This is a genomic window from Methylobacter svalbardensis, from assembly GCF_037671525.1.
GTDB classification, from domain to species: Bacteria; Pseudomonadota; Gammaproteobacteria; order Methylococcales; family Methylomonadaceae; genus Methylobacter_A; species Methylobacter_A svalbardensis.
Map to the genome: position 1 here is coordinate 1 of NZ_JAWPOH010000018.1, position 57,671 is coordinate 57,671.

Sequence of the window (57,671 nt, forward strand, 5' to 3'; positions counted from 1 at the left end):
CAGTTTTTGTACAATTGAATTCGAAAAGCTTAGCGTTATGATTTTAAGTGCTCCTTTAAGTTTTTTCAGTAGAAATAAGTATATCTTCAAAGGAGTTTTTTACTGTTTTGGAAATTAATTTTCTGGAAGTCTATAGCTTGAAACGAGTTTGATCTTCAAAGCCTAGTATGCCGTTGGGAAAGGTAATGATGGTGTTGGAATCGATGGATTGTTCGCCTAAAAAACTAGATTTAATTTCCATAATAAACTCGGGTGAAAATGAATGTGAATACAAATGTATAGTCTATAACTGTCAGTATAGCAAGGCTGGCTTGTCATAAGCTATTTACCAGGATTTTACCCAGTCGCCCACCTTGACTCCCAGTTCACGAGCGGGGATTTCCAATTTGCCTATCGCGTAACGAGGCGTGATATTGCGGATGGTTAATATGCCGACGGCTTGTTTGTCCTTACCTATAAAACTAAGGCCGCCATCAAGATGTAAGTCATTACCCATCGTACTATAAACCACCAGTTGGTCGCCGACATTAAGTCTTTCCTGGGCTCCCGCATCAATAAACACCATATCATCCTTGATTTCAATAATACGTGTTGTAAAGGGGTAGCAACTTAAAGAAAGACGAATATCGGTGCTTGCCTGATTGATAATTTGAGCTATTTTTCCGCCGGTCGAGGTGGCGTTAAAGCGCTCGCTGCCTACCGAATAAGTTGCGGGTATGAACACATCGCCGATGACATTATCAACATAACGCTGCTGGAACAGCAATGCGCCGGTATATCCATCATGTACATAAACATCAATCCCTATGCCTCGCCTGGCTACGACATCGCGAGCCAAACTTCTGGCAAATGCCAAAGGTCCCGCGCCTCTCATGTATTCGCTGGATTCGACCTCCAGATCTCTAATCACACCGGACAACACAAATTGCACGCCGTTTGCTGCGGCTATTTGCATGACTTTTGACGGATGATAGGCGGTGCGGTCTTGTAATTCCGGAGCCAAGTCGGGTCTTGGATATAGATTGATATGGGTGGCATTACTGCCTATAAATTCGCCGGATTCCATTAAAAGATTGTTAAGTTCCCGTGGAATACCGCCATATAAATCTTGTGTTTCGTAGCCAATTACCTGTTCTTGTTTAACTAAAGGAAAGGCGGTTGCGATAATGCGTTTGCGATAGTGGGGTGTGCAGGAGTTATCGGCAGATAATTCCACCATGGCGACAACATGATAGATATTATCGGCGGTCCATTCTTTGATAATTTTAGTATTGCTCACAGCGGCCGCAGTGCGCATCGAAACCGTATCGAATGAAACGTTATTTTGATCGACTAAAGTCCGGCTGTGAATATTAGTGGACGATTGCATAGATGCTTGGCGGATGGCATCCTGCAAAGCCTGTTTTTTAGCTAATAGCGGCATGCCGTTGCTAATGGCAGCCTGACCTTCAACGGTAACTACATGAGCGCGAGCCTGAGGCTGAACATTGGCGCACGATAGCGTTGACAAAAACAGCGATACCAATATGCAGTTGAGTAATATTTTTGTCATTCATCAAACCGGTTAGTTGCTGAGAATAATTACGACACTGCATAATAGCCCTTAAATGCTATTTATGTTGATTTTCAAAAGAGTGTGTTTGTGGCAGTACCCGATCAAAATGGCGAGGATGATTTTGACCAGGATTATTGTCGATTAAAACCCTTAGTACTAGGATAGTTGTAACAATCAATGGCATTGCATCCTGGATTATTGCTCGATACGGTTGTGGGTACGGTATGGCCAAAACCGAGTGCCGGAGTTTCCGGGTTTTGTTGAAGGCACTGATTAATCAGTTCGCTTGAACCGTTAATGCATTCATAGAATCTTGGTGTCAAATCCAGCTCCACAACCGTTTCAAAGGTATCGTCGCCGGCATAGATGTCGCTGCCAATAGCCGAGGTTCTTTTTACTCTGGCTCCGTGCAAATAGGCATTAAGATAAATCTGATAACTGTCATGGCTGACTTCCATATTTTCGACTGTAGTCTGACCGCGTAATTGAATGCCGTTAAGTTGCTCGGCCAAGCTTCTGTAAGCATCCATTTTGGATGCCCGCATGGCCATTAACTTAATTTGCGAACGTGAATACTTATCGGATTTTTCGACTGTGCCATAGCCTATGGCGCTTAGGGTTTTCTGTGGTGGAAATGCATGCGGCGGTGCTTTGGCAGTAGTGCAGGCGGTCATCAATAAGCTGATAACTAACCCTGTTATCGCCAGGGATGGTGTGTATGCCGTACGCTTGTCAGGAACAAGCGCGGCGATCGCCAGGGATGGTGTGTATGCCGTACGCCTGCCGGGAGCAGGCGCGGCGAATGCTAGGTTTAAGGATTTGATTTTCACGGTACTGACTCCTGTGTCGGTTTGTCAGTGTAGCGGCTGATAAGTCTATTCCTTAAGTTTTTTAGCCAGCTATTTTTGTTGCAGGATAGGGCTGCCAGTAGACTGCATTGCATCAGAAGCCTGTTCTCCTGTATCCTGCACCGCATGCAAATAAATCTGATTTCAGTAGGAAACCGTATGCCGGGCTGGGTGCAGCAAGGCTACGCTGAATACGCCAAGCGCTTGCCTCGTGAATGTGAGCTGGTACTTAAGGAAATTGCGCCGGGAAAGCGCACCAAGAACAGCGATGTCGCCCGGATTGTCAAAGAGGAAGGCGAGCGGATGATCGCTGCAATCCCTCAAAGCACACATATTGTAACGTTGGATATCCCCGGAAAATCATGGACGACCCATGAATTGGCAGAAGCGATGCAACGCTGGTTGGAAAGCGGGCAGCATGTCTCCTTATTAATCGGCGGACCGGAAGGTCTGGCGGACTCAGTCAAACAACTGGCGCGGGAATCATGGAGTTTGTCTAAATTGACGTTTCCTCATCCGCTGGTGCGTATTGTTGTTGCCGAACAGCTTTATCGCGCCTGGAGTCTTCTCCATAATCATCCCTATCATCGCTAATGACAGCACAGATCATTCTTGCCTCAGCCTCTCCCCGTCGCCAGGAATTGCTGGATCAGATCAAGGTGACTTACCGGGTTAACCCGGTCGATCTTGATGAGACGCCTTTGCCTAACGAAACTCCTGTGGACTATGTGCAACGATTGGCCGCCGAGAAATCTGCGGCCTGTATCGCCCAGCTGGGCGATAGTTTGCCGGTTTTGGCTGCGGATACCGCCGTGGTTTTGGAGGGTGTGATTATGGGGAAACCTAAAGATCGTGATGATGCCGTTGCCATGCTAAGGCAGTTGTCCGGTAAAATGCACCGGGTTTATAGTGCAATTTCGTTAAGGGGACGGGAGCATGGTCAGGCGATAAGTATTACCGAGGTAACTTTCAGGCTGTTGACGGAATCCGAAATAGCGGTCTATTGGCAGAGCGGAGAACCGGTCGATAAAGCCGGCAGTTATGCCATTCAAGGCATGGGCGGCGTATTTGTCGAGTCGATAAACGGCAGTTTTTCCGGTGTGGTTGGTTTGCCGTTGTTTGAAACCGCAGAACTTTTATCCAAACAAGGCATAGAATTTTTTAAATGAGTGAAGAAATTTTAATCAATGTTACTCCACCTGAGACGCGCGTTGCCGTTATTGAAAACGGCGTGTTGCAGGAATTGATCATTGAAAGAACCCGGCAGCGGGGTTTGGTCGGTAACATCTATAAGGGCGAAGTCTGCCGGGTGCTGCCCGGTATGCAGGCGGCTTTCGTCGATATTGGCTTGCCCAGGGCGGCGTTTTTGCATCTTTCCGATTTGTGCGCCAAGGATCTGGAAAAGAAAGCGTCGGAAAACATCGAGCATTATTTGCATGAAGGCCAGCATATTATCGTGCAGGTGTTCAAAGATCCTTTGGGCAGTAAAGGCGCACGGTTAACCACGGAAATATCGATTCCGTCGCGGTTCCAGGTCTATATGCCGTATGCGCACAATTCCGGCGTGTCCCAGCGGATTGAATGCGAGACGGAGCGAGTCCGCTTAAGAGCCTGTCTTGACGCTTTCAGGCAGGAACATCAATGCGGCGGCTTTATCGCAAGAACAGCTGCCGAATGCGTTGATGAGACGGTATTGGTTGCCGATATGACGTTTCTGCTGAAACTGTGGGAGTCGATAGCCGCCAAGATTGCCGATGCCAAGCCCAAGCAGTTTATCCATAAGGATTTGCCCTTGAGCATCAGAACCTTAAGGGATTTGTATCGGGAGGGTATTGAAAGAGTCCGGGTGGATTCAAGGGAAACCTATCATCGTTTGGTTGAATTTGCGGAGATTTTTGTGCCGGAAATCGTGCCGGTTATCGAACATTACACCGGCGAGTGTCCGGTATTCGATATTTACAGTGTCGAAGATGAAATTCAAAAAGCGCTGGAACGTAAAGTCAACCTGAAATCGGGCGGACATCTGGTGTTTGACCAGACCGAATCGATGACCACTGTCGACGTGAATACCGGTGGCTATGTCGGTGGTCGCAACCTGGAAGAGACTATATTCAAAACCAACCTTGAAGCGGCGCAGACGATTTCCAGGCAACTTAGGCTCCGAAATCTTGGCGGCATCATCATTATCGATTTTATCGATATGCAAAGTGCGGACCATAGAAAGCAGGTTTTGCAAGCATTCGAACGGCATTTAGAAAAAGACCATGCGAAAACCAACATTACCGAGGTATCGGTATTGGGTTTGGTGGAAATGACGCGCAAAAGAACCCGGGAAAGTCTGGAGCATATCCTTTGTGAGCCTTGTAGCGCCTGTGGCGGCCGAGGTGTTTTGAAGACGCCGGAATCCATGTGCCTGGAAATATTTCGGGAGATTATTCGTGAAGTCAGGCAGTACAAGGTTCAGAAAATATTGGTTTTGGCATCCAATGAAGTGGTGGAAATGCTGCTTGATGAGGAAGCGGATATGCTGGCTGAATTGGAAGTCTTTTTGAGTGTGCGCATCAAGTTCAGGGCCGAGGCTGAATACAATCAGGAGCAGTATGATGTGGTTTTGCTTTGAGGCGAAAGGTGAAAGGCGAAGGGCGAAGGATATGCAGGAATACTTTTCTTCACAGAAACAAGGTTTTCAATTCATTAAATATTTTTTTAGTGTTCTTCGTTTATACGATTTTGTTTTTTATGGAAAAGATGAAATACGTCTACAATTTTAAGCCTTTAGCCATGAATCTTTCGCCCTTCGTCTTTAGCCTTTAGCCTTTCTTCGTGATCCATCATATTAAGCGGGCCACGCGGCATCTTGTTTTTTGGTCTTTGATCGCGGCAGCTATCGGTTTGACCGGTGTACGCCTGCTGTTTTCCGGAATTGAACACTATAAGTCTGATTTGGCCGTCCATATCGGCGAAATTGTCGGTACGCCGGTAACCATAGGCCGCTTGGGCGCAAATATGCGCGGATTTAATCCTCAGCTGGTGTTAAAAGACATCGCCATTTCATCCCGGGCTGTCCTAAGCCCATTCCCTTCGGGCGCTACACGCGCAAATCCGCTTCAGGCGGATTTGTCATCCGTCGCACCTACAGACAACGAAAAACCGGCTATTGAGTTTACGGAAATACGTCTAGGCATTAATTTGTTGGATCTGTTGACCCGTAGGGATTTATTGTCATCGTCTTGGGTTACCTTGGTGGGCGCCAAGCTCTCTATTAAACGACAACAGGATGGCAGTATTGCTATTGTCGGCTTAAAAGCCAGTGATGGGCAGCCTCAGTGGCTGTTGCAGGGCGGAAAATACGAAGTCCTGCAAAGCGAAATCAGCTGGCAGGACGAAATCAGTCATAGTAAGCCGCTGTTGTTCAGTGGGGTAGATCTGGCGATCAGTAATGAGGGTGAGCATCACCGGCTTAATATGCTTAGTAATTTGCCGAAAAAAATCGGTAATGCATTAAGGGTTTCCATGGATTTTAAAGGCAATATTTTTGAGCCATCAACCATTCAGGGGCGCGTTTATATAGAAGGAAAAGCCGTTTTGTTGTCTGAATTGGCAGCACTTGGTCAAGCTTCAGCTTGGGATCGAATCAATATCAATACCGGCATCGGTGATTTTAAAATCTGGGGCGATTGGCAGCAATCGCAACTGGTGGCTATGGATGTGGAAGCACAGCTTCAACAGATGGCACTGGTTCGGCAGGACAAGCAGAAACTTTTTGTTAAACAGCTGACAACCCGGTTTCACTGGGGGCTAAATAATGCTTTTCTGGACACAGACAAGCAGTGGCAACTTGATGTGAACGATTTTTCACTGGAAACCCAGGATAACCCCAAAAGCACCGTTAAAAAATGGCCTTCCGCAGTGTTTAGCGTTTCCGGGCAATACAAGGATGATAATGTCTTAGCTAAAATAGCACTGTTTGTTGAACAACTGGACTTGCAAGAAGCATCCGCGCTGGCGCAGTTTTTTGCTCCCCCGGCTGATGACCAGCTTCAATTGCTGGTGCAAGCCCAGTTAAAAGGCGTGCTGGAGAATTTTTCTTTGTTTACCGATCTGGATGCAAAATCGGTTGCCCTGAATGGCGGCTTTTCCAAAGTTGGTGTTGCGCCGATGTTGTCGATACCCGGCATAGAGAATTTGACCGGTCGAATAAAGGGCAGTGAAAAGCAGGGCACTATTAGCCTGACGACGAAAGGTGCCTGGCTATCGGCACCGGATCTGTTTCGTGAAGCCTTGCCGGTTGATCGTCTTCAAGGCATATTGGACTGGCGGCGGGCAGACAATGTCTGGTCCGTATCCAGCCAAATGATTGAATTAGATTCCTTGACTTTTCAAAGCAAAAGTCGATTCCGCATAGATATTCCCGAAGCAGGTAAACCTGTTTTTATGGATTTGCAAAGTTCATTTTCCGGCGCAGACGCACGTCAGGTCACGCATTATTTGCCGGTGGGCATTATGGATGAAGATGTCGTTGCCTGGCTGGATCATGCCATTATTAGCGGGAGCATGACTAACGGCGGGGTGTTGGTCTATGGTAATCTGAACGATTTTCCATTTACCAGTGCGCCGGGTATTTTTGAAGCGGTATTTAATGGCGAGCAGTTTGATCTGTCTTATGATTCGGAATGGCCGCACATAACCGGCATGAATGCCGAAGTCATGTTTTCACAGGGAAGTCTAAAAGTTAATGTCCTGCAAGGACAGTCCGCTCAGGTGATCATTAAACAAGCCGAGGTGGCCATTCCATCGCTGAATAAAAGCAAACATTTACTGATTCAGGGCGAAGCTGAAGCGGAGATCGGTCAGGTTTTGGCTTTTATGCAGCATACTCCGCTGAGTTCGCCGGTGGATTCGCTGCTGGAAGCTATTGCTCCTCAGGGAAATACCCAGGTAGTGCTGGACCTTAAAATCCCCTTAGTTGACGGTGCGCCTACCCAGGTAGATGGCATGGCGCAATTGAAAGATGCCAGCTTGACAGTGAAATCGCTGGATCTGCCGGTTAGCAAAATTAATGGACAACTCAAGTTCGATGAGCAGGGCGTTTTTAGTGACACCATTCACGCAGCAGCCTTGGGTCATCCGATACAAATCAATATTGAAAGTTCGGATAGCCAAACCAGCGTCAATGTTGCGGGTAAAGTCGGTATCGACGACCTACAGGCGCAATTTGACCTGCCCTGGTGGAGTATCGCTGCCGGGGCGACAGAGTATCGGTTGAAGCTGGAGTTGCCTTACGGGGATGCATCTCCAGAGCTTGTTGTGAAGTCGACGCTATTCGGTGTATCCCTGGATTTACCGGAAGCATTGGCTAAGACCCGGGAACAAAGTGTGCCGTTGTCATTGACATTCAGTTTGGGCGATAAACGGCTATTGCCGATGCTGTTAAATTATGACAATAAACTGAAAGCGGCGATGCAGTTGGATACCCGGCAAAAGACTGTTTTTTCAGGGCATGTGCTGGTCGGTGCCGGTGAAGTCGCCCAGTCCCAGAATGCCGGATTAAGGCTGGAGATCAATCGCGAGCGTCTGGCTTTACAAGACTGGCTAGGTTTGGCGGTTGCCCAAGGCGCAGGAAATGGTGTTAGGGAGCTGAAGATTCATAGCGATCATGCGTTGTGGAAGCAAACCGATATCGGCATTTTCGATCTGGCTTTGAAGCGCGATCGCAATGACTGGACTGGGGCTATAGTCAGCTCATTTGCAAGGGGAAGCATCCAGATTCCTGCCGGTTTTACTGGCACTGACAGAATCCGTCTGGACATGGAATTACTGGATCTTTCGGCATTAAAGCAAGTGAAATCGAAAGATGACTCGGTTTCGCAGGCATTATCGCCAGAGTTGATGCCTTTATTGACGGTCACCAGTCGCAAAACGTTGTGGCAGTCAGTTGATTTGGGTCGGTTATCATTAGAAGCCGAACGCATTCCGGGCGGTATGCGTTTTAACAACGTAGAACTGACCGGAGAAGATCAAAAGCTAAGCTTGTCCGGCGATTGGCAAACAATGGGAGGAAAATCGGTAACGCATACCCAAGGTCATCTGGAAGTGCCTCGTGCAGGGCAACTGCTGGCAAAGCTGGACATTACTAAGGATATGACCGAAACCACTGCGGCCGTTGATTTCAACGTTAATTGGAATGCGGCCCCCTATCAATTCTCGTTGGCTGGTTTGAAAGGTCAGATGGACATTAAACTCAAAAATGGACGGATTTTAAGCATAGAGCCAGGATTCGGCCGGGTGCTGGGCATGCTGGCGCTGGCTCAGTGGATAAAGCGGGCGCAGCTGGATTTTAGCGATATTTATCAGGAAGGTTTGACCTTTAACAGCATTAAAGGGCATTTTGATTTAGCCGGAGGAATCGCATCTACGCATGATTTAGTCGTCGATGCAGTCCCGGCTAAAATTTCCATCAGCGGAGATACCGATCTTGTCAGCCAAACCGTTGATCACATTGTCAATGTCACACCTAAAAGTGCCGATGCCGTGCCTATTGCTGGTACAATTATGGGCAAATTGGCAGCTTTGATTGGCAAGTCCTTGACGGGCAAAGATCAGGAAGGATTTTTCTTTGGTTCCCAGTATCAGGTAAAAGGTGCCTGGGGGAATGCCCAAATCATCCCGATGCATAAAAATAATGGCTTGTTGCAGAAAACCTGGGATGGCATTACCGACTTTCCATGGGTACAGCAAAGAGAACAATAAAGAGTAAAGAGAGATAAATATGAATAGATGTGCGGCCATACAAATGGCATCAAGTCCCAATATCAGCGCTAACTTGCTGGAAGCCGACAAGCTGATAGCTGAAGCGGTCAAGGCAGGTGCAAAGCTGGTGGCTTTGCCGGAAAATTTTGCCCTGATGGGCAATCATGAGCAGGACAAAATCAAAGCAAAAGAAGTTGATGGTTCAGGTCCTATTCAGGATTTTCTGGCGTCGGTCGCTAAAAAATATGGCGTCTGGATGGTTGGCGGCACCATTCCGATAGCGGGTAACGACAGCAATAAAGTACGGGCGGCTTGTCTGGTTTATAACGACCAGGGCGAACGGGTTGCACGCTACGATAAAGTACATTTATTTGATGTCAGCGTCCCAGGCAGCGATGACGTTTACCGCGAATCCGACTCCATTGAAGCGGGTACTGACTTGCTGGTGATTGACACGCCTTTTGGCAGGCTGGGGGTCGCGGTTTGTTACGATCTGCGTTTCCCCGAGTTTTTCCGCAAGATGGGCATGGACATACTGGTCATCCCGTCTGCGTTTACCGCAGAAACAGGAGCTGCGCACTGGGAACTGCTGCTGCGTGCGCGCGCCGTGGAAAACCTGTGTTATGTGATTGCGCCGAATCAGGGCGGCTTCCATCTTAATGGCCGTAAAACTTTCGGGCACAGCATGGTTATCGATCCGTGGGGTGTGGTGCTGGATTGCTATAAAACGGGCGGCGGCTTTGTTTCTGCTGAAATAGATCTGGATCGTCTGGAAAAAGTGCGAGGCGCATTTCCGGCACTGAACCATCGTCGTTTCTTTTGAGAAAAATATGCGCGTAATCGTTAAAAGTTTATTGCTGATCGGCTTTCTGGTTTCCTGTTCAACCACCACGGAGGAAAGTCGTTACCGCGACACCGAAAACCTTGAGCGTCCGCCAATTGTGACTAACAGCAGTCCGGCCCGAGAGGAGCGTATAGTCGACAACAGCTCGATTCCGAAGAAAAAAGACAGCACCGGCTTAGGTGCGGATGTTTACCTGAGTACGCCGGGGCAACTGAACATCAAACAACCTTTTGATGAAGCCTGGGATACCTTAAATCGGGCATTGAAGCAAGGCGGCATTAAAATAACCGATCATGAACGTGATAAGGGACTTTTTTATGTTACCCAGAATACAACGGATACCAGCGGTTTTTTTGCCAAAGTGACTTCCTTTTTAAGCGATGATGCGGCTATCTATCTGCTGACCGTAAAACAAGAGGGCGAAGAAACAACGGTGACCGCGACAGTAGCTAATGCGAGCGAACAAAGCAGCATGGCTAAAGACGGTACGCCGCCCCCTTCTGTCGAAGGCGCAGAAGACCTGTTGCAGTTATTGTTTAAGACGTTGCGTGATAAGCTGAAAGAAGAATAACGAAGAAGATGAAAGACGAAAGGCGAAAAGAACATCGTTCTGTATCTTCCGCCCGGTGCCTTTTACCCTAAACCCTTATTAATGATTTGTTGATGGAAATACTAAACCTTGCAAGACAAGCTATTCTGATGCCTGCCGGTATACAGGATGGCGATATTGAAAAGATTATGGGCCGGTTGCTCAGCTCACCGGTTGATGCCGCAGATATTTACTTTCAGTCCAGCCATTTCGAATCTTGGGTCATGGAAGGCGGCATCATTAAAGAGGGTAGCCACAGTATCGAGCAGGGAGCCGGAGTGCGTGCGGTATGCGGCGAAAAAACCGGCTTTGCTTACAGCGACCGGATTGAACTGTCGGTATTATTGGAAGCGGCTAATAACGTTAAAGCCATCGTTCGGCAAGGGCAGGATGCAGGCCCCTTGCATTGCAATGTCTCTACCAGAACAGCCGATTGGACGAAGTATTACGAGACGCAAAATCCGTTAAAATCGCTACAAGATCAGCAGAAAATCGATTTGTTGCGCCGGGTTGACAGCGAAACACGCAAACTGGACAGCCGGATTGAAGAAGTTATTGTCAGTCTGGTCGGCGTACATGAGCATATTCTGGTGGCAAGACAGGACGGTTCCTTGGTTGCCGATGTGCGCCCTTTGGTGCGGATGAATGTAACGGTGATTGTCGAACAAAACGGTCAGCGCGAACAGGGCAGCATGGGCGGCGGCGGACGTAGCGATTACAGCTGTTTTATCGATCAGGATACCGCGTTGGAGTATGGCCGCGAAGCCGTAAGACAGGCGCTGGTTAACCTGGAAGCCGTCGACGCGCCTGCCGGCAACATGACGGTAGTGCTGGGACCGGGCTGGCCGGGTATTTTGCTGCATGAGGCCATAGGTCACGGCCTGGAAGGCGACTTTAACCGCAAAGGCACCTCGGCATTCAGCGGTCGAGTCGGTGAGCGGGTAGCATCCGATTTATGTACGGTAGTCGATGACGGCACCTTGGCCGGACGGCGCGGTTCGTTAAGCATTGATGATGAAGGCACGCCGACGGAACTTACCGTATTGATTGAAAATGGCATCCTCAAAGGCTATATGCAGGACAATCTTAATGCCCGGTTAATGGGCGTTAAGTCCACCGGTAACGGTCGGCGCGAATCTTACGCGCATCTGCCGATGCCGCGTATGACCAACACCTATATGTTGCCGGGGCAACATGACCCTGAAGAAATTATAAAGTCGGTCAAAAAAGGCCTGTATGCCAAAAACTTTGGCGGCGGTCAAGTCGATATTACTTCGGGCAAATTTGTGTTTTCCGCCAGCGAAGCCTATCTGATCGAAGACGGCAAAATAACCCGTGCCGTCAAAGGCGCGACACTGATTGGTAACGGGCCGGATGTATTAACCAAAGTGTCGATGGTCGGCACCGATCTGGAGCTCGATAGCGGTGTCGGCACCTGCGGCAAGGAAGGGCAAAGTGTGCCGGTCGGCGTCGGTCAGCCTACGTTGAAGATTGACGGCTTGACGGTTGGCGGGACCAGCGTTTAGGTGATTTTCAATATAAATCTACCAAAAGAATCGTCCACGAAAGACACGAAAAGCAAGAAAAAAACCGCCACACGATTTTTTCGATTAATTTTTCGTGTCTTCAGTGATTTTCGTGGATCATATTTTTTTACACAAAATTAGAGAACACAGTGCAAAATCACGAACAAATCAACTGCTTAAAAAACACCGTTCAGGACATCTTGGACGAGGCTGTAAAAAAGGGCGCCAGCGCCGCAGAAGCGGGCTTGAGCCAGGAAAACGGCTTATCCGTATCGGTGCGTCTGGGCGATGTCGAAACCATAGAGCATCATTGCAGCCAAGGCTTGGGCGTGACCGTTTATTTTGGTCAACGCAAGGGCTCGGCCAGTACTACGGATTTGTCGTCCGCTTCGATCAAGGAAACGGTTAGCGCGGCCTGCAGTATTGCCCGCTACACCAGCGAAGACGAGTATTCAGGTCTGCCGGAACCGGAGCTGCTGGCTACCGAATTTCCAGATCTTGACCTTAACCACCCGTGGGATATTGGCGTTGACGGCTCTATTGCGCTGGCGATTGAGTGTGAAGACGCGGCACGGTCTTATCATGCGGAAATCAGCAATTCCGAAGGCGCTTCGGTCGATAGCCATCAGGGCATCCGGGTGATGGGCAATTCGTTGGGTTTTCTTCAAGGCTACGCTTCAACCCGCCATTCCTTGAGCTGTTCGGTTTTGGCGCAACGTGGCGACAGCATGCAGCGCGATTACTGGTACACCGTGGCAAGGGATGCGCTTAATCTGGATACTGCTGTTGACGTAGGTAATAAAGCGGCTGAGCGAGCGCTTCGGCGCTTGCAGGCTCGCAGCTTAAGTACGCGGCAGTGTCCGGTGCTGTATTGTGCGGAAACCGCTTCCGGCTTGCTCAGTTCGTTTATCGGCGCAATCAGCGGCGGTAATTTATATCGCAAGTCCTCATTTTTGCTGGATGCGTTGGATACCCAAGTTTTTCCCGAATTTGTCCACATCCACGAGCAGCCCTATTTGAAAGGCGCTTTGGGCAGCGGCGCGTATGACGGTGAAGGCGTTGCGACCAAAACACGCGATATAGTCAGCGACGGTTTTTTGCGCAGTTATGTTCTGAGCAGTTATTCCGCACGAAAACTGGGACTGCACAGCACCGGAAATGCCGGTGGCGTGCATAATTTAACGATTGATCCGGGTAAGCTTGATTTTCAGGGTATGTTAAAGGAACTGAATACCGGATTATTGATTACCGAGTTGATGGGACAGGGGGTCAATATAATGACCGGCGATTATTCGCGCGGCGCTGCCGGGTTTTGGGTCGAAAACGGCGAAATCCAATATCCGGTTGAAGAAATCACGATTGCCGGTAATCTGAAAGACATGCTGAAAAACATTGTTGCCGTAGGTAATGACATTGATTATCGCGGCAATGTCCGTACCGGTTCGATACTGGTAGAGCGGATGTCGATTGCCGGAGAATAAGCCGGGTTATCCTATAAACGGCGATTAGTCCACGAAAGGCACGAAAGACACGAAATAAATCAGTATGTTGTATTTGTATAGTCGCGCATCCTTTGACGATCTACAGCGTGGTCTCTCTTTGAATATTTTCGTGCTTTTTGTGTCTTTCGTGGATCACATGATTTTCTAGGTTAATCGCTAAGACTTTTAACAATATCTTCAATCAACTGCGGTCCGCGATAAATAAGGCCGCTGTAGATCTGTACCAGAGCTGCTCCAGCCGCTAATTTTTCCTGCGCATCAGCGGCAGTTAAAATTCCGCCTACCGCAATAATCGGAATCTTGCCGTTCAATTCCGCCGCCAAGCCGCGCACGACTATAGTGGATTGTTCCTTAACCGGAGCGCCGCTTAAACCACCGGTTTCATTGGCCAGCGGATGATCGGCAATCCTGTCTCTGGCAAGGGTGGTGTTGGTCGCAATCACGCCGTCGATTTCAAATTCCAGCAGCAGTCTGGCAATATGGGATATTTCATCGGCTGTCAGATCGGGCGCTATTTTCAGGGCTAAAGGCACGTATTTGCCGTGTTCCTGTTGCAATTTCAGCTGTTCTTCTTTTAACGTAGAAATAAGACCTTTAATTTCATCGCCCTGCTGTAACTGGCGCAGGTTTTTGGTATTTGGCGACGATATATTAAGGGTGATGTAGCTGGCCGATGTATAAGCCTTGCGTAAGCCGATCAAATAATCGTCCGCCGCATTTTCAATCGGTGTATCGAAATTCTTGCCGATATTAATGCCCAGAATGCCGGAATAACCGCTTTGTTTTACCTGGGTCAGCAGGTGATCTATGCCCAGATTGTTAAAGCCCATGCGATTGATGATCGCTTGGTGTTCAGGCAGTCTGAACAAGCGCGGTTTCGGGTTGCCCGGCTGCGGGCGCGGCGTCACCGTGCCGATTTCGACAAAACCGAAACCCAATGCGGCCAGCGCATCAATATAATCACCGTTTTTATCCAGACCAGCGGCAAGGCCGACCGGATTTTTAAATTCCAGCCCCATGGCGATGACAGGTTTATGAGCAATTTCCGGGTAGATCAGTTTGGATAAGCCTGAAATATAAGCCGCATTCAGCAGTTTAAGCGTCACTTCGTGAGCGGTTTCCGGGTCCAGGGAAAATAACAGGGGGCGTAGTAATGGGTATAGATTCATGGGGGGCGACCGTGTTGTTGGGCAAGGTTGATGGTTGCGAGGGCGATTAACTATTGGAGTGCAGGCGTCCCGTGCAAGCGCAAGCAAAGCTTGCACTCCTGTTGTCATCTGTTGCCTTCAAAATATTAGTGTTCACCGGTTAGCTTATAAGGTTCCGGCGCTACCTGCGTTGTGCGCTGCAACACCAGATCGACCATCAGTTGCGCCGATGCAGGCCCCATCGCCAGACCGTTCCTAAAGTGGCCGGCATTAATGTACAAATTGCCGATCTCGGGATGTCGGTCGATATAGGGTATGCCGTGTTCAGTGCCCGGTCTTAATCCCGCCCAGTGTTGAACAATCGGGAAGTTTTTAAGCGACGGCAACAAGTTTACTGCAAATTCATGCAGCCGGTCTCGGGCTTCTTCAGTCGTTGTCTTGTTGAAATCATCCCGCTCTACGGTGCTGCCCGCCAGTATTTTACCGTCACGTCGTGGAATCAGGTATTGATCGTCATCCAGCACCATAAACTTAAGCGTTTCCGGCAGTGCATCAAATAACAGCATTTGACCCTTAACGGGAGCGATTTTCGGCGCAGCGTCGATAGCGACCGAAAAAAGCTGCCGAAATAACTGGCCGGTCCAAGCGCCCGCAGCAATAATCAATTGGTTGACGGCGAACTGACCGGATGGGGTATTGATTGCGGTAATGCGGTTATTATTGAGCGTAATCGCCGTCAATTCGCAATGTTCTATTAGCGTGGCGCCTTTATTGATCAGGTCTTGTTTTAATGATTTAACCAGCCGTGGATTTCGTGCCTGGGCAATTCCGGGCAGCCAAAGCGGCTGGTCGGGGGTGGTGTTAATGCTGTTCAAAAAACCGGCATCAGCGGGTTGGCATAACATAGCGTTAGCGTCGCACCAGTTAACCGCCGCAGTCATGTCGGGATTTTTAGTGATCAGCAAGCCGCAGGGATTCCATTCCGGATCTATCCGGGTTTCGGCAGTCAGTTCTGCGGCCAAAGCCGGATACAGCTTCAGGCTTTGTAATACCAGGCGGGTAATTGCATCCGGCTGTCGCCAAGGATAAAGCGGCAACAAAATACCGCCGCCCGCCCAGGATGATTCCTGCCCCAGCTGGTTTTTATCAATAATCGCGACGGTAGCGCCAGCCTTGATAAACTCGCGGGCAGTTAGCAGGCCGATAATGCCGCCGCCAATGAGGGTAATATCCGGGGTTGTGGTCATGTATGTTGGTAAAGATCAGGGTTAAATAGTGTTGTTGGGTAGTGCTAAGGAATAAAAACTGAATAACGTGAGAAAATGTTAAATCATAATGCTCATGTGTCATAAAAGACGGCTATATATTTTCTTCTTATGCGTTTGATCTCTAATTTAAGGCATTCATGGCCCGACACGTCCGCCACGAACGGTTAAGCCCAATTACCCTTGTTAAGCAGAAAACCAATGTTTATTTTATTAAAGAATACCACACTTATAACATCATTTTTCTGCATCGATTCAACAAACATCTATAGATAAGGACAGGTTTTGCGCTTTATTCTTGGCTGGGCACCGTGCAAAAAATTTCAATTGTGGCTTAGAAGTATAAGTTGAATAATTTGTTGTTTTCTACAGACAGTTAAGTTTTTATAGTCGGAAGTGATTCTTACTTGTTGATAAATAAGAGTTAATTAATATTAAAAAAGTGACGTTAAAACTTGTAGGGAATTGGTTTAGCTGCTACTATTATTACCGTAGGATAGGATTTGTTGTATTAAAGCAAATTTTTGTAAAATAACAACCTCATGAGGGGGATAAATGATCAATAAAACTAAACTAGCGCTGGGCATTGCGACGGCAACATTAACAATGACCGGTGCATTGGTTTCTTCAGAAGCTGTTGCCGGTTCAAAGACGCAGCACGCTGAAGTAGCCGGTGTAAACAGTAAAGTTGACGCATTGGAAGCGCAACTGCAAGCCATGCAAGCTGAAATAAGCCGTTTAAGAGCGGAAACAAGCCGTCCTCGTTCTAGCGCAGAAGCCGACAAAGTTCAGGAACTGGATCAGTGGATGACGTCTGTTAAGAGTGCTCCTGTGGCCGTAGTAGAAAAAGACCATTTGTTCTCTGCTCGTGGCGGCTGGATGCATCTTAATGATAACCGTGGTTCGACATCAGGTATTGGAGGATCCGGCTTAGGTGAAGATGTTCTGACCAGTGGAACAGACAAAGACGCTTTCTATTATGGCGGCGCGATCGATTTCAATATGAACAATAACCTGTTTGGTTTGATGGATCATACTTCGTTTTTGATGGAGCTTGGTATTGAATATTCCGAATTAGGCGATAGAAAAGACAGCGGTCTTGATAATGTAATTACTACGGCTGCTTTGGGTCAGACAGTAAATTTACAACAAACTGTAACGGTCAATATGTTACGTATCAATGCTTCGCCTAAAATAAAATTTATGCACGGCAGCAAATTCAGACCTTGGTTGATTCCAGTCGGTTTGGACATGAATATTATCAGTCCTCCATCTGATGCGGTAACTGTGTTGAACACCGGTATGCAGTTTGGTGTCGGTGCGGAATATGAATTGCTGAAAGGCATTGTCATTGGTGCGGATGGTCGTTATCATCATACTTTTGATGATGTTGACGGCGTTGATACCGATGGCTTCACCTTGGGTGGCTCTCTCGGTTTCAAGTTCTAAGTTTACATACTTAGCGAAACCCGAAAAGGGCAAAAAAGGGAGGGTTTCAAAACCCTCCCTTTTTTTATGCTTAAAAATTAAAAAAGGTGCAAGCCAAACGCTCAAGGTAAAATATATCTTTTCTGATTTTGCCGGGAAATAAATTAAAACTGATGCTGCAAACCATGAAAACCCTTTACCCTGAAATTCTACCCTATCACAGCTTTTTCCTGGAAACCGGCAGCAAGCATGCGGTTTATGTGGAGCAAAGTGGCAGTCCTGACGGCATTCCGGTCATTTTTCTACACGGTGGGCCGTGTTCCGGCACCAAGCCCGATCAACGGCGTTTTTTTAATCCCAAACTTTACCGTATCATTCTGTTTGACCAGCGCGGCTGTGGGCTGTCGCTGCCCTTTGGTGAGCTGGAAAATAATACCACCCAGGATTTAATCGATGATATGGAACGTATCCGTAAGCAGCTGGCCATAACGCAATGGCTGGTGTTTGGCGGTTCGTGGGGCGGGGCGCTAGCTTTGTTGTATGCTAAGCAGCATGCCGACAAAGTGCTTGGCTTGATTGTTCGCGCGGTGTTTCTGGCGCGGCAGCAGGATTTGGACTGGTTTGCTAAAGAGGGCGCAGGCAAGATTTATCCCGAGCAATGGCTGCGGTTGCTTGAAAGTATCCAGGAACAAGGACGAGGAAATCCGGTGCAAGGATTATGTGATGTGATGTGGGGTGAAGACGAGGTGGCGCAAAGGCGGGCAGCCAGGGAATGGATGGCCTGGGGTGGGCAGGTATCTTTGGGTAACGATTATCGGCCGAGTCCGAAAGGCGAGCATGCAACTGAGCTTATGGTTAAACAGGTACGCATGGAATTGCATTATGCCAAGCAGCATTATTTTATTAGGGAAAACCAGATCCTGGACAACTGTGACGGCTTGGTTAATATCCCAACGGTTATCATTCACGGACGTTATGATTTTGTCTGTCCGATCGAAGCCGGCTATAGTCTGCATAAAGCATTGCCGAATGCCGAATATATTGTTTTGCCCAATGCAGGACATGTTGCTCAGGGCAAGGAAATGATTAATGCACTGGTTGCGGCAACCGACAGCTTTGCCGATAATTAAGAATTATCTTAAATTTACATTCAACTGCCCCATAAAGCTGTAAATGCTTTATCATTCATGTAAATTAATAAGCCTTCAATGGTAAGCATGTTTGAGGCGCCAAATTCAGCATGCCTGAGCGACTGCAATACACTCTATACAAATAAATGAAATTACATGATCAAAAGCTCCGCGAATTGGGTTTAGCCGTTATTCAGGTGGAAACACAGGCGATTGCCGCATTAGCCGAGCAAATTAATGATGATTTTGTGCTTGCCTGCAAATTAATGTTTACTTGTAAAGGTCGCATTGTGGTTACCGGCATGGGTAAATCAGGGCATATCGCCGGTAAAATTGCTGCAACTTTAGCTAGTACCGGAACGCCCGCTTTTTTTGTGCATTCGGGCGAAGCCAGCCATGGCGATTTGGGTATGATTACCCGGCAAGACGTGGTGCTGGCTTTATCGAACTCAGGGGAAACCGAGGAGGTTTTAACGATACTTCCGATTATTAAACGGCTGGGCGTACCGTTAATTGCGATGACCGGCAACCCGGCCTCAACGCTGGCCAAATTTGCCACCACCCATATTAACGTGGCTGTTGAGCAAGAAGCTTGCCCGCTGGGGCTTGCGCCTACCTCCAGCACCACAGCGGCATTGGTGATGGGTGATGCGCTGGCGGTTTCTTTGCTTGAGGCGCGAGGTTTTACCCGCGATGATTTTGCCTTGTCTCATCCCGGCGGCAGTTTAGGCAAGCGACTGTTATTGATGGTCAGTGATATCATGCATGCCGATGAAAAAGTACCCTCCGTGCCGGAGTCTGCACTGATCAGTCATGCTTTGCTGGAGATGACTGAGAAAAAGCTGGGTATGACGGCGATAGTCGATGTGGATAACCGCGTCACCGGTATTTTTACCGATGGCGATTTGCGGCGGATGTTGGGCAGGAATTTTGATATACACAAGACCGCCATTACCGAAGTCATGACGCCGAATTGTGCGGTAATTTCGGCGGATATGCTGGCAGCTGAGGCCATGCAAATTATGGAACGGAAAAAGATTAATGCGTTAATCGTCGTTGACCAACAGCACAGAGTGGTAGGTGCATTGAACATGCATGATCTGATTCGAGCAGGTATCGTGTGATGACGGACAGTCAAAACAGGCAGGCCATTGTGGAAAAAGCCAGGAAACTCAAATTGCTGATTCTGGATGTGGACGGGGTATTAACCGACGGCAGGCTTTTTTTCGATGCTGAGGGCAATGAATACAAGTCATTTCATGCACGGGACGGGCATGGCATCAAGCTGCTGCGTCATACCGGTGTTGAGGTCGCGGTGATTTCCGGGCGCAACTCAAGCTCGGTCGCGCTACGCATGAAAAATCTGGGTATCGAGCATGTGTATCAGGGCCATGAAAATAAAGTCGCCGCGTTTAATGAGATTATTGAGCTTACAGGTATAACGCCGGATCAGGCGGCGCATGTCGGCGATGACTTGTTGGATTTGCCTATAATGATCAGAGTGGGACTCGCGATTGCGGTTAATGATGCTAACTTTGCGGTTAAACAACATGCCGATTGGTGTACGACATTGCCTGGAGGCTTGGGTGCGGTCAGGGAAGTTTGTGATTTTATTATGCAGGCACAAGGACGTTTTGATGAAGTCTTGAATACTTACTTAAAATGACCCGACTAAACGGCAATTACAATTATCTGTATCTGATCATTATTGCGCTAATGAGCTGGTGGCTGGTTAAATTGACCGGTTCGGATGAGTTTGGTCGTATAGCGGTTCCTGCGCACAGCCCTGATTATTTCAGCAAGGGCTATACGAAATGGGAAATGAGTGAATTTGGCAGGCTGAAAAGCAAGTTGATTGCCGATGAAATGGTTCATTACAGCGATGACAGCACCACACATATGGTAAATCCATTAATGTTTTTTTATAACGAGAAAACCCCGCCGTGGGTAGTTAAATCAGAGATCGGTATTTTGTCTGCAGATGGCAAGGATTTGTTGTTAAATGGCGAGGTTTATGTTGAGAGGGTAGCGGCTCAAGGCGTCAGAGAGCTTAAAATATATACCTCCAATTTAAAAGTAAAACCGGAAACCAGTTATGCGGAAACGGGTGCGTGGGCAAAGTTGGTCAGTTTACCAAACTGGACGACAGGAATCGGTATGAAGCTGACTTTTGCGGATCCGATTCATATTGAATTGCTCTCTAATGTAAAGGGGAACTATGAAACAAAATAATAAACCTCGCTGTCGGGCACTACCTAGAAGTGGCTGTTATTTACTTTTATGGGTGCTTTATAGTGCGGGTGCTTGCGCTTTGGAAAGTGACGCCAATCAGCCGATAGTTATCGATTCCAATACAGCGACTTATGATGACCTCAAAGCGACCAGTATTTATACGGGTAATGTGATCTCGATTCAGGGCAGTATTCGGGTGAACTCGGACAAACTGGTGGTTTATTTTATAGAGGGTGAAGCGGATAAGCTGGTGTTTACCGGTAAGCCGGCAAAATTTAAACAAACGCCTAACGAGGGAGCCCAGGATATAACCGGTGAAGCGTTAACAGGCGAGTATTATCCTAAAAAGAATTTGTTGGTTTTGATTGATAAAGCCACCGTCTGGCGGGAGACCGGAGCTTATTCCAGTGACATGATTGTGTACGATCTTAAAACCTCGTTAGTTAAAGCGGGCGAAAAAGAATCGACTAGCAAACGTGTCCATGTCGTATTGCAACCGAAAGGTAAGGAAGACTCGAAAACCAAAGAACAATCGCCAGTATCAGAGCAACCGGCTGTAAAGGGTGATAGTCAATGATCGGACTAAAAGGTACAAGACGAAGGGCGAAAGGCCTGATACATTCAACTTTAGCCCTTCGTCTTTCGCCTTTTAGCCTTACCTGTTCTTAACCATGACCAGACTAGCCGCAAAACATCTGATTAAAAACTACAATAAACGCAATGTGGTGAACGGTGTTTCATTGCATGTTGATACCGGTGAAGTGGTCGGTTTATTGGGGCCTAACGGTGCAGGAAAAACCACCAGTTTTTATATGATGGTAGGCCTGATTAAAGCGGATGAAGGTGAGATTACGCTGGATTCACAAGTCATTACCCATCATCCGATGCATTTGCGGGCACAATTAGGGATAGGCTATTTGCCTCAGGAACCCTCGGTTTTTCGAAAACTGAGTGTGGCGGATAATTTACGTGCCGTCTTACAAATCCGTTCTGACTTAACTGAGGGGCAGGCGGAGCTAGTGATTGAGGAATTGTTGCAGGAATTTCATATCCTGCATCTACGTGACCAAACCGCCCTGGGCTTGTCGGGTGGCGAACGGCGGCGGGTCGAAATTGCCCGGGCGTTGGCAACTAACCCTCAATTTATACTGCTGGACGAGCCTTTTGCCGGCGTAGATCCGATATCGGTAGATGATATCAAGAAAATCATCGAGCATTTGAAAGATCGCGGTATTGGCGTATTGATTACCGAACATAATGTCAGGGAAACGCTAGGCATTTGTGACCGTGCGTATATACTTAACGACGGCAGAGTGATTGCCGAAGGCGGGGCGGAAGCTATCGTTGCCAATGAGGAAGTGCGTAAAGTTTATTTGGGCAATAATTTTAGCCTTTAGCCTTTAGCCTTTAGCCTTTAGCCTTTAGCCTTTAGCCTTTAGCCTTTAGCCTTGAACCTTGAACCTTGAACCTTGAAGTCCTGAACCTTAAATGAAACAATCCTTACATCTTCGACTAGGCCAACAGCTGTCTATGACGCCGCAATTGCAACAGGCGATCAAGTTGTTGCAGATGTCGACATTAGAATTGCAGCAGGAAATTCAGCAGGCTCTTGAATCCAATATGATGCTGGAAGTTAATGAGGAAGAACATGCCGTTCAGGAAGCCGAGCTAACGCCTGAGAAAAAAATTGATAATGCGGATTTACTGACCAGTCAAGGTTCACAAACCGAGATGCCGGATGAACTGCCTATCGATTCTTCTTGGGATGATGTGTATGAATATGCGATGGAGTCGGGTGGCAATTCCGCCGAGACTATCGAATTTGAAACACAGCGGAGTAAATCCTCAACCTTGCAGGATCATTTGTTATGGCAAGTGGAATTGACCTCGTTTTCAGAGCGGGATCATGCCATTGCGATGGCTATTATTGATTCGATCAATGCAGACGGCTACTTGAGCAGTAGTCCCGAAGAAATTTTTCAGGGAATGTTGGGGCAGTTGGACGATCTGGAATTCGATGAAGTTAACGGGGTGCTGCACAGGGTGCAAAACTTCGATCCGGCCGGTGTTGCGGCCATTGATCTAAAAGATTGTCTGAAATTACAGCTACAGCAGTTGCCGGAGGGGACGCCCTATAAAGAGGAGGCGCTGATTCTGGTTACCCGATACCTGGATTTGTTGGCTACCCATGAGCAGTCGAAACTGATGCGTAAATTGGGTGTGACCGAGCGTCAACTGGATGAGGTGGTGGCATTAATCAGAACCCTGGATCCCAAGCCGGGCGCGCAAATACAGGATTCGGATTCCGAATATGTCATTCCCGATGTTTATGTGGTTAAGCGTAACGATAAATGGCAAGTCAACCTGAATCCTGATATAGCGCCTAGATTGCGTATCAATCCCTTTTATTCAAGCATGATAAAAAGAGCGGATAACAGCAAGGATAATACCTGCATGAAAGATCATTTGCAGGAAGCCAGATGGTTTATTAAAAGCCTCCATAGCCGTAACGATACCTTATTGCGTGTTGCCCGGTGTATTGTGGAAAAACAGACAGGGTTTCTTGAGCATGGCTCTATTGCCATGAAGTCTATGGTATTGAGAGATATTGCTAAAGAGCTGGAATTGCATGAGTCCACAATATCCAGGGTGACTACGCAAAAATTTATGCATACCCCCAATGGCATCGTCGAATTTAAGTATTTCTTTTCCAGTCATGTATCAACAGAAGGAGGAGGGGAGTGTTCATCTACGGCCATCAGGGCGTTTATTAAAGAGCTAATCAGCAATGAAAATCTGGCAAAACCGTTAAGTGATAGTAAAATAGCCGAGCTATTAAAAGAAAAGGGCATTAATGTTGCTAGAAGGACAATTGCCAAGTATCGCGAAGCGATGCTCATTTCATCATCAAGTCAGCGTAAGCGTATCTTATAGCGCGACCTGACGCTGATAACAAACTAATCATTCACCATTAAAGGAGTTTATCTCATGCAAGTCATCGTAACAGGCCATCATCTTGAAGTAACCGACGCTTTAAAAGCGCACATCGACTCAAAATTTGAAAAATTAGCCCGTCATTTTGATAATGTTACCGAAGTGCACGTTATTTTAAGCGTGGAAAAATTAATTCAAAAGGCTGAGGCAACATTGCAATTGAGCGGCGCTAAATTGTTTGCCGAAGATAGTCAGGAAGATATGTATGTGGCTATCGACCACATGATTGATAAATTAGATCGTCAAATTACCAAGTACAAAGAAAAAACGGCACAGCATAGATAAGGAACGAGGCGAAAGATGAAGGGCGAAAGGCAAAAAAGCTTTTTTAGCCCTGTGCCTTTCGCCCTTCGTCTGATTTTCTTATGAAACTATTAATCGTCAGCGGTCTTTCCGGTTCGGGTAAAAGTATCGTCTTGGATACGCTGGAAGATTGCGGCTATTACTGCATCGATAATCTACCTGTAACCTTGCTGGAAGACTTTATCAACCACGTCATGCTGGTGGATAAGCTTACCTATGCAAAAACAGCCATAGGCATTGACGCCAGGAACCAGAGCGAAAGCCTGATCAATTTTTCTGAAAGTCTGGATTTAATTCGCAGCAAAGGGATTGATTGCGAAATTATCTTTATGCAGGCTGAAGAATCTACCTTATTGAAACGTTATAGTGAAACCCGGCGGCGGCATCCGTTGACGGATTTAAATGTACCGTTAAAAGAAGCATTAAAAATTGAAAAGGAAATGCTGACGCCGGTTGCCAGGTATGCCAGTGTGGTCATTGATACCAGCCGAACTCATGTCCATCAGTTGCGTGAGCTTATCAGGGAGCGGGTCGGCGAAAGGGATGTCAGACATATTTCTTTGCAGTTTCAATCGTTTGGTTTCAAGCATGGTGTTCCGCTGGATGCCGATTTTGTGTTTGATGCCCGCAGTTTACCGAATCCCTATTGGGTGCCGGAATTGCGAGGATTGACAGGAAAAGATCAGCCGGTCATCGATTTTCTTAACGAACAAGAGCATGTTGCCGAGCTTTTTAAAGATATTTCCGGGTTTCTTGAGCGATGGATTCCCCGATTTGAGGCTGAAGGACGTAGTTATTTGACCGTGGCTATAGGATGTACGGGCGGCCAACATCGCTCGGTTTATCTGGTGGATGCATTCGCCAAGCAGTTTAAAGGCCCTTTTTTAAATGTAATCGTCCGCCATCGGGAATTGCAATAAGTTTCTTTTTGGAGCTTCATACCACACCGCCTCGCTTCACTCTATTTCCGGCATAACCCACAGGGATATGCCGAATGCAGATTATGCATGGAGAAGAATATCTTTCCATGTCATCTGCTGATCAATTCAAAATAGGCCAGTAAGCCTATTTATCATTTAATCATTTTTTATTTAAGGAGATTTCTATGGATGTATCTTCTATGCCATTTACTGCAAAAAAATACAATAACAGGCTTTTATTAGAGCAGATCACAGCATTGTTGAAAAGTGGCTCTCTCTATCAGATTAGGCGCTTTATTCATGAGTTATATCCTGCGCAGACTGCGCATTTAATTGAATCGCTACGTCCCGAAGATCGGAAGAAAATCTGGGCGGTTATTCCGCCTGATGTTATGGGTGAGATCCTGGTCCAGTTGCATGTTGAAGTCGCGCGAGGGTTAATTGAAATCACCGCACACAATGACCTGATTAAAGCGATTGAAAGCCTGGAATCGGATGATCTTGTCGATCTGTTACACGTGATCCCTGAGCCTCTATATTCTCAGGTAATGGCATCAATAGGCGAGCAAGAACGAAACCGGTTGGCATCGGCATTATCTTATGATGATGATACTGCCGGCGGATTAATGAGTCTGGATGTGTTGACGGTACAGGCAAATCAGTCTCTGGCTGAGGTTTTGCAGGACTTAAGAACGCGCGGATCTTTGCCCAAGGCCACGGATAATTTGTTCGTTGTCGATCAGCTGGATATTTTTCAAGGCGTTTTGCCCTTATCGGTGATATTAACCCGTGATCCACTCACCCTGGTATCAGAATCGATGGATGCGAGTATTGACGGTATTCCTTGTCAGATGTCGGCGGAAGAGGTGGCTTTATTATTTGAACACCGCGATATGCTTTCAGCACCTGTAGTCGCCGAGAATGGCCGATTGCTGGGGAGAATTACCGTTGATGATATTGTTGATGTGATTCGCGATCAGGCTGATCACTCGTTCATGAGTATGGCTGGACTGAATGAAGAACAGGACATGTTTTCACCGGTCATGATCAGTGCAAAGCGTCGCGCTGTCTGGCTGGGTATTAACCTAGTGACGGCTTTTATGGCTTCCTGGGTTATCGGTTTATTTGAGGCAACGTTGGAGCAAATTGTCGCCTTAGCGGTATTGATGCCTGTTGTCGCCAGTATGGGCGGAATCGCCGGCAGTCAGACCTTAACGCTGGTTATTCGCGGCCTGGCATTGCGGCAGATCAGCGGTATCAATGCGGTTCAGTTATTTAAAAAAGAATTATCGGTGGGTATCGTAAACGGTGTGTTGTGGTCTTTCGTCGTTGCCAGCATTGGGGGGATATGGTTCCACAGTGCCGGTATCGGGCTGATATTAGGCGGCGCGGTTATTATTAACCTGATTTGTGCGGCCTTCGCCGGTGCAAGCATTCCATTAATCTTGCAAAGAATGAAAATAGATCCGGCATTGGCGGGCGGCGTTTTACTGACAACGGTTACCGATGTCATTGGATTTATGGCGTTCCTGGGCTTGGCAACGCTGTTTTTGATGTAAGCAGGATGAAAAGTTAAGACGTTGCATGGCAACGTCTTAATGTCTGTTTTATTTTAACGATAGTGTTTCAGCGCGACCTATCATCTCAATGGACAGCTTGCCTTCCTTGCTCAGCCAACCTATGGCGCGTTGAACATCATTTCTATTGATGCCGGTTTCAGTGGTAACTTTATTAACGCTGGAAGGGCCGTTTTTCTCCAGATAGTTCCAGATTGCTCCGGCTGCATCGCCGATTATATTAGACATAGTGATCACCTTTAGTTTGAATGGTTGTGTTAAGAAGTCTTAGTTTGATGTTCAGGCAGCACGATATTTAATTCCAGTGTCTCCTGAGTGTCGTTTTGTTCAAAATTAACGGATATAGCATCTTGCTCTACGTTGATGTATTTTCGAATAACTTCCAGCAATTCTTTTTGCAATTGAGGAAGGTAAGAGGGTTGGTTTCTGGAGCTGCGCTCGTGAGCAACCAGAATTTGCAGTCGTTCCTTGGCAAGTGACGCCGAACTGGCTTTAGAGGTTCTGAAATAATCCAATAAACTCATTATTTACTCCCGAAAAACTTCCCAAACAGGCCTTTCTTCTCATCAATGAATCGATGTGGTTTATCTTCACCCAAGTAGCGAGCAACAATATCCGCATAAGCTTGGCCCGCGTCACTTTTTTCGTCAAGAATAACGGGGGTGCCGGAATTTGACGCATTGAGTACCGATTTTGATTCAGGGATAACGCCCAGTAAATGCAGCGATAAAATTTCCTGTACATCATCCACGCTCAACATCTCGCCTAATTTCACCCGATCCGGCGAGTAGCGTGATAACAGCAGGTATTCCCTGATGGGTTCTTCGTTTTGTTCGGCCCGGCGTGATTTGCTTGATAAAATACCTAGCATGCGATCAGAGTCCCTCACTGAAGAGACTTCAGGATTGGTTACGATAAAAGCGTCGTCGGCAAAATACATGGCCAAGTGAGCGCCTTTTTCAATGCCGGCAGGGGAATCGCAGACAATGTATTTAAAGTCTTTTTTGAGCTCGTCTAAAATTTTGCCTACACCTTCCTGGCTCAGGGCATCTTTATCCCGAGTTTGCGAGGCAGGCAGAATGTAAAGCAGATTGCAGTTTTTATCGCGTATCAATGCCTGGTTAAGGGTGGCTTCACCATTGATGACGTTGACAAAATCATAAACAACGCGGCGCTCGCAACCCATGATTAAATCCAGGTTACGTAGACCCACATCAAAATCGATGACCGCTGTTTTGTGACCTTTTTTTGCAAGCCCCATGGCTATGGCGGCGCTTGTGGTTGTTTTACCCACGCCGCCTTTACCCGATGTTACGACTATGATTCGTGCCACAAATTTTTCCTCCAAAGAGCAATATAAATTAAATATCTTTAATAACTAAAGTATGGTTTTGTAAATAGATCTGAACGTGCTGGTTGAGAACGACACCATCCAAATCTTCGCTGATCTTGTAATTTCCGGCAATCGAAATAAGCTCAGCCTGTAAATCGGAACAGAAAATACGTGCTTCCGTATTGCCTTGTACGCCTGCCAGAGCACGGCCTCTCAGCGAGCCGTAGACATGTATATTGCCTTCGGCCAGGATTTCTGCGCCGGCACTGACTTGGGCTAAAATGATCAAATCACCCGAGGCATAAATGCGTTGGCCGGATCGAACAGGGTGAGTGATCAGGGTGGTGGTTGCAGCAACGGCTTGTGACTCAGACTCAGGCTCAGAAACTTGTTGTTTCTGCGTTTCAGCAGATGTCGCAACGGTGTGACTGGAATGTACAGGAATCCCCAGTTTCAATGCCTGTTGATTCTGTTGTGCATCGCCGCCACGAATCCCTATCGGCAATAGGCCTAGCTTGCGGATGATTTTAGTGAGCTCGGTAACATCAATGTCGAGATCGTGTTTATGCAGCTCCTGCAAGTCAAATACGAGAGGCGAGTTTTTGAAAAACTCAGGAGCCAGATTAACTTTATCCTGTAATTGTTGCTCGATAGTCATAACATCATTACTGGCTAAAACCAAAACAGGCACAGAAAAAGTGCTGCTTTTAAATTCCAGTGCCGGTGAGTAATTGGTGTTCTGTTGAGAGTCTGTTGACATCCGTTAAATCTGGTTAGTCAGGAGTTATATTGATTCTAACATTGCTGGTAAAAAAAATCATTTTTACAGTGTTGATAGACAATTTCTTCTACTAGGTCGGAGCGCTTCTGAGATAGCGTTCGACTAAAAACCTTCCACGTAATTCTCTCCCCTGGATATTTCAATGAACCGATATCTTATCTTAATGGCAGTAGATGGACTGATGTTGACTATAAAGAAGGCCATTATAAATGGCATTTGTCATCAAAGCCATTTGTTTTATATGGTGTTTGTTGTTCCAATGAAGCGGTCTAAGCTTGCAATCTTCGGCATTATCCTTTAACTTAGGAAGACATCCGTAAAGGCTAGGGGTGCTTCCTTGTTTCCGTGTGCTACATGGGATAGGGAGGCTGAGAAAAACCCTTTGAACCTGACCCCGGTTAATACCGGCGTAGGAAAGCCCTGACTTCCCTGCGCCTTATTGTTTTGTTGTTGGAGATAAACATGAGCGCTGTCCTGAAAGAAGTTACGTCTACTGAATCCAGTAGCGTAAAGATCGATTCCTACCCCGCGTCAGAAAAAATATATGTTCAAGGCAGTCGCCCTGACATACAGGTTCCGATGCGTAAAATTACTTTATCAGATACCCCGGTGAATTTTGGCGCGGAAAATGGTGCAGAAAAAAATCCGCCGCTTTATGTTTACGATACCTCGGGTGTTTATACCGATCCCAATGTCGAAGTTGATTTAAAAAAAGGTCTGGGCGCTATTCGTTCAGCCTGGATTGCAGAGCGAAACGATACTGAAGAATTATCCGGCCCCAGTTCGGATTTTGGTCGTCAGCGTCTTGAAGATCCTGCTACCGCCGAACTACGTTTTGAGCATATCCGCAAACCGCGTAAAGCCAAAGCAGGGAAAAACGTATCGCAGATGTACTATGCAAGACAGGGCATTATCACGCCGGAGATGGAATATATCGCCATTCGTGAGAACCAAAAAATGGAAGAAATGCGCCATTTGTGGAAAGACCAGCATCCCGGCGATTCTTTCGGTGCATCAATTCCGGATACGATTACCCCTGAGTTTGTCCGTGACGAAGTCGCCAGAGGCAGGGCCATTATTCCGTGCAACATCAACCACCCAGAACTGGAGCCGATGATTATCGGCCGCAATTTCCTGGTTAAAATTAACGGTAATTTGGGCAACTCGGCGGTTACTTCGTCTATCGATGAAGAAGTTGAAAAAATGCTCTGGGGCATACGTTGGGGCGGCGATACCATCATGGATCTGTCCACCGGCAAAAATATCCACGAAACCCGCGAGTGGATACTGCGCAACTCGCCTGTGCCCATTGGCACCGTGCCTATCTATCAGGCTCTGGAAAAAGTCAACGGCAAAGCCGAAGACCTGACCTGGGAAATCTTCCGCGATACCTTGATCGAGCAAGCCGAGCAGGGCGTCGATTACTTTACTATCCATGCCGGGGTGCGCTTACACCATGTGCCATTAACTGCAAAACGCATGACCGGCATCGTTTCCCGTGGCGGCTCGATCATGGCGAAATGGTGTCTGGCACATCACACCGAAAGCTTTTTGTACACGCATTTTGAAGACATCTGCGAAATCATGAAAGCCTACGATGTGTCTTTTTCATTAGGCGATGGCCTGCGTCCCGGTTCAATTTACGATGCCAATGACGCCGCGCAATTCGGCGAATTGGAAACGCTGGGCGAACTGACTAAAATAGCCTGGAAACACGACGTGCAAACCATGATAGAAGGCCCGGGTCACGTGCCGTTGCACATGATCAAAGTCAACATGGAAAAACAGCTGGAAGAATGCGGCGAAGCGCCTTTCTACACCTTAGGGCCGCTGACGACCGATATTGCGCCCGGTTACGACCATATTACCTCGGCGATAGGTGCGGCCAATATCGGCTGGTATGGTTGCGCGATGCTCTGTTACGTCACCCAAAAAGAACATTTGGGCTTGCCGAACAAGCAGGATGTCCGCGAAGGGATTGTGACTTATAAAATCGCCGCCCATGCTGCCGATCTGGCTAAAGGTCATCCCGGTGCACAAGCGCGTGACAACGCGATGTCCAAGGCACGTTTTGAATTCCGCTGGGAAGACCAATTCAATATCGGTCTTGACCCTGAAAAAGCCCGCGAATTTCATGACGAAACCTTGCCTAAAGATTCCGCCAAAGTCGCGCATTTTTGCTCGATGTGCGGTCCGCATTTCTGCTCGATGAAAATCAGTCAGGATGTGCGCGACTATGCGAAAGCCAAAGGGATTGCCGAGGAAGAAGCTTTAAAACTGGGTATGGATGAAAAATCCAAGCAGTTTCTTGATGAAGGTGCTGATATTTATCATAAGGTGTAAAAAACCGCAATTTGTCCACGAAAAGCACAAAAGACACGAAATACACCAAAATAAATCAATGCGTTAGGTTTATTTAGCTATTTACCATTTTAGTGCTGGCCTACAGCTTGGTGTCCTTTTGAAAATTTTCGTGCTTTTCGTGTCTTTCGTGGACGAAACGAATCTGAAACAAGGCAAAAACAATGGGCGCTTATCAACACATTTTACTGGCTGTGGATTATTCTGAACATGGCGCTACGGTCGCTCGAAGAGCAAAGGACTTGGCCGAAAAATATCAGGCCAAATTGAGTCTTATTCATGTGCTGGATAATATTCCGATGCCGGATACCGGTTATGGAACGGTGATTCCTTTAACCGAAGATTCAGGCTACGAACTGCTCGAAGCGGAGAAAGCCAAGTTAATGCAAATTGGCGATCAGCTGGGTGTAGCTCAGGCCAACCGCTGGATGGTCTGGGGCGGACCTAAACAGGAGATTGTCCAGCTTGCCGAGCGGGAGCAGGTTGATTTAATCGTTGTCGGGTCTCATGGTCGGCATGGCCTGTCGTTATTACTGGGTTCAACGGCAAATAGCGTCCTGCATTACGCCAAGTGTGATGTGATGGCGGTTCGATTGCAGGATGGTTAGTTAGCTTTTTCAGATAGGCAAGCGAGACAGGGTTTATGGTTTGTTTTTTAAGGCTTGTTTTGCCTGGTTCCACAAAACATCCAGTTCAGCCAGTTCGCAATCTTTCAGGTTCAGTCCCGACGCTTCAACCTGTTGCTCTATGTGTTGAAAGCGTCTGGAGAATTTTTTAGTGCTTTCCCTGAGCGCGACTTCGGCATTGACGTTTAAATGCCGGGCCAAATTAACAACGACCAGCAACAAGTCGCCGATTTCTTCCTGAATATGCGCCTGATCACCGGATTCCCAGGCTTCTTTAACCTCATCCAGCTCCTCCATCACCTTATCAAAAACCGGCAACACATCCGGCCAGTCAAAGCCGTGATGTGCGGCGCGATCCTGTATTTTTTCACACTCAATCAATGCCGGAAGATTGCGGGCGACACCCGATAAAACACTCTCCTGTTCAGCGGTTTTATTTTTCTTCAGCCGCTCCATGGCTTTTTCCTGCTCCCAGGCCTGATGACGTTCTTCATCAGTGTTGAAAACAGCATCGGAAAAAACATGCGGATGCCGGCGTACCAGTTTGTCGCAAATGCCTGCCGAAACCTGCTCGAAATTGAACAGTCCCCGTTCTTCGGCGATCTGCGAATGGAACACGACCTGCAACAGCAGGTCGCCTAATTCTGAACGCAAATCGTCATAGTCATTGCGCTCAATCGCATCGACGACTTCGTAGGCTTCTTCGATCAGGTAAGGAATCAAACTGGTGAAATCCTGCTTGACGTCCCAGGCACAGCCTTCTTCAGGGTGGCGCAGGCGCGCCATGATGTCTAAGAGGTTTTGAGTGTGTTTTAGCATGAAGTGCTCTTTGTAATTCAGACTAAATGGTAGTCATAAGTCTTTTAAATCGGATTAACCACGAAGGCACACAATATCAGTAAGTAACCTAAGAACGGCGATTTATCCACGAAAAACACGAAATAAATCAATTAAAGCATTCACCCTTTGGGTAATGATCTACAGATTAGTATCTCTTTAAATATTTTCGTGCTTTTTGTGTCGCCTAGAGGCGCCTACTTTTGGTTTTCGCGGACTAACTGTTTTTTTAGGATTAACGATTAAAGCGAAGAGCCAAAATTATCGTGGTATCGCTGCTTGAAACTATCCATATCGAATGCATGATTCTGGGTGCCGTTATGTTCGATTTTAATGGCGCCCATCAATGAGGCGACTCTGCCGGTAATTTCCCAACCCAGTTCATTCATCAGGCCGTATAAAAGTCCGGCACGATAGGCATCGCCGCAACCGGTCGGGTCAAGTATCGCTTTGGGTTTTGCCGCAGGAATGGTAATGCACTCGCCGTGGGTGTATATCTGGGAACCCTTGCCGCCCAAAGTAATGATCAGCGCGTCAACCCGTTCAGCCATTTGTTCCAGCGACAAGCCGGTACGTTCCTGCATTAACGCGGATTCATAATCGTTCAAGGTCACCCAGGTGGCCTGATCGATAAACTTGAGCAGCTCCTCGCCATTAAACATCGGCATGCCCTGGCCGGGATCGAAAATAAACGGTATATCCAGTTCCGCGAATTGCTCGGCATGCAATTGCATACCTTCCTTGCCGTCGGGCGATACGATGCCGATGCTGATTTGTCGGTCAGTCGGCACTGAATTCAAATGCGACGAATTCATCGCGCCCGGATGGAATGCGGTAATCTGATTGGCTTCCTCATCGGTGGTGATATAGGCTTGGCCGGTATAATGATTATCCAGAATCTGAATGAATTCGCTGGATAACTGGTTTTGAGCCAGCCATTGGGCATACGGTTCAAAATCATGGCCGACGGTTGCCATAATTAACGGCTCTTCATTGAGTAGTTTCAGATTGTAGGCAATGTTACCCGCACAACCGCCGAATTCGCGTCGCATGACCGGCACCAGGAATGATACATTCAGAATATGGATTTTTTCCGGCAAAATGTGATGTTTGAATTTATCATGAAAAACCATGATGGTATCGTAAGCCATAGACCCACATATTAATGCACTCATTGTGTTCCTTTTTATCGTCAGGGATGGTGTGTATGCCGCAAGACTGCCGGGAGCAAGCGCGGCTAAAATAAAAGTTATCAAGATACAAGGTGAAAAGACTATTGTTTGGCATCTTTCGCCTTGTACCCTTAGTCTAAATCATTGCTCAATCATTTGCTGATAAGCATCCGCGTTCATCAATGCGTCCAGTTCGGTCAGGTTATTTGCCTTGATGCAAAACAGCCAGGTGCCATAAGCGTCATCATTGACCCGCTCAGGTTCATCCGCCACGGCTTCGTTGACAGCGACCACTTCGCCGCTAATCGGGCTGAATAAATCGGATGCCGTTTTAACCGATTCGACTACGGCACATTGCTCTTTTGCCATGACTTTACGGCCCAGTTCCGGCAACTCAATAAAAACCAAATCGCCCAATTCTTCCTGCGCAAAATCGGTTATGCCGATGCGAACGATGTTATCGTCTTCCACCTGCACCCATTCGTGGGTCATTGCGTACTTCAAGTTATCCGGTAGGTCGCTCATGATAATGTCTCAATAGTGATAGTTACTTTGTTTTCAAGGATAACGTGCAATTTTTTAAAAACAACAAAAAAATGCATTTAAGAACGGAAATCTTATAACATGTTTCAATCCACACACCCTTTTACTGTCCACATGAATGTTCTTTCAATAGCCTGTATTTTTTTACTCAGTATTACCTTAGTTTTTGCCGATGATGACGATAAGCCGGTTGTCAAGCGACAGGGTTCCGCAGAGCCGGGAACACTTTTCCTGTCCAATCAAGCCCAGTCGTTATCGGGTTTGCAAACGATAACACTCGGCCCTGTCAGCCATCATGCTGAATTTACTGCTTACGGCAGAGCGGTCAATTTACAGCCGCTGATTGAATTGCGACACCGGTATTTGCTCGCGTTAACCGAGCGCGGCGGCGCGGCGGCAAGATTTAAGCAGGCCGAGCAGAACATCAAGCGCCAGCAGGACTTGTATCGTGAGGGCGCAACATCGAAGCGCAACATGCAAGTTCAGCAAGCACAATGGCAAAGCGATAAAGCCCAGGTTGATGCAAGCGCTGTTCAAAGCGAGGCTATCGTAGATGAAGCCCGGCTCAATTGGGGCGGAAAACTTACCGAATGGGCGTTATCTACGGATTCCGATAAATTGAGCGCTTTTTTATCCGGCAAACAAACGCTGCTGCAAATTACCTTGCCGGTTAATAAACAACTGGCCAACGACATTCAGAGCATTTACGTTGAAGCCTCGGGAAACCGCAGTGCGGCCAGCAAAGCCGAACTGATTTCGGCGGCTCCGCAAACCGATGCCACCGCGCAAGGCGAAAGCTATTTCTTCCAAACTGATGGTCGCCGCAACTGCTCCGGGCAGTCTTGCGGCATACACACCAACCCTATCAGAACCGGCATGCGCGTTGCGGCCTGGATACCAGAACAAGGTGAAAACCGCTCCGGCGTCGTTATCCCCAAATCCGCTTTAGTCTGGCACCTGGATCAGGCCTTCGTTTACATTAAAACCGCTGAACAACAGTTCAGCCGCCGTGCTGTAGATCAGTATTCAGCAACGACCGGCGGTTATTTTGTCGGCAACGGCATCAATGCCGGCGAGCAACTGGTTGTCACCGGAGGGCAAATGCTGTTATCGGAAGAGTTTAGAGGGCAAATTCCGGATGAGGATGATTAAACTTAAAAACCGCAGTTAGTCCACGAAAAGCACGAAAGACACGAAAGAAATCAGTATGTTGTATTACGCAGTCATTCACCCTTTGGGTGACGATCTACAACTGGGTATCTCTTTGAATATTTTCGTGCTTTTTGTGTTTTTCGTGGATCAAATGATTTTTCTAGGTTAAACGACTTGAGAAGATCCTATAAAACAGTGTCGTACCCCATAGACACCTTAAAACACCCAATATTGTTCCAACTCATCCCGGTTCAACAGCACAATCTGCTGAACCATAGCCTCCCGTGTCAGATCGTCACGGTTGATACGCATAACCCGTAAAAAATAAGGCACCAAAGCCGCCCTGACCTGATGTTCCAAAATCCCCGCTGTCATACCATAATCAAACTCGACCGCCTGTTTTTGCGTAGCGCTCAAACCGGGATGCGCTCCGATCCGAACGCCGACAAATTCATGCCACGCCGTATCCTCAGAAGCATCGATCTCCGCAGAATAACTAAGTTCAGCCGATAACATCCGCGCCAGCACAAAATCCCGAAACTCATGATGCGTATAACTAAAAGCCCGCACATGCCAGCGCAAACCGTCAAACACCAGGGCATGGGGACACAGCCGATGCAGGGCCGGTTCCGGGCGGGACATCGATTGATAGCGCACCTGCACCTCCCTGCCGGCAACAATCGCCTGATTGACCGCCTGCAAAACAGCCGCATTGACTTGCCTGAACACCGGTTCAAGCACCTCAACCTCCGGCAGATTTTTCACCAGCGTCACCACCGCGCTGCCGGCCCGATCTTGCCGAACCTTTAAAACCTGCAAAAACTCCCCGGCCGTGCCGGTCATAAATCCCGGCTTAAAGGGTTCGTCAACCACATAACGTTTCAAAAATTTATCGTAGCGAATATTGCCGGGGCATAAAGACTGATACAGCGTGAAATCCTTGGACGCCTGCACCCGGCTGATGCCGAAACCATCCATCAGCACATTGGTAAAAAACTCGCCGCTCCAAAACACAGTCGCTTCCAGCAACGTTAAGCGCTGACGCTGTTCCCATTTTATAGGCGGTTGCAAAAGATTATTTATCATGTTATGTTTATATAAAGTTTATTTATGCATTGTAACTTAGGTGTCATATTATAGCTGGAGTTTAGTATCTATGAAATGTTCCTGGCTTGTACAGCGCCTTGAGTTGATTAAGCGACAATTTCATCTGCTGGTTCCCAAGCTCCAGCTTGGGAACCCTATTTGGAAGCTCCAGCTTCCAGAAGTACGCGACGCCGAAACTTCGGATGCCGCATTCCTAAGTTGGAGCTTGGGAACGAGCAAAGGGGAAATACCTATATTTGTCATTTAGTAGGCGTCTTGTGTAGCATTCAGATAATCTAGTGGAAAAGAAACCGATGATAAAAAACCAAGCAAACACACTGTACACCGCCCACGTCCGATCATCAGATAAAGCTATTCAAACGGTAGCAGAGCATTTACAGGAAGTTGCTGCGATTACCAAAAAATTAGCTGCCAAAATCAATGTCCCTGAAGCAGGCGAGTTGATAGGGCTTTTGCATGATTTTGGTAAATACAGTAAATCTTTTCAGGATTATATTCAGTCTGGTACGGGATTAATTGACTCCGATAGTGAAGACTTCGTTAATGCCGGTGCGCTAAAAGGCAAAATAGATCATTCCACCGCAGGCGCTCAATGGGTATGGCAAGCACTGAGTAAATACGGCAAGAATGGCGAAGGCAAGTTATGCGGCCAAATACTGGCGCTGTGTATTGCCTCGCATCACAGCGGCTTGATTGATTGTTTAACACAGGATGGCATCAATGGTTTCGGAAAGCGCATGGACAAAGAGGATGAAAAGTCCAATCTGTCCGAATGCAAACAAAATGCAGGCGAGATAGATGCTGATATTTTAGAGCAAGCCCGAAAACTGGCCGACAAGCCGTTAATGTTAGCCATGCTCAAGCAAATAAGCTTACTCAGGCAAAAGGAACAGCATGGACAAACAATATCTGAAGCGGTTAAGCATTTTTATATTGGTTTTTGGACACGGTTTTTATTCAGCTGTCTGATTGACGCAGATCGTATTAACAGTGCTGATTTTGAAATTCCGAAAAATGCGGCTTATCGAAATAAAGCCGTGTCATGGGATATTGCCATTAATCGACTGGAGTTGTTTTTAACCGAGCAACAAGTCAACAACACGCCGATTAACGCCATACGCAACACGATTTCTGACATCTGTAAAGATCGAGCGCAGGATGCACAAGGTATTTATACTCTGACTGTGCCTACCGGAGGCGGGAAGACTTATGCCAGCCTTCGTTATGCACTGCATCATGCAAAAATACATGGCTTAGAGCGAATTATTTATATCATCCCCTACACCTCAATTATTGAACAAAATGCCGACGCCATCCGCAAGGTAGTTGAACAGGAAGGCGACGAATATCCTTGGGTACTTGAGCATCACTCGAATTTAGAACCCGAAAACCAAACCTGGCATAGCAAATTAGCGGCTGAAAATTGGGATGCTCCGATAGTGCTGACCACGATGGTGCAGTTTTTAGAAACGCTATTCAGTGGCGGTACACGTGGTGTGCGCCGCCTGCATCAACTGGCCAACAGCGTCATCATTTTTGATGAAATTCAAACCTTACCCATTAACTGTACACATCTATTTTGTAACGCACTTAACTTTTTAAGTGCATACACAAAAACCACGGCGGTGTTATGTACGGCTACCCAACCTTTGCTGGATCAATTAAAGGCCCAAGAGAAAGGACAACTGCTGATACCTAAAGAAAATGAATTAATAGCGGATGTCAGACAATTATTCGACCAATTAAAGCGCGTCGAAATCAGCAATAAAACCAAAGCTGAAGGCTGGTCGTTGGATGAAATAGCGACGTTGGCCTTGTCCGAATATGATGGCAAGGGCAATTGCCTGGTTATCGTCAACACCAAAGCCTGGGCGCAAGCGCTGTATATGCAATGCTCGAAAACAGTTGATGCAGACAGTTTGTTTCATTTAAGCACCAACCAATGTTCCGCACACCGTAATGAACTTTTTCACAGAATGCGGGAACGCTTGGATGCAAAGCTGCCGGTGTTATGTTTCAGTACCCAATTGATTGAAGCCGGTGTCGATATTGATTTTTCCAGTGTGATCCGTTTTCTGGCGGGATTGGATTCGATAGCGCAAGCGGCAGGACGGTGTAATAGAAATGGCCGTTTAGAAACGGCCATTGTACATGTTGTAAATCCGGCGAAAGAAACCATAGACCAACTCATCGACATCAAAGTAGGGCGTGAAAGAACCAAGCGCGTATTCAGCGAGGTTGATGGTAAAGCTTTGCTAGATCCGGAAGTCATGGCGCTTTATTTTAAATACTATTTTTATGAGCGAGCGGAAGATATGACTTATAAATTGGATGCAAAAATAGCTGGAAGAGATGACTCGCTATTGAATTTGCTTAGTGAGAATTCAAAAAACATTGGCAGAAATACGCCTCTGGACTTAAAGCAATCGTTTATGACTGCCGGTAATGCATTTAAAGCTATAGACGCACCAACCTATTCAGTGATTGTGCCGTATGGGCAGGGTAAAGAATTGATTATCGAACTCTGCGGACTTGCCAAAAAGTTCGAGGCAGCTCGGTACTACGTTTGTTTAAAGCAAGCGCAAAAATTTAGCGTTAACGTGTTTCCTAATGTGTGGAGAAAGTTACTTGATCAACAAGCAGTCATCGAAATTCATCCAGGTGAAGGTGTGTACTGCCTGGATGAACGCTATTACAGTAAAGAATTTGGTTTGTCTACTGAGGTTGTTAGTAAATTCGATTTTCTCGATTTATAAAATAAAGGAGAGCATTTGTGAGAAACAGCATTAGTTTTCGATTATGGGGCAGGTATGCCTTATTTACCGATCCCATAACCAAAGTGGGAGGTGAAAAATGTTCATATCATCTGCCGACCTATGAGGCGATCAAAGGTGTACTCAAGTCCATTTATTGGAAGCCAACGCTGATATGGCACGTCGATAAAGTTAGAGTCATGAAACCTTTGCGTACCCAAACCAAAGGTACTAAGCCGATAGTTTTCGGTGGTGGTAAAAAACTAAATGAATTGTCCATTTATACCTTTTTACGTGATGTTGAATACCAAGTGCAGGCGCATTTTGAATGGAACGAACATCGCCCCGAACTGGCAGGAGACCGCATTGACGGCAAGCATTACAACATTCTGAAACGTACCCTGGAAAAAGGCGGCAGGCAGGATATTTTTTTAGGCACCCGCGATTGTCAGGGTTATGTGGAACCCTGTGATTTCGGCGAAGACGACGGCTTTTACGACACAACGCCCGAATTGGCCTTTGGCCTGATGTTTCATAGCTTTGCCTACCCGGATGAAACCGGCGCTGACGGACTGCACAGCCAATTTTGGCAGGCAACGCTTAAGAACGGGATTTTGGAATTCCCGCGCCCTGAAGAATGTTCGATCAGCCGTTTTGTCCGTCCCATGACCGTAAAAGAATTCGGTATCGGTTCCAACTTGCAGGCCGTTGCCGATGAAGAGGCGTTGTTATGAGCTGGATGGAAAAGCTTTATCAGGCTTATGATCAAGGATTTAGTTTAGATACAGCAAGACCCTGGCCTATATCGCATTTTGTTAAGACAGCGCATATTGAGGTTGTTATCGATAGCAATGGAAATATAAAAAATGACAGGATTACTTTGTTATCCGGCGAGGATTCTTTAACACTTATACCGGCAACAGAGGCTTCTGCTGGACGAGCAGGGGCAAAAATTGCCCCACATCCGCTTTGCGACGAATTAGGTTATTGTGCTTCCGATTTTCCAGATGTAATACAAGCCAGAAGTGACGCGTATTTAAACCAGCTAGAAGAATGGTGCTTATCAGAATATACACATCCCAAAATTCTAGCTATTTTTAAATATCTCGAAAAACGAAGTTTATGGCAGGACTTAAACCAAGTAATAGAGTTTCCAGTAACTTTTACAAATAGAAGAGGGCTAAAAACAAAAATTTCTGCTGAAAAGGTTTTTGTACGATGGAAAGTTGAAGAAGCCGGAAATCCTTGTTCTGGCACCTGGGAAGATAATGATTTAATTGATAAGTGGATTGAGTTTGATAAGTTTAAAAATTCAGAAATAGGGCTTTGTTTTATAACGGGTGAAAAAGTTCGTTTAATAGAAAACCACTCCAGATTTATTAGAAACTCTGGCGATGGTGCCAAGTTAATTTCATCGAACGACAGCAGTGGTTATACCTATCGCGGTAAGTTTTTTAACAACACTGAAGCTTGCAGCATCGGTTTTGACGTTTCACAAAAAGCGCACAATGCTTTACGTTGGTTAATTTCACGCCAAGGTTTTAGAAATGGCGATAAAAATCAACAAGTTTTTATATCGTGGGCAGTGTCAGGCAAGCCAATTCCGAAGCCTTGGCAAGATACTTTGTCACTATTCGATAGTGATGAGTTTAATTTTGATGAAATAGAACAAAACTTAGAATCTGATCAGAATCCACCTTTAGATCACAGTATTGACTTAGGACAGTCATTTGCTTTGAAGCTTAAAAAATACATGTCCGGTTATTTCGCCGAATTAAACCCCACTGAGCAAATTATCATTATGGGCATTGATTCTGCAACCCCCGGTCGCATGAGCATAATCTACTACCGCGAGCTGTTTAGTCATGATTTTCTTAACCATATTAAAAAGTGGCATGAAGATTTTGCTTGGCAACAAAACTATGGATGGAACAGCAAAGCGGTTAAAAAAATTGAATTCGAGGGAGCACCATCACCCAAAGATATAAGTGAGGTCGCCTATGGATACCGCGATGATAAAGGCACTCTGCAAATTGATGATAAATTGCAGAAAGCTACAGTAGAACGCTTACTTCCCTGCATTATTGATGCGTTACCGATTCCCCGCGATTTAGTGGAGTTAACATTTCGCAGGGCCTGTAACAGAATAGGCATGAAAAAAAGAAATTATAAGGGAATGTCGTTTGAAGACGATTGGGAAAAAACGCTAGGCATTGCCTGTGCGCTCTTCAAAGGCTATTACCTAAGACATCCAATAGAACTAAGGACTTACCAGATGACATTAGAAAAAAACAGAACCACACGAGATTACTTGTATGGTCGCCTTTTGGCGATTGCCGATTATCTTGAACACCAAGCACTGCATCTAGCTGATGAAAACCGAGACACCAACGCTGCAAAATTGATGCAGCGCTTCGCAGATCATCCCTATTCAACTTGGAGAAGTATTGAACTCTCACTAAACCCTTATCAAACTAGGTTACGGTCAAAGAACCTAAAACTATTAGGGTACTTAGAAAAGACACTTGATGAAGTCTATTGCTTATTTAACGAAGAAGAATTTATCGACGACAAAAAACTTTCTGGTGAATTCCTGCTAGGGTTTCACTGCCAACGCCAATCATTATGGAATAAACCAGAAAAATCCAAAAAAGAAAATCCCGAAGCCACCGACGAAACCCCATCACAAGGAGACTCAGAATGAGTGCATTAAGTCACAAAATAGATTTTGCAATTATCTTCAGCGTAAAACATGCTAACCCCAATGGCGATCCGTTGAATGGCAATCGACCCCGTACCGACTACGACGGCTTTGGTGAAGTTACCGATGTTTGCTTAAAACGTAAAATACGAGACCGTTTACAAACGGCAGGTTCATCTATTTTTGTGCAATCAGACGAGAAAAAAACCGATGGTATGCCGAGCCTTAAACACAGAGCAGAGGCAGAAGCTCCTATTGGTCTTGGCAAAAATGCCTTTAAGCCAAGCGCGGAAAACACTAAAGATAAAATTGCTAAAAGGGCATGTGAGCAATGGCTGGATGTACGCAGTTTTGGTCAAGTCTTCGCGTTTGGCAAAGAAGCCGATGCCGCCGGTGTTTCCATTGCGATTAGAGGCCCGGTGACCATTCAATCCGCCTTTAGTGTAGAGCCTGTCAGCATCACCAGCACCCAAATTACTAAAAGTGTGAATGGCGAAGGCGATGGCACTAAAAAAGGTTCGGATACCATGGGCATGAAACACCGCGTGGACAGCGCCATTTACGTGGCTTATGGTGCTATGACACCGCAATTGGCCGATAAAACCGGCTTTAGTGATGCTGATGCCGACAGCATCAAGGCCATTTTACCCAAACTGTTTGAAGGTGATGAATCTTCAGCGAGGCCCGCAGGTTCAATGGCAGTTAAAAAAGTCATCTGGTGGCAGCACAACTCAAAAGCAGGGCAATATTCTTCGGCTAACGTACATGATTTATTATTGAAATTGATAGACTCTTGGAAAGAAGATAACAACGAGGATAAAAACTTATTAAACCAAATAGATAATTTGAAGCCTGATTCTGAAAGCTCTAAAAAATTAGAAATTGGCAATTTGAAGCCTGAAATTATTGATGGATTTTAAAGTTGGGTTTATTGTGTAAAGTCGTAGGTTGGGTTAGCGATAGCGTAACCCAACAATTGCCTATCACATAATTAAGGTGAGTAACATGCAAACGATTACCTTTACAACCGATGATAATGTCAGTCAGTTATTACAGGACATTGCCAAAGAGAATAATAAACCGACCGGTGAAATTATTGCTGAATCGTTACGTTATTATGCAGAAATGCTACAAAGAAAAAAGCTACGCCAGCAAATCAAATACGCGTCTAGCTTAGTGGCTAACCAAAGCTTGGAAATCAATCAATCCTTAGCAGCGAGTAATGCAGATGGGCTTTAAGCGGGGTGATGTGCATTTAGTTAATTTCAATCCCTCAAAAGGCACGGAAGCGGGAAAAATTCGCCCGGCGCTTATATTGCAATGCAATGATTTAAACGAGGTAGGCCACCCCAGCACTGTTGTTTTACCGCTGACTACACAGGTTCATGCAAATGCTCAGCCCTTGCGCTTCAACCTTGCCGCACGTGAGGCGCTAAACAAATCATCCGATGTCATGATTGACCAAGTCCGCGCGATAGATAATCAGCGCATCACCTCAGAGCCGTTGACGTCGCTTTCTGAAGGGGAAATGGCGACGATTGAGCGGTATATGAAAATCATTTTAGGTTTTGAGCAATGAGTCCATTAATAGTACCCAATCGCGAAAAACCCAAAACATTCATATGAAATATCTGTTGGATATTCCGATAATTAATCCCTGGTTTGATTAGGCACATGGAACCAGAACCCATCTACCTGTCACGCCTGCAACATTATCTTTTTTGCCCACGGCAATTTGCCTTGATTGAACTGGAAGACATCTGGACAGAAAACCAGTTCACCGCCGAAGGGCAGGTGTTGCATCAACGGGTGAATCAGGCCGATCAGCAAAAACGCGGCTCAATTCGAACCGTGTGGGCGTTGCGTTTAGCCAATGTAGAACTGGGCATTGAAGGCGTTGCCGACGTGGTTGAATACCATAAACAAGCGGATGGGACAGAAATACCCTATCCGATTGAATATAAACGCGGCAAGCCCAAGACGCACCGTGCCGATGAGGTGCAACTCTGCGCCCAGGCGCTCTGTTTGGAAGAAATGCACGGCGTATCTGTACCTGAGGGCGCGTTGTTCTATGGCGAAGTTCGCCGCCGGCATCCGGTCATTTTTGATGCCGAATTACGCGACTTAACCGCACAAACCATTCTAGCCTGCCGAACGATTGTGCAAACCAAAACCACACCCAAAGCCATCTACAAGTCGAAAAAATGCAACGCTTGCTCGTTGATCGACCAATGTCATCCCAAAGGTTTTAAAAAATCGGCTGCCGCATGGTTGGCTGAACAGCTCAATGAGGATTAAACATGCGTCCATTACGCAACGTCATTTATATTCAAACGCAAAATTCCTGGCTGCATAAAGACAATGACAACCTGGTGTTAAAAGTCGACAGCGAAACCAAAGCCCGCGTGCCCATCCACAAATTGCAAGGCTTGGTATGCTTCGGGCAAGTGACAGTTTCGTCATACCTGATGGCGCACTGTGCGGAAAATGGCATTACCATTACCTTTTTAAACATGTTTGGTAAGTATCTGGCGCGGATAGAAGGCCCGGTGAGCGGCAATGTGTTGTTACGCAGAACGCAGCATCTGACGGGGCATAATGTGGAAAAAAGCGTTGCCATTGCTCAAACCATGTTGACGGGAAAGCTGTATAACCAGCGCTATGTGATCAGGCGATATTTACGTGATCATGGTGATAACATCAGCGATGATGGTATACGCGCAGAATTGCAAACCGCTGAAAAACGCCTGACCCGCTGTTTAGCTCAGCTAGCTGATTGCAAAGGCATAGATACATTGATGGGGCGCGAAGGCGAAGCGGCGCAAGTGTACTTTGGCGTGTTTAAGCATTTGATCCGACAAACTGATTTTGAGCTTGATACCCGAAGACGTAGGCCGCCGACTGATCCTGTTAACGCGTTATTATCATTCTGCTACACCCTGCTGACGCATGATTGCCGTTCTGCGTTGGAAACCACCGGGCTTGATCCGGCGAGTGGTTTTTTACATCAATTACGTAGCGGTAGGCCATCATTGGCACTGGATTTGGCAGAAGAATTTAGGCCCATGGTTGACCGATTCGTGTTGTCGTTAATTAACAAGCGGCAACTGGTCATTAAGGATTTTGAGACGTGGCCCAATGGCTCAGTCACGTTGAAGGATGAACCCCGTAGAACATTGTTGGCAGCATGGCAAGATCGTAAACAGGACACCTTAATGCACCCGTGGTTTGAAGAAACAGTGCCGGTGGGTTTACTGCCGTGGTTGCAAGCACAAGTGTTAGCGCGATTTTTACGGGGCGATTGTGATAGCTATGTGCCGTTTTTGTGGAAATAAACCATGAGTAGTTAAGATGATGATTTTAGTGACCTACGATGTTAGTTTTAAAAATGATACCGGGCCAAAACGCCTGCGCAGAATGGCTAAATTATGCCTTGTGTATGGGCAGCGAGTGCAGTATTCGGTATTTGAAATTGAAGTTGATATGGCGCAATGGACGAAATTAAAAAGTGATTTAATAGCCGTTATGGATGAATCTTTGGATAGTTTACGGTTTTATTATTTGGGTAATAATTGGGAGCGTCGTATTGAACATATTGGAGCCAAAACAGTATTAGATTTAAACGGCTTGTTATTACTCTAGTGCGAACCACAAGCTAACATAAAAATATCAAGATTCCGCATCTACGTTAATAGATTGATTTTTTTGATTTTTTATTTGATTGGTAAATAATTTATAATGCTTTTTGCAGATGATTTGATTGATTCGCAAGTTATTGGTTTTTCGGCCATTAAATTCAATTAGTTAAGCATCCGCTGTCGCGCCCCGCGTGGGCGCGTGGATTGAAACGGTGATTAATGCCATTTAAATAACTCTACTCGCGTCGCGCCCCGCGTGGGCGCGTGGATTGAAACAACCCCAAACAACTCATGAATATCCATGTCGAAGTCGCGCCCCGCGTGGGCGCGTGGATTGAAACGCGGTATCACGGTCGGCTCTGTTGTTTCAATGGCGTCGCGCCCCGCGTGGGCGCGTGGATTGAAACGTTTAGTTATCGTGGTCAACACGGTTATTTATAGTCGCGCCCCGCGTGGGCGCGTGGATTGAAACGTCAATTCGCGCTTGCTCGTCGACTTTAGCTTGTCGCGCCCCGCGTGGGCGCGTGGATTGAAACTTCCGTAACGGCCCGGTCTGCTACGTGCTGGGCGTCGCGCCCCGCGTGGGCGCGTGGATTGAAACTCTAATTAAGCTAGAGAATACAGGGAACCAACGTCGCGCCCCGCGTGGGCGCGTGGATTGAAACTCCTTGATGAGCGATTGTTTTGACCAGAAGCGGGTCGCGCCCCGCGTGGGCGCGTGGATTGAAACAAGAGACGCCTCGCTCAAATCGGCCGGAGTCGGTCGCGCCCCGCGTGGGCGCGTGGATTGAAACAGCGGTAGCGGAAGCAGAGGCTAGCGGATTACGTCGCGCCCCGCGTGGGCGCGTGGATTGAAACATAATTTTTTACTCTTAATATATAAAGCTCAAAGTCGCGCCCCGCGTGGGCGCGTGGATTGAAACCGGTACCCGCTATAATTGATTGCGTGTACTCGGTCGCGCCCCGCGTGGGCGCGTGGATTGAAACATTAAAATAGGTGCCGTTGGTAAACAGGTCAGGTCGCGCCCCGCGTGGGCGCGTGGATTGAAACCATACCATGTGACTGTCGCTGAGACCGTGCCTGTCGCGCCCCGCGTGGGCGCGTGGATTGAAACTATCCCTATGCGCTACGAAGGCGCTCCAAGTTGTCGCGCCCCGCGTGGGCGCGTGGATTGAAACATTGTACCGTTCAGCGCCAACGACCTGGAAACAGGTCGCGCCCCGCGTGGGCGCGTGGATTGAAACCCAGCAAACGTGTTGCCGTAAAGATCAGGTTAGGTCGCGCCCCGCGTGGGCGCGTGGATTGAAACAAACTGGCGTACAAGTGCTATCAATGCCCCCTGGTCGCGCCCCGCGTGGGCGCGTGGATTGAAACATTTATTGTTCCTGGCAATTAATGCCGATAAGAGTCGCGCCCCGCGTGGGCGCGTGGATTGAAACCGGGGGAACCAGGTCGATACAGGGCTTGTCTTTGTCGCGCCCCGCGTGGGCGCGTGGATTGAAACGGCAAGCTAGGCTATAAGGACGGCAAGCGCTTGTCGCGCCCCGCGTGGGCGCGTGGATTGAAACATAATCTCACCCGTCCTAGCGAATGCTTCCGGATGTCGCGCCCCGCGTGGGCGCGTGGATTGAAACAGCCCGATCAAAAACTGTTTTTTCTGCAGCAGGTCGCGCCCCGCGTGGGCGCGTGGATTGAAACACTCATTGTTTAACTCGCTTTCGGCATAAGCGGTCGCGCCCCGCGTGGGCGCGTGGATTGAAACGTTACTGTCATCGCTTGCTGTTACTGATACGAGTCGCGCCCCGCGTGGGCGCGTGGATTGAAACACCAATTACAAATTTATTACTCATTTACCATGTCGCGCCCCGCGTGGGCGCGTGGATTGAAACGGTTCTTATGTTACATTGATTCGACGTTATCGTGGTCGCGCCCCGCGTGGGCGCGTGGATTGAAACACTCCGCCAGTCTGCGATTATCCTGAAGTTTAGTCGCGCCCCGCGTGGGCGCGTGGATTGAAACTGATACATCGGGCGCAGGCGCAACCGTATCGGGTCGCGCCCCGCGTGGGCGCGTGGATTGAAACTGCGTTACCGGCTCCGACAATTTCTTGTGATCCGTCGCGCCCCGCGTGGGCGCGTGGATTGAAACCTCGTTGATTCAGGATCGCGTACCCTTTTTTGGTCGCGCCCCGCGTGGGCGCGTGGATTGAAACTCAGTCTATGAGTTTCAATCCGTTGTGTGATTTGTCGCGCCCCGCGTGGGCGCGTGGATTGAAACCAACACTGGGAAACGGGCGACAGGTTAATGCATGTCGCGCCCCGCGTGGGCGCGTGGATTGAAACTGTTTTTGCTGACGAATATCCGTTGCAAACTTGTCGCGCCCCGCGTGGGCGCGTGGATTGAAACCAATATTTACCCTTACACCCGCGCCCAAGATTGGTCGCGCCCCGCGTGGGCGCGTGGATTGAAACCTTGAGCTGGTCGGACAGTGCCAGCCTGACCGGTCGCGCCCCGCGTGGGCGCGTGGATTGAAACAACGCTATTACAGTCAAAATCGTTAACATCACGTCGCGCCCCGCGTGGGCGCGTGGATTGAAACTTTTCGGCTGTAGTCGATAATGCCCGACGTAGGGTCGCGCCCCGCGTGGGCGCGTGGATTGAAACCATCAGTAGGTATGCTATCCATATCCTGCCAAGGTCGCGCCCCGCGTGGGCGCGTGGATTGAAACACTAAAGCCGTGCTCTTCGAGGCATTCATTGAGTCGCGCCCCGCGTGGGCGCGTGGATTGAAACTGTTGGTATAAAGCGCCCCGTCCAAGCGGCGTGTCGCGCCCCGCGTGGGCGCGTGGATTGAAACGCCTATCTGGATGAGGTAGGCTCCAAGTTCGCAGGTCGCGCCCCGCGTGGGCGCGTGGATTGAAACGTTGACTGGCGGCGACAGTATCTCTTGTTTGGCGTCGCGCCCCGCGTGGGCGCGTGGATTGAAACGGCTAACAACGGATGCACAGCACGACTCGCACGTCGCGCCCCGCGTGGGCGCGTGGATTGAAACAGCACGGTGTTGTGCATTTCCAGGATGCGATGGTCGCGCCCCGCGTGGGCGCGTGGATTGAAACCTGCTGTGACAACTGGCGCATAGAAATTATTGGTCGCGCCCCGCGTGGGCGCGTGGATTGAAACTCCGCAAGCCGTGCAGCAATGGGTAAAAGGTAAGTCGCGCCCCGCGTGGGCGCGTGGATTGAAACATGCAGGGGCGATATAGAAGCCCGCATTTACTGTCGCGCCCCGCGTGGGCGCGTGGATTGAAACATCGAGCATGGCTCCATGATGATTCATTGCCGGTCGCGCCCCGCGTGGGCGCGTGGATTGAAACAGCGCATGGATTAACGGCGATGATACACAAGGGTCGCGCCCCGCGTGGGCGCGTGGATTGAAACGTGCTATAGCATTTTTAGTGCAGCAACAAGCCGTCGCGCCCCGCGTGGGCGCGTGGATTGAAACCTCATCAATAGATTGTTTTGTCATTGATATTACGTCGCGCCCCGCGTGGGCGCGTGGATTGAAACTCGAACTCCTGCGACTTTTTACGTAACTCATCAGTCGCGCCCCGCGTGGGCGCGTGGATTGAAACTCCGTGACTGAATCCAGTGACGAGAACGGATCAGTCGCGCCCCGCGTGGGCGCGTGGATTGAAACATGGTGAGCGTGTTGTTGGTTAAGTTCACCACGTCGCGCCCCGCGTGGGCGCGTGGATTGAAACATTTTGCCTGTTGTTTTAATTAGATTTTTTAAGTCGCGCCCCGCGTGGGCGCGTGGATTGAAACACATTCGGCAGTCAAACGATAACGGCGGGTACGGTCGCGCCCCGCGTGGGCGCGTGGATTGAAACACCCAGTCGCTAACGGTCGCTTGAGAGCAACCGGTCGCGCCCCGCGTGGGCGCGTGGATTGAAACCATCAGCAACGGTAATCGATAGGCCGGATAAACGTCGCGCCCCGCGTGAGCGCGTGGATTGAAACTCCATCACCGAGTTGAATGTGCTGGATGTGACCGGCTGGCTGGGCGGCTATAATTTTCAATGGGCATGGTCATCAGCCTGGTGCGCCGGGCAATACTGTTGAGGTGTCGGCATAATAAAGTTTGTACAGGGGGCAACATTGGTGCAATCACGCCAAGACTGATACGATGAGAGCAGCGCTAAACAACCATAGGAAAAATAGTCACGCAATGGACTGGCAAACATTTCAAAACAGCTGCTGCAGCCTGGATTTAGAAACCAATGAAAACGGCGAGATCTTTGCGATAGGCGCGGTCCTTAACGATAAAACCTTTCAACGCAAAGCGCCTTTCAATATTCAAAAAATACTGGCTGAGTTTGACGATTTTGCTCGCGATGCAAGCTATCTGTTAGGGCATAACATCCTTGAGCATGATCTTCCGGTTTGCCGGGCTATCTCCCCACAGCTTAACTTTCTAAACAAGCCGGTGGTTGATACCTTATTGCTGTCGCCGCTCGCGTTTCCCGAAAATCCCTATCACCGGCTGGTTAAAGACTACAAGTTGGTACACTACAGCTTAAACGATCCTTTGGCCGATGCGCGTCTGGCCTTAGCACTGTTTAAGGATCAATGGGACGCGTTACAACAGCAACAGGCCGAGGGCGGCTTGCTGGATTTTTATCAGTATGCTTTTTCCGGCAGTCCGCAATTTTCCGGGGTGCAGCAAGCCTTGTCGGCAATGGGGGCAAAAGCTGTCGATGCGGCCGGGGCATTGGATTTATTCGAGCGCTTAACGCTAGGTAAGGTTGTAGGATGTGCTGAGCGCAGTGAAGCCTGTCCTGAGCCTGTCGAAAGGGCGCATCAATATATCGCGAACGATGCGCTTCCTTCGTCAGCACATCCTACGATTTGTATAGAGGCTATCCGCTCAATGGCGGATGATTTTGCCCCAACAGCCGCTTTAGCCTATTGTCTCGCATGGTTACGGGTGGCGGGCGGCAATTCGGTGTTGCCGCCGTGGGTGCGCTTGCGTTTTGAGGATGTCGCGCCGACACTGACCCGGTTAAGAGATATTCCCTGCACTAATCCGGCTTGCGCATATTGCACACACATGCATGATCCGGTCATCTGGCTGGAACGTTATTTCGGCTTTACCCAGTTCAGGCAGGAGCCGCCTGCCGCTGATGGCAGCAGCTTGCAGGAAAATATCGTCAAGGCCGCGATGTGCGGTAAGCCGTTGTTTGCGATATTACCGACCGGCGGCGGCAAGTCGTTGTGTTTCCAACTACCGGCTTTAGTGCGTTATCAACGGCGCGGCGTTTTAACCATCGTGGTGTCGCCGTTACAGGCGTTGATGAAGGATCAGGTGGATAACTTGCGCAATAAAACCGGCGCGCCCAACGCCGCCGCTTTATCCGGCATGCTGACCGCACCGGAGCGCGGCGAGGTATTGCAGGGCATACAATACGGCGATATTGCGCTGTTGTATGTGTCGCCGGAGCAGTTGCGCAATCGGAGCTTTCAAAAAGCCGTCGAATACCGGGAGATCGGTTGCTGGGTGTTTGACGAGGCGCATTGTTTGTCCAAATGGGGCCATGATTTCAGGCCGGATTATTTGTATGCCGCGCGCTTTATTAAGGAGTTTGCGTTACGGCAGAAAGCCGTATTGCCGCCGGTGCAATGCTTTACCGCCACCGCGAAGCAGGATGTGAAAGATGAAATCATCGATTATTTTAAGGCCGAATTGGCGCAGGACTTGGTCGTATTTGAAGGCGGCGTAAAACGGGACAATTTGCGCTTTGAAGTGCAGACCGTCAATGGCGCGGACAAATATCCGCGCATCAACAGCCTGTTAATCGAGCGCTTATCCAAACAGGCCGACGGCGGCAGCGCGATTATTTATTGTTCAACGCGCAAAAACACCGAAGAAATCGCCGAGTATTTACAGCAACAAGGCTGGCAGGTTGAAGCCTTCCATGCCGGCAAGGATTCCGCCGAGAAAAAGCATATTCAGGAAAATTTCATCAACAGCACCACCCGGATCATCACGGCGACCAATGCCTTCGGCATGGGCATCGATAAAGAAGACGTGCGCTTGGTCATTCATGCGGACATCCCCGGCTCGATCGAAAATTATCTACAGGAGGCGGGACGCGCAGGGCGGGATCAAAAAGATGCGGAATGCGTATTGTTATTCGATGAAAACGACATCGAGACCCAGTTCAAATTATCGGCTTCCTCGCAAATCAACCAGCGCGATATTGCGCAGATTTTAAGAGGGTTACGCAAAACCAGAAAAGATAAATCCGGCAATGTGGTATTGACGACCGGCGAATTGCTGATGGACGACGACGTGCACACGTCTTTCGATAATGAAGATCATAACGCCGATACCAAGGTGAAAATGGCGGTGTCGTGGCTGGAACGCGCCGGATTCATCAAACGGGATGAAAACCTTACCCAGGTATTTCAAGGCCGTCCGCTGGTTAAAAGCATGGATGAAGCCAAAACCAAAATTGAAAAACTGGGTTTGTCGAAACGCCAGCAACAGCGCTGGCTGGCGATTCTGGATGAACTGTTTAATGCGAAAAGCGACGAAGGCTTTAGCGCGGACGAGCTGGCTATGCTCGGCGCTTTTACCACGGATAAAGACGATCAAAAAAACGGAAAGATCAATGAAACCGCCGGCCAACGGGTGATACGAACCTTATACGATATGGCCGGCGCGGGGCTGATCCAAAAAAGCCTGTTATTGACGGCGTTCGTTCGCTACAAGGTCAGCAACTCTTCCGCCCTGATGCTGGAAAAAGTCTGCGCGTTGGAACGGGTCATGCTCAAGGCGCTGCAAGAGCAGGCGCCCGATGCCGACAGCGAGCCTTGGCAAACTTTATCATTGCGCCATGTGAATCAAAGCCTGCTTAACGACGGCCACGAAAACAGCAATCCCGAGATTTTGCGTTTGTTGCTGGGCAGCCTGGCTAAAGACGGCAAAGGTTTGGCCGGACAAAAAGGCAGTCTGACGCTCCGGCATAAAGGGCTGGATCAGTATGCGGTCAAGCTTAACCGTGGCTGGAAAGCGCTGAATGAAACGGCAGAGAAGCGCCAGGCGGTAGCCAAAGTGGTTTTGGACGGCATCATGCAGCGCATCCCTGAAAACACCAAACCGTCCGCCGATTTGCTGGTTGAATTTTCCGCCGAAGATTTATTGGCCGTATTAAACCGGGATTTGGTGACATCGGCAGAAGTCAAAGACCCGTTGGCCGCCGTCGAGCGCGCGTTGAATTTTCTGCATGAACAAAAAATCATCACCCTGCAAAAAGGCTTGGCGGTATTCCGGCAGGCGATGACCATTCAGGTGTTGCCGGAAGCCAAAGGCCGTCAATATAACAAAGGCGATTTCGAGCCCTTATCCCAGCATTACGGCGAACGCATTTTTCAGGTGCATGTGATCAACGAATACGCCAAATACGGGTTGGACAAGATCAGCCATGCCTTGGCGTTTGTGGTCGCGTACTTCTCCCAGGATAAACCTAAGTTTGTGAAACGCTATTTTTCCGACCGCAAAGACATACTCGAACGCGCCACCAGCCAGCAATCGTTCCAGCGCATCGTTAGCGACTTGCAAAACGCCGAGCAAATGGCGTTGGTCGCCAGCGGCGAAGACGACAACTTGTTGATCCTGGCAGGGCCGGGTTCCGGTAAAACCCGCGTGGTTGTGCATCGCTGCGCTTATTTGCTAAGGGTCAAACGCATCCCTGCCCGAGGCATTTTAGTGCTTTGTTTTAATCGCAATGCCGTTACCCAATTGCGGCGGCGTTTGATTGACCTGGTCGGCGACGATGCGAAGGGCGTGACGATCCAGACTTATCACGGCTTAAGTCTGCGTCTGACCGGTCACGCGATAACAACCCAAAACCTTGCCGCCGACAACCAGAACCAGCATTTTGCCGATATTATCAACGAAGCGACCGGGTTATTGCGCGGCGACACACAACTGCTGGGCATTGATGCGGACGAAACGCGGGATCGGTTATTGGCGGGCTATCGGTTTATTCTGGTCGATGAATACCAGGATATTGACGCGGAACAGTACCAGTTAATTTCCGCCATCGCCGGGCGCACGTTGGACGATGACCGCAAGCTTGGCATCCTGGCGGTAGGCGATGACGACCAGAATATTTACCAGTTTCGCGGCGCCAATGTCGGTTTTATTCGCCAGTTTAAAGACGATTACCAGGCCAAGGTGCATTACCTGGTGGAAAATTACCGTTCCAGCGCGCACATCATCGCCGCTTCCAATCAGTTGATCCGGCACAACCAGGATCGGATGAAACAGCAGCAGCCGATCCGCATCAATCGGGGCAGAAAAATCCTGGATGCCGGAGGGCGCTGGCAAAAACTCGATCCCGTCGGCAAAGGCCGGGTACAGCACATCATTACCGCCGATGAGCACAGTCAGGCGGTTGCCGTGGTTGACGAATTGCTGCGCTTGCGGCAACTCGACAGTCGGCTGGACTGGTCGCAATGCGCGGTGCTGGCAACCGCATGGCGCTTGCTGGCTCCGGTAAGAACCTTGCTGGAGCTGCACGACATTCCGATCAGCATCATGCTGCCTTCCGATCGGCAACCGCCCGTGTTTCGCATTAGGGAAAATGCCGATTTACTGACGGCTATCAAGCAGTCGCCCGAAATGTTAAGCAAGGCCGGCGACTGGCTGCGCTACCTGGACCACACCTATGGCAGTGCCTCGGCCAATATCTGGCTAAACCAGCTCAAAAGCGTGTTGCAGGTCTGGCAGGACGAAACCGATGACGGCGAGGTGCCGAAGCATCAAACACTGGAATTCCTTTATGAAATACTGACCGAACAACGCCGCGAACGCTGTCTGGGGCAGGGCGTTTTTCTCAGCACCGTGCACTCGGTAAAAGGCCTGGAGTTTTCGCATTTAGCGATCATTGACGGCGGCTGGACCACACCCGCCACCGAAGAGCAGCGGCGCTTGTTTTATGTCGCGATGACCCGCGCCAAGGAAACCTTGTGTTTGATGCAGCGATCAGACCAGCGTAACCCGTTTTTGGCTGAAATTACCGGCGACCATCTATTAACAAGAACCGTTAATCCGCCGACGCAAAGTGGCGCGACTACCAAACAATACGCGATAGTCGGCATGAAGGATGTCGCTTTGAGTTATGCCGGAAGTTTTGAAGCCGCGCATCCCATACATCAGCATCTTGCCCGGCTGAACACCGGTTCCCGGCTTAGCATGGAAAATAATAACGGCAGGGTCGTGTTAAAAAATCAAGACATGATTGTCGCGGTATTATCGAAACAAGGCGCTCAGTATTGGTCGACAAAGATCAACGCGATTGAGTCGGTTACGGTATTAGCCATGATCAGGCGTTATCGGGATGACAATGAAGCAGCGTATCAGTCGCGGTGTAAAGTAGAGCAATGGGAACTGCCTTTGGTTGAGATTGTCTTTGATGACAGTTCCGGGTAATGATCATCAAAGATTGCCTGTTAATTTACTGATGTTACGCGGTTATTGATTTTTGCGGCACAGGTTGTCGCGGTTTCGCCCTGCTACCACGACTTACGAATTCCGTTAGCGAACACAGCCGTCAATTCAGCGTTGGTTGGGGACATATGACACGACTTAAATTGAGACGTAGCGATTGCGGAATCTGTTGAATACGAATGGCTGATAAGCAACGGCATCGGCGCTTCGCACCAGACCGGCTGGACCGGCCTGGTGCGAAATTGCGGGAAGTTACCACCCATCAATTGAGCCACTGAAGGAGCAGGTGTGGAGCGACGCCCTCGTCGCGACTGGAGCAAGAGCCACCCTTTAATCGCGACGAGGGCGTCGCTCCCACTGATATCAACTCACAGCCCATCGTTTTTTCAATCGTCAACTATGTTTTTGATGATGCTTATTTTGGTGTTTTCTTATGCCAGGCAAAAAATAAAACTTGACCGGCTGATTAAAGTTATATATGGTTATTCACATATCCACAACTAAAACACCTATGATTACACCGGCTCAATTTTTTAAATGTTTGTCCGACGATACGCGTCTGCGCTGTGTCACGTTGCTACAAAAAGAAGGCAAGCTCTGCGTCTGCGAATTAACGGCGGCGCTGGATCTGTCTCAGCCTAAAATCTCGCGACATCTGGCGCAATTGCGTCAATACGGTTTATTGCAGGACAGTCGTGAGGGACAATGGGTTTATTACCAGATTAGCCCGAAACTGCCTGACTGGGCGTTTCCGATTCTGGCAAATGCGTTAATGGCCGTCGATAACAGCGGCCAGTTTACTAAGGACCTGGAGCGCTTGCATCACATGGCATGCAGACCTGAAGCGGCAATTTATTGCTGATTTTTATTTATTTATAACATACGCTTATCCGTATATCAATTTAAAGGTATTAAAGATGAAAAGATTCCACATCCACCTGGCGGTAGAGAACCTCGAGCAAAACATTCAGTTTTACAGCACCTTGTTCGGTACAGAGCCTACGGTGCGGCATGAAGATTATGCGAAATGGATGCTCGATAATCCGCGCATCAATTTCGCGATTTCCAACCGCAGCAGTAAATTGGGGCTCGACCACCTCGGCATCCAGGCCGAAGACGAGCAGGAACTGCAGGGCATCAAACTGCGCCTGGACGCCACGCAACAGCCTATCGAAACTCAGGAGCAGGCGGCTTGCTGCTATATGCGCTCCGATAAATACTGGATTACCGATCCGCAGGGCATTGCCTGGGAGTCATTCCATTCGCTGTCCGAGGTTCCAACGTTTAACGATCAAAACGCCCAATCGGACGGCGAAAATCCGTTTGCCTGCTGTCCTGCCGAGGAGACAACAACGGCCTGCTGTCCTACAGCCGAGAAGACAACTTCATCGTGCTGCGGCGACGTGTAAAAAAATGTAGGTTGCTGGCGGCAAATGCCGAAGCCGCTGCCAAAGAACTGGGCATAGACTACGAGATCGAGAAAATTACCGATATCGGCAAAATAACCGACATGGGCGTGATGATGACGCCGGCGCTTGCCATTAACGATACCGTGGTGCTGTCCGGCAAAACCTCGTCGCCCGAGGAAATCAAGACGATCCTAAAAAACCTTCAATGACCAAGGAATCCATGATGTTAAATGTGTTTGTGATTTGTACCGGCAACTCCTGCCGTAGTGTGATGGGAGAGGCCTTATTCAACCATCTGGGCCAAGGCCGTATCCAAGCCTTTTCGGCCGGCAGCCATCCGATCGGCAGAATCAACCAAGGCGCATTGGCTACCTTGAAGCGTCATGGTTTGCCGACGGAAGGTTATCAAAGCCAGTCCTGGGAGGAATTTGAACATCAGCCGATGGATATTGTCATTACCGTCTGCGACAACGCCGCCGGTGAAACCTGCCCGGTTTATTTGACCAAGGCGGTTCGGGCGCATTGGGGCGTATCGGATCCGGGGCATGTGGAAGGCAGCGAGGAAGAAAAAATTGCCGAGTTTGAACAGACCTACCGGACATTGGAACTACGCATTAACGCAATGCTGGCCCTGCCATTGGAAACGATGCCGCCTGAAGAATTGACCGCCGAACTCAACGCCATTGGCCAATTGACGGCTTAAGCCAACGAGGGACAGCATGACTGAAACAAAACGTGATATGGGCTACTTTGAGCGTTATCTGACGCTATGGGTGGGCTTGTGTATCGTCATTGGCATTCTGCTCGGGGCTTATGCGCCGCAATTTGCCAAGACGCTTGACGGCATGAGTATCGATGTCAATGGCGCTCCGGTGGTATCGATCCCGATTGCCGTCTGCCTGTTCTTCATGATGTACCCGATCATGGTGAAGATTGATTTCGCCGAGGTCGTCAAGGCCGGTAAAAGCATCAAGCCGGTGACGCTGACGCTGGCCGTCAACTGGGCGATCAAGCCCTTTACGATGTATGGCATCGCTTATCTTTTTTTAGGCGTGCTGTTGCAGCAATTGATCGGCATCGATGCGGTCGATCTGGTCAAAATGCCGTTCGGACTGAATTTGCCGATCGGC

49 protein-coding genes, 1 CRISPR repeat array and 1 riboswitch (1 of these 51 running past the window's edge) are annotated in these 57,671 nt (G+C 48.2%); of the genes, 37 read left to right on the plus strand and 12 right to left on the minus strand.

Annotation, left to right across the window (positions count from 1 at the left end):
* Positions 1-325: 325 nt before the first annotated feature.
* Together RW114_RS08955 and RW114_RS08960 are read right to left on the minus strand one after the other, a co-directional pair.
* Positions 326-1,552 (minus strand): flagellar assembly protein T N-terminal domain-containing protein, encoded by a 1,227-nt coding sequence (locus RW114_RS08955; RefSeq protein ID WP_340122409.1) that lies wholly within the window; start codon positions 1,550-1,552, stop codon positions 326-328.
* 134 nt (positions 1,553-1,686) lie between these two features.
* A complete protein-coding gene (locus RW114_RS08960) occupies positions 1,687-2,385 on the minus strand; it encodes an LPP20 family lipoprotein (RefSeq protein WP_340122410.1) in 699 nt (232 codons plus the stop codon).
* Positions 2,386-2,529: 144 nt separating this feature from the next.
* Between RW114_RS08960 and rlmH the strand changes: the two genes are divergently transcribed.
* The 8 genes from rlmH (at position 2,530) to pmbA (ending at position 13,593) form a co-directional block, all read left to right on the plus strand.
* Positions 2,530-2,997 carry a 23S rRNA (pseudouridine(1915)-N(3))-methyltransferase RlmH gene (gene rlmH / locus RW114_RS08965; RefSeq protein ID WP_340122411.1) on the plus strand — a complete coding sequence of 156 codons (468 nt, stop codon included), beginning with the start codon at positions 2,530-2,532 and terminating at the stop codon, positions 2,995-2,997.
* A complete protein-coding gene (locus tag RW114_RS08970; protein WP_340122412.1) occupies positions 2,997-3,572 on the plus strand; it encodes a Maf family protein in 576 nt (191 codons plus the stop codon). Before rlmH ends, RW114_RS08970 begins: the two co-directional genes overlap by 1 nt.
* Positions 3,569-5,023 carry a ribonuclease G gene (gene rng / locus RW114_RS08975; RefSeq protein WP_340122413.1) on the plus strand — a complete coding sequence of 485 codons (1,455 nt, stop codon included), beginning with the start codon at positions 3,569-3,571 and terminating at the stop codon, positions 5,021-5,023. The genes RW114_RS08970 and rng overlap by 4 nt, the downstream gene beginning before the upstream one ends.
* A gap of 203 nt (positions 5,024-5,226) precedes the next feature.
* Entirely contained in the window at positions 5,227-9,153 is a 3,927-nt protein-coding gene (locus RW114_RS08980; RefSeq protein WP_340122414.1) for a YhdP family protein, read from the plus strand.
* Positions 9,154-9,172: 19 nt separating this feature from the next.
* The gene (locus RW114_RS08985; RefSeq protein WP_340122415.1) at positions 9,173-9,976 is read left to right on the plus strand and encodes a carbon-nitrogen hydrolase family protein; all 804 of its coding nucleotides are present in this window, start codon (positions 9,173-9,175) and stop codon (positions 9,974-9,976) included.
* A gap of 7 nt (positions 9,977-9,983) precedes the next feature.
* Complete coding sequence (gene bamC / locus RW114_RS08990) at positions 9,984-10,568, plus strand: outer membrane protein assembly factor BamC (RefSeq protein ID WP_340122416.1); 585 nt, start codon at positions 9,984-9,986, stop codon at positions 10,566-10,568.
* 92 nt (positions 10,569-10,660) lie between these two features.
* Entirely contained in the window at positions 10,661-12,112 is a 1,452-nt protein-coding gene (gene tldD / locus RW114_RS08995) for a metalloprotease TldD (protein ID WP_340122417.1), read from the plus strand.
* A gap of 149 nt (positions 12,113-12,261) precedes the next feature.
* Entirely contained in the window at positions 12,262-13,593 is a 1,332-nt protein-coding gene (gene pmbA / locus RW114_RS09000) for a metalloprotease PmbA (protein ID WP_340122418.1), read from the plus strand.
* A 170-nt stretch (positions 13,594-13,763) separates the two neighbouring features.
* Here the strand turns inward: pmbA and RW114_RS09005 are convergent, their stop codons facing one another.
* Together RW114_RS09005 and thiO are read right to left on the minus strand one after the other, a co-directional pair.
* Positions 13,764-14,783 carry a quinone-dependent dihydroorotate dehydrogenase gene (locus RW114_RS09005; protein ID WP_340122419.1) on the minus strand — a complete coding sequence of 340 codons (1,020 nt, stop codon included), beginning with the start codon at positions 14,781-14,783 and terminating at the stop codon, positions 13,764-13,766.
* Between the two features lie 125 nt (positions 14,784-14,908).
* Entirely contained in the window at positions 14,909-16,009 is a 1,101-nt protein-coding gene (gene thiO, locus RW114_RS09010; protein WP_340122420.1) for a glycine oxidase ThiO, read from the minus strand.
* Positions 16,010-16,582: 573 nt separating this feature from the next.
* Between thiO and RW114_RS09015 the strand changes: the two genes are divergently transcribed.
* The 11 genes from RW114_RS09015 (at position 16,583) to mgtE (ending at position 26,593) form a co-directional block, all read left to right on the plus strand.
* The gene (locus tag RW114_RS09015) at positions 16,583-17,476 is read left to right on the plus strand and encodes a hypothetical protein (RefSeq protein WP_340122421.1); all 894 of its coding nucleotides are present in this window, start codon (positions 16,583-16,585) and stop codon (positions 17,474-17,476) included.
* A 164-nt stretch (positions 17,477-17,640) separates the two neighbouring features.
* Entirely contained in the window at positions 17,641-18,585 is a 945-nt protein-coding gene (pip, locus tag RW114_RS09020) for a prolyl aminopeptidase (RefSeq protein ID WP_340122422.1), read from the plus strand.
* Positions 18,586-18,731: 146 nt separating this feature from the next.
* On the plus strand, positions 18,732-19,709 hold the full coding sequence (locus RW114_RS09025; protein ID WP_340122423.1) for a KpsF/GutQ family sugar-phosphate isomerase: 978 nt from the start codon (positions 18,732-18,734) through the stop codon (positions 19,707-19,709).
* Positions 19,709-20,251, plus strand: coding sequence for a 3-deoxy-manno-octulosonate-8-phosphatase KdsC (gene kdsC / locus RW114_RS09030; RefSeq protein ID WP_340122424.1), 543 nt, complete (start codon positions 19,709-19,711; stop codon positions 20,249-20,251). Before RW114_RS09025 ends, kdsC begins: the two co-directional genes overlap by 1 nt.
* On the plus strand, positions 20,248-20,817 hold the full coding sequence (gene lptC, locus RW114_RS09035) for an LPS export ABC transporter periplasmic protein LptC (RefSeq protein ID WP_340122425.1): 570 nt from the start codon (positions 20,248-20,250) through the stop codon (positions 20,815-20,817). Before kdsC ends, lptC begins: the two co-directional genes overlap by 4 nt.
* Positions 20,804-21,394 (plus strand): lipopolysaccharide transport periplasmic protein LptA, encoded by a 591-nt coding sequence (lptA, locus tag RW114_RS09040; protein WP_340122426.1) that lies wholly within the window; start codon positions 20,804-20,806, stop codon positions 21,392-21,394. Before lptC ends, lptA begins: the two co-directional genes overlap by 14 nt.
* A 94-nt stretch (positions 21,395-21,488) precedes the next feature.
* Positions 21,489-22,214 carry an LPS export ABC transporter ATP-binding protein gene (gene lptB / locus RW114_RS09045; RefSeq protein ID WP_340122427.1) on the plus strand — a complete coding sequence of 242 codons (726 nt, stop codon included), beginning with the start codon at positions 21,489-21,491 and terminating at the stop codon, positions 22,212-22,214.
* Positions 22,215-22,305: 91 nt separating this feature from the next.
* The gene (locus tag RW114_RS09050; protein WP_340122428.1) at positions 22,306-23,751 is read left to right on the plus strand and encodes an RNA polymerase factor sigma-54; all 1,446 of its coding nucleotides are present in this window, start codon (positions 22,306-22,308) and stop codon (positions 23,749-23,751) included.
* Positions 23,752-23,805: 54 nt separating this feature from the next.
* Positions 23,806-24,096: a ribosome hibernation-promoting factor, HPF/YfiA family gene (gene hpf / locus RW114_RS09055; protein WP_340122429.1), complete on the plus strand. Its 291-nt coding sequence runs from the start codon at positions 23,806-23,808 to the stop codon at positions 24,094-24,096.
* Positions 24,097-24,176: 80 nt separating this feature from the next.
* Entirely contained in the window at positions 24,177-25,034 is an 858-nt protein-coding gene (rapZ, locus tag RW114_RS09060; RefSeq protein WP_340122430.1) for an RNase adapter RapZ, read from the plus strand.
* Between the two features lie 185 nt (positions 25,035-25,219).
* On the plus strand, positions 25,220-26,593 hold the full coding sequence (mgtE, locus tag RW114_RS09065; RefSeq protein ID WP_340122431.1) for a magnesium transporter: 1,374 nt from the start codon (positions 25,220-25,222) through the stop codon (positions 26,591-26,593).
* Positions 26,594-26,641: 48 nt separating this feature from the next.
* On the opposite strand, the gene RW114_RS09070 is transcribed toward mgtE, so the two are convergent.
* From RW114_RS09070 to minC, 4 genes are read right to left on the minus strand one after another with little or no spacing between them, the layout of a single operon-like run.
* Entirely contained in the window at positions 26,642-26,839 is a 198-nt protein-coding gene (locus RW114_RS09070) for a winged helix-turn-helix domain-containing protein (protein WP_340122432.1), read from the minus strand.
* A 29-nt stretch (positions 26,840-26,868) separates the two neighbouring features.
* Positions 26,869-27,135, minus strand: coding sequence for a cell division topological specificity factor MinE (gene minE / locus RW114_RS09075; RefSeq protein WP_340122433.1), 267 nt, complete (start codon positions 27,133-27,135; stop codon positions 26,869-26,871).
* Positions 27,135-27,944, minus strand: a complete 810-nt coding sequence (gene minD, locus RW114_RS09080) for a septum site-determining protein MinD (protein WP_340122434.1) — start codon at positions 27,942-27,944, stop codon at positions 27,135-27,137. The genes minE and minD overlap by 1 nt, the downstream gene beginning before the upstream one ends.
* A gap of 28 nt (positions 27,945-27,972) precedes the next feature.
* Positions 27,973-28,704 carry a septum site-determining protein MinC gene (gene minC, locus RW114_RS09085; protein WP_340122435.1) on the minus strand — a complete coding sequence of 244 codons (732 nt, stop codon included), beginning with the start codon at positions 28,702-28,704 and terminating at the stop codon, positions 27,973-27,975.
* A 336-nt stretch (positions 28,705-29,040) separates the two neighbouring features.
* Positions 29,041-29,158: riboswitch (TPP riboswitch) on the plus strand.
* 29 nt (positions 29,159-29,187) lie between these two features.
* On the opposite strand from minC, the gene thiC reads away from it, so the two are divergent.
* Both thiC and RW114_RS09095 read left to right on the plus strand, forming a co-directional pair.
* The gene (gene thiC / locus RW114_RS09090) at positions 29,188-31,068 is read left to right on the plus strand and encodes a phosphomethylpyrimidine synthase ThiC (RefSeq protein WP_340122436.1); all 1,881 of its coding nucleotides are present in this window, start codon (positions 29,188-29,190) and stop codon (positions 31,066-31,068) included.
* 182 nt (positions 31,069-31,250) lie between these two features.
* Entirely contained in the window at positions 31,251-31,694 is a 444-nt protein-coding gene (locus RW114_RS09095; protein ID WP_340122437.1) for a universal stress protein, read from the plus strand.
* Between the two features lie 33 nt (positions 31,695-31,727).
* On the opposite strand, the gene mazG is transcribed toward RW114_RS09095, so the two are convergent.
* The 3 genes from mazG to gcvH form a co-directional block, all read right to left on the minus strand.
* Positions 31,728-32,531 carry a nucleoside triphosphate pyrophosphohydrolase gene (mazG, locus tag RW114_RS09100; RefSeq protein ID WP_340122438.1) on the minus strand — a complete coding sequence of 268 codons (804 nt, stop codon included), beginning with the start codon at positions 32,529-32,531 and terminating at the stop codon, positions 31,728-31,730.
* A gap of 260 nt (positions 32,532-32,791) precedes the next feature.
* Positions 32,792-33,724, minus strand: coding sequence for a carbohydrate kinase family protein (locus tag RW114_RS09105; protein ID WP_340122439.1), 933 nt, complete (start codon positions 33,722-33,724; stop codon positions 32,792-32,794).
* A 138-nt stretch (positions 33,725-33,862) separates the two neighbouring features.
* Positions 33,863-34,246, minus strand: coding sequence for a glycine cleavage system protein GcvH (gene gcvH / locus RW114_RS09110; RefSeq protein WP_340122440.1), 384 nt, complete (start codon positions 34,244-34,246; stop codon positions 33,863-33,865).
* A 132-nt stretch (positions 34,247-34,378) separates the two neighbouring features.
* Here gcvH and RW114_RS09115 point away from each other — a divergent pair, with 132 nt between their 5' ends.
* A complete protein-coding gene (locus RW114_RS09115; protein WP_340122441.1) occupies positions 34,379-35,416 on the plus strand; it encodes an efflux RND transporter periplasmic adaptor subunit in 1,038 nt (345 codons plus the stop codon).
* Between the two features lie 216 nt (positions 35,417-35,632).
* Here the strand turns inward: RW114_RS09115 and RW114_RS09120 are convergent, their stop codons facing one another.
* Positions 35,633-36,502 carry a BrxR family helix-turn-helix transcriptional regulator gene (locus tag RW114_RS09120; RefSeq protein ID WP_340122442.1) on the minus strand — a complete coding sequence of 290 codons (870 nt, stop codon included), beginning with the start codon at positions 36,500-36,502 and terminating at the stop codon, positions 35,633-35,635.
* 314 nt (positions 36,503-36,816) lie between these two features.
* Between RW114_RS09120 and cas3 the strand changes: the two genes are divergently transcribed.
* From cas3 to arsB, 15 genes are all read left to right on the plus strand, one after another.
* Positions 36,817-39,279, plus strand: coding sequence for a CRISPR-associated helicase Cas3' (gene cas3 / locus RW114_RS09125; protein ID WP_340122443.1), 2,463 nt, complete (start codon positions 36,817-36,819; stop codon positions 39,277-39,279).
* 17 nt (positions 39,280-39,296) lie between these two features.
* Complete coding sequence (cas5c, locus tag RW114_RS09130; RefSeq protein ID WP_340122444.1) at positions 39,297-40,010, plus strand: type I-C CRISPR-associated protein Cas5c; 714 nt, start codon at positions 39,297-39,299, stop codon at positions 40,008-40,010.
* The gene (gene cas8c, locus RW114_RS09135; RefSeq protein ID WP_340122445.1) at positions 40,007-41,980 is read left to right on the plus strand and encodes a type I-C CRISPR-associated protein Cas8c/Csd1; all 1,974 of its coding nucleotides are present in this window, start codon (positions 40,007-40,009) and stop codon (positions 41,978-41,980) included. Before cas5c ends, cas8c begins: the two co-directional genes overlap by 4 nt.
* Positions 41,977-42,897, plus strand: coding sequence for a type I-C CRISPR-associated protein Cas7/Csd2 (gene cas7c, locus RW114_RS09140; protein WP_340122446.1), 921 nt, complete (start codon positions 41,977-41,979; stop codon positions 42,895-42,897). The genes cas8c and cas7c overlap by 4 nt, the downstream gene beginning before the upstream one ends.
* A gap of 85 nt (positions 42,898-42,982) precedes the next feature.
* Positions 42,983-43,216, plus strand: a complete 234-nt coding sequence (locus RW114_RS09145) for a ribbon-helix-helix domain-containing protein (protein ID WP_340122447.1) — start codon at positions 42,983-42,985, stop codon at positions 43,214-43,216.
* On the plus strand, positions 43,200-43,556 hold the full coding sequence (locus RW114_RS09150; RefSeq protein ID WP_340122448.1) for a type II toxin-antitoxin system PemK/MazF family toxin: 357 nt from the start codon (positions 43,200-43,202) through the stop codon (positions 43,554-43,556). The genes RW114_RS09145 and RW114_RS09150 overlap by 17 nt, the downstream gene beginning before the upstream one ends.
* A 95-nt stretch (positions 43,557-43,651) precedes the next feature.
* Positions 43,652-44,275 (plus strand): CRISPR-associated protein Cas4, encoded by a 624-nt coding sequence (gene cas4, locus RW114_RS09155; RefSeq protein ID WP_340122449.1) that lies wholly within the window; start codon positions 43,652-43,654, stop codon positions 44,273-44,275.
* Between the two features lie 2 nt (positions 44,276-44,277).
* Positions 44,278-45,312 (plus strand): type I-C CRISPR-associated endonuclease Cas1c, encoded by a 1,035-nt coding sequence (cas1c, locus tag RW114_RS09160; protein WP_340122450.1) that lies wholly within the window; start codon positions 44,278-44,280, stop codon positions 45,310-45,312.
* 16 nt (positions 45,313-45,328) lie between these two features.
* Positions 45,329-45,619, plus strand: a complete 291-nt coding sequence (cas2, locus tag RW114_RS09165) for a CRISPR-associated endonuclease Cas2 (protein WP_340122451.1) — start codon at positions 45,329-45,331, stop codon at positions 45,617-45,619.
* A gap of 175 nt (positions 45,620-45,794) precedes the next feature.
* Positions 45,795-49,635: direct repeats of the CRISPR family, unit length 32 nt; unit sequence GTCGCGCCCCGCGTGGGCGCGTGGATTGAAAC.
* A 208-nt stretch (positions 49,636-49,843) separates the two neighbouring features.
* On the plus strand, positions 49,844-55,114 hold the full coding sequence (locus RW114_RS09175) for a RecQ family ATP-dependent DNA helicase (RefSeq protein WP_340122452.1): 5,271 nt from the start codon (positions 49,844-49,846) through the stop codon (positions 55,112-55,114).
* 529 nt (positions 55,115-55,643) lie between these two features.
* Positions 55,644-55,994, plus strand: coding sequence for a metalloregulator ArsR/SmtB family transcription factor (locus RW114_RS09180; RefSeq protein ID WP_422614800.1), 351 nt, complete (start codon positions 55,644-55,646; stop codon positions 55,992-55,994).
* Positions 55,995-56,049: 55 nt separating this feature from the next.
* Positions 56,050-56,541 carry an ArsI/CadI family heavy metal resistance metalloenzyme gene (locus tag RW114_RS09185; protein ID WP_340122453.1) on the plus strand — a complete coding sequence of 164 codons (492 nt, stop codon included), beginning with the start codon at positions 56,050-56,052 and terminating at the stop codon, positions 56,539-56,541.
* On the plus strand, positions 56,523-56,750 hold the full coding sequence (locus tag RW114_RS09190; RefSeq protein ID WP_340122454.1) for a thioredoxin family protein: 228 nt from the start codon (positions 56,523-56,525) through the stop codon (positions 56,748-56,750). The genes RW114_RS09185 and RW114_RS09190 overlap by 19 nt, the downstream gene beginning before the upstream one ends.
* A 14-nt stretch (positions 56,751-56,764) precedes the next feature.
* Positions 56,765-57,244 (plus strand): arsenate reductase ArsC, encoded by a 480-nt coding sequence (locus RW114_RS09195; protein WP_340122455.1) that lies wholly within the window; start codon positions 56,765-56,767, stop codon positions 57,242-57,244.
* Positions 57,245-57,260: 16 nt separating this feature from the next.
* On the plus strand, positions 57,261-57,671 hold the 5' portion of the coding sequence (arsB, locus tag RW114_RS09200) for an ACR3 family arsenite efflux transporter (RefSeq protein WP_340122456.1). 804 nt of this gene lie beyond the right edge of the window; the window shows 411 of its 1,215 coding nt (coding positions 1-411); the start codon lies at positions 57,261-57,263; its stop codon lies beyond the right edge, outside the window.

Bases quoted from the DNA above. Each gene is read 5' to 3' on its own strand.
- RW114_RS09025 (WP_340122423.1), top strand. From the start codon at position 18,732: ATGAAATTACATGATCAAAAGCTCCGCGAATTGGGTTTAGCCGTTATT.
- RW114_RS09015 (WP_340122421.1), top strand. From the start codon at position 16,583: ATGATCAATAAAACTAAACTAGCGCTGGGCATTGCGACGGCAACATTA.
- pip (WP_340122422.1), top strand. From the start codon at position 17,641: ATGAAAACCCTTTACCCTGAAATTCTACCCTATCACAGCTTTTTCCTG.
- rlmH (WP_340122411.1), top strand. From the start codon at position 2,530: ATGCAAATAAATCTGATTTCAGTAGGAAACCGTATGCCGGGCTGGGTG.
- RW114_RS09070 (WP_340122432.1), bottom strand. From the start codon at position 26,839: ATGTCTAATATAATCGGCGATGCAGCCGGAGCAATCTGGAACTATCTG.
- RW114_RS09105 (WP_340122439.1), bottom strand. From the start codon at position 33,724: ATGAGTGCATTAATATGTGGGTCTATGGCTTACGATACCATCATGGTT.
- RW114_RS09115 (WP_340122441.1), top strand. From the start codon at position 34,379: ATGAATGTTCTTTCAATAGCCTGTATTTTTTTACTCAGTATTACCTTA.
- RW114_RS09145 (WP_340122447.1), top strand. From the start codon at position 42,983: ATGCAAACGATTACCTTTACAACCGATGATAATGTCAGTCAGTTATTA.
- thiC (WP_340122436.1), top strand. From the start codon at position 29,188: ATGAGCGCTGTCCTGAAAGAAGTTACGTCTACTGAATCCAGTAGCGTA.
- RW114_RS09150 (WP_340122448.1), top strand. From the start codon at position 43,200: ATGCAGATGGGCTTTAAGCGGGGTGATGTGCATTTAGTTAATTTCAAT.
- RW114_RS08970 (WP_340122412.1), top strand. From the start codon at position 2,997: ATGACAGCACAGATCATTCTTGCCTCAGCCTCTCCCCGTCGCCAGGAA.
- RW114_RS09050 (WP_340122428.1), top strand. From the start codon at position 22,306: ATGAAACAATCCTTACATCTTCGACTAGGCCAACAGCTGTCTATGACG.
- minE (WP_340122433.1), bottom strand. From the start codon at position 27,135: ATGAGTTTATTGGATTATTTCAGAACCTCTAAAGCCAGTTCGGCGTCA.
- cas4 (WP_340122449.1), top strand. From the start codon at position 43,652: ATGGAACCAGAACCCATCTACCTGTCACGCCTGCAACATTATCTTTTT.
- bamC (WP_340122416.1), top strand. From the start codon at position 9,984: ATGCGCGTAATCGTTAAAAGTTTATTGCTGATCGGCTTTCTGGTTTCC.
- cas7c (WP_340122446.1), top strand. From the start codon at position 41,977: ATGAGTGCATTAAGTCACAAAATAGATTTTGCAATTATCTTCAGCGTA.
- tldD (WP_340122417.1), top strand. From the start codon at position 10,661: ATGGAAATACTAAACCTTGCAAGACAAGCTATTCTGATGCCTGCCGGT.
- minC (WP_340122435.1), bottom strand. From the start codon at position 28,704: ATGTCAACAGACTCTCAACAGAACACCAATTACTCACCGGCACTGGAA.
- cas1c (WP_340122450.1), top strand. From the start codon at position 44,278: ATGCGTCCATTACGCAACGTCATTTATATTCAAACGCAAAATTCCTGG.
- mazG (WP_340122438.1), bottom strand. From the start codon at position 32,531: ATGCTAAAACACACTCAAAACCTCTTAGACATCATGGCGCGCCTGCGC.
- hpf (WP_340122429.1), top strand. From the start codon at position 23,806: ATGCAAGTCATCGTAACAGGCCATCATCTTGAAGTAACCGACGCTTTA.
- RW114_RS08985 (WP_340122415.1), top strand. From the start codon at position 9,173: ATGAATAGATGTGCGGCCATACAAATGGCATCAAGTCCCAATATCAGC.
- mgtE (WP_340122431.1), top strand. From the start codon at position 25,220: ATGGATGTATCTTCTATGCCATTTACTGCAAAAAAATACAATAACAGG.
- RW114_RS09185 (WP_340122453.1), top strand. From the start codon at position 56,050: ATGAAAAGATTCCACATCCACCTGGCGGTAGAGAACCTCGAGCAAAAC.
- cas2 (WP_340122451.1), top strand. From the start codon at position 45,329: ATGATGATTTTAGTGACCTACGATGTTAGTTTTAAAAATGATACCGGG.
- lptB (WP_340122427.1), top strand. From the start codon at position 21,489: ATGACCAGACTAGCCGCAAAACATCTGATTAAAAACTACAATAAACGC.
- rapZ (WP_340122430.1), top strand. From the start codon at position 24,177: ATGAAACTATTAATCGTCAGCGGTCTTTCCGGTTCGGGTAAAAGTATC.
- RW114_RS09095 (WP_340122437.1), top strand. From the start codon at position 31,251: ATGGGCGCTTATCAACACATTTTACTGGCTGTGGATTATTCTGAACAT.
- gcvH (WP_340122440.1), bottom strand. From the start codon at position 34,246: ATGAGCGACCTACCGGATAACTTGAAGTACGCAATGACCCACGAATGG.
- RW114_RS09180 (WP_422614800.1), top strand. From the start codon at position 55,644: ATGATTACACCGGCTCAATTTTTTAAATGTTTGTCCGACGATACGCGT.
- cas3 (WP_340122443.1), top strand. From the start codon at position 36,817: ATGATAAAAAACCAAGCAAACACACTGTACACCGCCCACGTCCGATCA.
- lptA (WP_340122426.1), top strand. From the start codon at position 20,804: ATGAAACAAAATAATAAACCTCGCTGTCGGGCACTACCTAGAAGTGGC.
- lptC (WP_340122425.1), top strand. From the start codon at position 20,248: ATGACCCGACTAAACGGCAATTACAATTATCTGTATCTGATCATTATT.
- RW114_RS08955 (WP_340122409.1), bottom strand. From the start codon at position 1,552: ATGACAAAAATATTACTCAACTGCATATTGGTATCGCTGTTTTTGTCA.
- thiO (WP_340122420.1), bottom strand. From the start codon at position 16,009: ATGACCACAACCCCGGATATTACCCTCATTGGCGGCGGCATTATCGGC.
- RW114_RS09175 (WP_340122452.1), top strand. From the start codon at position 49,844: ATGGACTGGCAAACATTTCAAAACAGCTGCTGCAGCCTGGATTTAGAA.
- RW114_RS09120 (WP_340122442.1), bottom strand. From the start codon at position 36,502: ATGATAAATAATCTTTTGCAACCGCCTATAAAATGGGAACAGCGTCAG.
- kdsC (WP_340122424.1), top strand. From the start codon at position 19,709: ATGACGGACAGTCAAAACAGGCAGGCCATTGTGGAAAAAGCCAGGAAA.
- RW114_RS09005 (WP_340122419.1), bottom strand. From the start codon at position 14,783: ATGAATCTATACCCATTACTACGCCCCCTGTTATTTTCCCTGGACCCG.
- cas8c (WP_340122445.1), top strand. From the start codon at position 40,007: ATGAGCTGGATGGAAAAGCTTTATCAGGCTTATGATCAAGGATTTAGT.
- rng (WP_340122413.1), top strand. From the start codon at position 3,569: ATGAGTGAAGAAATTTTAATCAATGTTACTCCACCTGAGACGCGCGTT.
- RW114_RS09195 (WP_340122455.1), top strand. From the start codon at position 56,765: ATGTTAAATGTGTTTGTGATTTGTACCGGCAACTCCTGCCGTAGTGTG.